This window comes from Arcticibacterium sp. (assembly GCF_055134445.1).
This window is the reverse complement of sequence record NZ_JBSRVI010000176.1, coordinates 1-57,671: the sequence shown is the minus strand read 5'-3', so window position 1 is coordinate 57,671 and position 57,671 is coordinate 1. Positions and strand designations below refer to the sequence as shown.

The 57,671-nt window shown below is 38.6% G+C and carries 53 protein-coding genes; 28 read left to right on the top strand and 25 right to left on the bottom strand.

The features are described 5' to 3' along the window. Nucleotides 1-18 precede the first annotated feature (18 nt). A complete protein-coding gene (locus ACTBZY_RS23435; protein WP_463048832.1) occupies nt 19-462 on the bottom strand; it encodes a type I restriction enzyme HsdR N-terminal domain-containing protein in 444 nt (147 codons plus the stop codon). A 27-nt stretch (nt 463-489) separates the two neighbouring features. On the opposite strand from ACTBZY_RS23435, the gene ACTBZY_RS23430 reads away from it, so the two are divergent. Continuing rightward, nucleotides 490-1,266 (top strand): AMP nucleosidase, encoded by a 777-nt coding sequence (locus ACTBZY_RS23430; RefSeq protein WP_463048831.1) that lies wholly within the window; start codon nt 490-492, stop codon nt 1,264-1,266. Nucleotide 1,267: 1 nt separating this feature from the next. Here ACTBZY_RS23430 and ACTBZY_RS23425 read toward each other — a convergent pair whose 3' ends face one another. Next, a complete protein-coding gene (locus ACTBZY_RS23425) occupies nt 1,268-2,149 on the bottom strand; it encodes a DNA adenine methylase (protein ID WP_463048830.1) in 882 nt (293 codons plus the stop codon). A 142-nt stretch (nt 2,150-2,291) separates the two neighbouring features. On the opposite strand from ACTBZY_RS23425, the gene ACTBZY_RS23420 reads away from it, so the two are divergent. From ACTBZY_RS23420 to ACTBZY_RS23400, 5 genes are all read left to right on the top strand, one after another. Continuing rightward, nucleotides 2,292-3,704, top strand: a complete 1,413-nt coding sequence (locus ACTBZY_RS23420; protein WP_463048829.1) for a PQQ-dependent sugar dehydrogenase — start codon at nt 2,292-2,294, stop codon at nt 3,702-3,704. Between the two features lie 57 nt (nt 3,705-3,761). Further along, a complete protein-coding gene (locus tag ACTBZY_RS23415) occupies nt 3,762-4,727 on the top strand; it encodes a Kelch repeat-containing protein (protein WP_463048828.1) in 966 nt (321 codons plus the stop codon). Further along, a complete protein-coding gene (locus tag ACTBZY_RS23410; RefSeq protein WP_463048827.1) occupies nt 4,714-5,130 on the top strand; it encodes a nuclear transport factor 2 family protein in 417 nt (138 codons plus the stop codon). The genes ACTBZY_RS23415 and ACTBZY_RS23410 overlap by 14 nt, the downstream gene beginning before the upstream one ends. Nucleotides 5,131-5,664: 534 nt before the next feature. Continuing rightward, entirely contained in the window at nt 5,665-8,601 is a 2,937-nt protein-coding gene (locus ACTBZY_RS23405) for a DEAD/DEAH box helicase (RefSeq protein WP_463048826.1), read from the top strand. Between the two features lie 144 nt (nt 8,602-8,745). After that, nucleotides 8,746-9,339, top strand: coding sequence for an SET domain-containing protein (locus tag ACTBZY_RS23400; protein ID WP_463048825.1), 594 nt, complete (start codon nt 8,746-8,748; stop codon nt 9,337-9,339). Nucleotides 9,340-9,393: 54 nt separating this feature from the next. Here ACTBZY_RS23400 and ACTBZY_RS23395 read toward each other — a convergent pair whose 3' ends face one another. The 4 genes from ACTBZY_RS23395 to gltX form a co-directional block, all read right to left on the bottom strand. After that, the gene (locus tag ACTBZY_RS23395; RefSeq protein ID WP_463048824.1) at nt 9,394-10,248 is read right to left on the bottom strand and encodes a sugar phosphate isomerase/epimerase family protein; all 855 of its coding nucleotides are present in this window, start codon (nt 10,246-10,248) and stop codon (nt 9,394-9,396) included. 73 nt (nt 10,249-10,321) lie between these two features. After that, nucleotides 10,322-11,101 (bottom strand): TIGR00266 family protein, encoded by a 780-nt coding sequence (locus ACTBZY_RS23390; protein ID WP_463048823.1) that lies wholly within the window; start codon nt 11,099-11,101, stop codon nt 10,322-10,324. Next, nucleotides 11,098-11,292, bottom strand: coding sequence for a hypothetical protein (locus ACTBZY_RS23385; protein WP_463048822.1), 195 nt, complete (start codon nt 11,290-11,292; stop codon nt 11,098-11,100). Before ACTBZY_RS23385 ends, ACTBZY_RS23390 begins: the two co-directional genes overlap by 4 nt. Before the next feature lie 278 nt (nt 11,293-11,570). Further along, nucleotides 11,571-13,070: a glutamate--tRNA ligase gene (gltX, locus tag ACTBZY_RS23380; protein ID WP_463048821.1), complete on the bottom strand. Its 1,500-nt coding sequence runs from the start codon at nt 13,068-13,070 to the stop codon at nt 11,571-11,573. A gap of 298 nt (nt 13,071-13,368) precedes the next feature. Between gltX and ACTBZY_RS23375 the strand changes: the two genes are divergently transcribed. The 7 genes from ACTBZY_RS23375 (at nt 13,369) to ACTBZY_RS23345 (ending at nt 19,183) form a co-directional block, all read left to right on the top strand. Beyond that, entirely contained in the window at nt 13,369-14,808 is a 1,440-nt protein-coding gene (locus ACTBZY_RS23375; RefSeq protein WP_463048820.1) for a sulfatase family protein, read from the top strand. A 150-nt stretch (nt 14,809-14,958) separates the two neighbouring features. Then, entirely contained in the window at nt 14,959-15,666 is a 708-nt protein-coding gene (locus ACTBZY_RS23370) for an SDR family oxidoreductase (RefSeq protein WP_463048819.1), read from the top strand. Nucleotides 15,667-15,916: 250 nt separating this feature from the next. Next, the gene (locus tag ACTBZY_RS23365) at nt 15,917-17,095 is read left to right on the top strand and encodes a cation:proton antiporter (protein ID WP_463048817.1); all 1,179 of its coding nucleotides are present in this window, start codon (nt 15,917-15,919) and stop codon (nt 17,093-17,095) included. A 54-nt stretch (nt 17,096-17,149) separates the two neighbouring features. Continuing rightward, nucleotides 17,150-17,560 carry a hypothetical protein gene (locus ACTBZY_RS23360; protein ID WP_463048816.1) on the top strand — a complete coding sequence of 137 codons (411 nt, stop codon included), beginning with the start codon at nt 17,150-17,152 and terminating at the stop codon, nt 17,558-17,560. A 16-nt stretch (nt 17,561-17,576) separates the two neighbouring features. Further along, nucleotides 17,577-17,927 carry a hypothetical protein gene (locus ACTBZY_RS23355; RefSeq protein WP_463048815.1) on the top strand — a complete coding sequence of 117 codons (351 nt, stop codon included), beginning with the start codon at nt 17,577-17,579 and terminating at the stop codon, nt 17,925-17,927. 20 nt (nt 17,928-17,947) lie between these two features. Continuing rightward, nucleotides 17,948-18,244 carry a hypothetical protein gene (locus ACTBZY_RS23350; RefSeq protein WP_463048814.1) on the top strand — a complete coding sequence of 99 codons (297 nt, stop codon included), beginning with the start codon at nt 17,948-17,950 and terminating at the stop codon, nt 18,242-18,244. A 159-nt stretch (nt 18,245-18,403) separates the two neighbouring features. Beyond that, nucleotides 18,404-19,183, top strand: coding sequence for an SDR family oxidoreductase (locus ACTBZY_RS23345; RefSeq protein WP_463048813.1), 780 nt, complete (start codon nt 18,404-18,406; stop codon nt 19,181-19,183). Nucleotides 19,184-19,248: 65 nt separating this feature from the next. Here the strand turns inward: ACTBZY_RS23345 and ACTBZY_RS23340 are convergent, their stop codons facing one another. The 3 genes from ACTBZY_RS23340 to ACTBZY_RS23330 all read right to left on the bottom strand — a co-directional run bounded on the left by ACTBZY_RS23340 (nt 19,249) and on the right by ACTBZY_RS23330 (nt 21,506). Then, nucleotides 19,249-19,914 carry an alpha-ketoglutarate-dependent dioxygenase AlkB family protein gene (locus ACTBZY_RS23340; RefSeq protein WP_463048812.1) on the bottom strand — a complete coding sequence of 222 codons (666 nt, stop codon included), beginning with the start codon at nt 19,912-19,914 and terminating at the stop codon, nt 19,249-19,251. Between the two features lie 137 nt (nt 19,915-20,051). Then, entirely contained in the window at nt 20,052-20,906 is an 855-nt protein-coding gene (locus ACTBZY_RS23335) for a bifunctional helix-turn-helix domain-containing protein/methylated-DNA--[protein]-cysteine S-methyltransferase (protein WP_463048811.1), read from the bottom strand. Nucleotides 20,907-20,963: 57 nt separating this feature from the next. Beyond that, nucleotides 20,964-21,506, bottom strand: coding sequence for a mechanosensitive ion channel domain-containing protein (locus tag ACTBZY_RS23330; protein WP_463048810.1), 543 nt, complete (start codon nt 21,504-21,506; stop codon nt 20,964-20,966). A gap of 107 nt (nt 21,507-21,613) precedes the next feature. Here ACTBZY_RS23330 and ACTBZY_RS23325 point away from each other — a divergent pair, with 107 nt between their 5' ends. Further along, nucleotides 21,614-22,171 (top strand): thioredoxin family protein, encoded by a 558-nt coding sequence (locus tag ACTBZY_RS23325; RefSeq protein WP_463048809.1) that lies wholly within the window; start codon nt 21,614-21,616, stop codon nt 22,169-22,171. Between the two features lie 61 nt (nt 22,172-22,232). On the opposite strand, the gene ACTBZY_RS23320 is transcribed toward ACTBZY_RS23325, so the two are convergent. The 8 genes from ACTBZY_RS23320 to ACTBZY_RS23285 all read right to left on the bottom strand — a co-directional run bounded on the left by ACTBZY_RS23320 (nt 22,233) and on the right by ACTBZY_RS23285 (nt 31,984). Next, on the bottom strand, nt 22,233-22,691 hold the full coding sequence (locus ACTBZY_RS23320) for an FKBP-type peptidyl-prolyl cis-trans isomerase (RefSeq protein ID WP_463048808.1): 459 nt from the start codon (nt 22,689-22,691) through the stop codon (nt 22,233-22,235). 98 nt (nt 22,692-22,789) lie between these two features. Then, nucleotides 22,790-23,443, bottom strand: coding sequence for a gluconate 2-dehydrogenase subunit 3 family protein (locus ACTBZY_RS23315; RefSeq protein ID WP_463048807.1), 654 nt, complete (start codon nt 23,441-23,443; stop codon nt 22,790-22,792). Between the two features lie 35 nt (nt 23,444-23,478). After that, nucleotides 23,479-25,224 (bottom strand): GMC family oxidoreductase, encoded by a 1,746-nt coding sequence (locus tag ACTBZY_RS23310; protein ID WP_463048806.1) that lies wholly within the window; start codon nt 25,222-25,224, stop codon nt 23,479-23,481. 59 nt (nt 25,225-25,283) lie between these two features. Further along, nucleotides 25,284-26,381 carry a DNA polymerase III subunit gene (locus tag ACTBZY_RS23305; protein WP_463048805.1) on the bottom strand — a complete coding sequence of 366 codons (1,098 nt, stop codon included), beginning with the start codon at nt 26,379-26,381 and terminating at the stop codon, nt 25,284-25,286. Nucleotides 26,382-26,384: 3 nt separating this feature from the next. Beyond that, on the bottom strand, nt 26,385-27,557 hold the full coding sequence (locus ACTBZY_RS23300; RefSeq protein ID WP_463048804.1) for a putative sugar nucleotidyl transferase: 1,173 nt from the start codon (nt 27,555-27,557) through the stop codon (nt 26,385-26,387). Between the two features lie 64 nt (nt 27,558-27,621). Beyond that, nucleotides 27,622-29,214 carry a S8 family peptidase gene (locus ACTBZY_RS23295; RefSeq protein WP_463048803.1) on the bottom strand — a complete coding sequence of 531 codons (1,593 nt, stop codon included), beginning with the start codon at nt 29,212-29,214 and terminating at the stop codon, nt 27,622-27,624. A 202-nt stretch (nt 29,215-29,416) separates the two neighbouring features. After that, nucleotides 29,417-30,805 carry a DUF937 domain-containing protein gene (locus tag ACTBZY_RS23290; protein ID WP_463048802.1) on the bottom strand — a complete coding sequence of 463 codons (1,389 nt, stop codon included), beginning with the start codon at nt 30,803-30,805 and terminating at the stop codon, nt 29,417-29,419. 105 nt (nt 30,806-30,910) lie between these two features. Further along, nucleotides 30,911-31,984: a M20 family metallo-hydrolase gene (locus ACTBZY_RS23285; RefSeq protein WP_463048801.1), complete on the bottom strand. Its 1,074-nt coding sequence runs from the start codon at nt 31,982-31,984 to the stop codon at nt 30,911-30,913. A gap of 64 nt (nt 31,985-32,048) precedes the next feature. Here ACTBZY_RS23285 and ACTBZY_RS23280 point away from each other — a divergent pair, with 64 nt between their 5' ends. Next, complete coding sequence (locus tag ACTBZY_RS23280) at nt 32,049-32,456, top strand: hypothetical protein (protein WP_463048800.1); 408 nt, start codon at nt 32,049-32,051, stop codon at nt 32,454-32,456. Here ACTBZY_RS23280 and argB read toward each other — a convergent pair. The 3 genes from argB to ACTBZY_RS23265 form a co-directional block, all read right to left on the bottom strand. After that, nucleotides 32,453-33,235, bottom strand: a complete 783-nt coding sequence (argB, locus tag ACTBZY_RS23275; protein ID WP_463048799.1) for an acetylglutamate kinase — start codon at nt 33,233-33,235, stop codon at nt 32,453-32,455. The two genes, ACTBZY_RS23280 and argB, sit on opposite strands and share 4 nt — an antisense overlap. Before the next feature lie 2 nt (nt 33,236-33,237). Further along, the gene (gene ade / locus ACTBZY_RS23270; protein WP_463048798.1) at nt 33,238-34,878 is read right to left on the bottom strand and encodes an adenine deaminase; all 1,641 of its coding nucleotides are present in this window, start codon (nt 34,876-34,878) and stop codon (nt 33,238-33,240) included. Nucleotides 34,879-35,056: 178 nt separating this feature from the next. Next, on the bottom strand, nt 35,057-37,336 hold the full coding sequence (locus ACTBZY_RS23265) for a RecQ family ATP-dependent DNA helicase (protein WP_463048797.1): 2,280 nt from the start codon (nt 37,334-37,336) through the stop codon (nt 35,057-35,059). A 185-nt stretch (nt 37,337-37,521) separates the two neighbouring features. Between ACTBZY_RS23265 and ACTBZY_RS23260 the strand changes: the two genes are divergently transcribed. From ACTBZY_RS23260 to ACTBZY_RS23220, 9 genes are all read left to right on the top strand, one after another. Next, nucleotides 37,522-38,496: a KpsF/GutQ family sugar-phosphate isomerase gene (locus tag ACTBZY_RS23260; RefSeq protein WP_463048796.1), complete on the top strand. Its 975-nt coding sequence runs from the start codon at nt 37,522-37,524 to the stop codon at nt 38,494-38,496. A gap of 56 nt (nt 38,497-38,552) precedes the next feature. Beyond that, a complete protein-coding gene (nadB, locus tag ACTBZY_RS23255) occupies nt 38,553-40,145 on the top strand; it encodes an L-aspartate oxidase (RefSeq protein WP_463048795.1) in 1,593 nt (530 codons plus the stop codon). 149 nt (nt 40,146-40,294) lie between these two features. Next, on the top strand, nt 40,295-40,885 hold the full coding sequence (locus tag ACTBZY_RS23250; protein WP_463048794.1) for a HupE/UreJ family protein: 591 nt from the start codon (nt 40,295-40,297) through the stop codon (nt 40,883-40,885). 333 nt (nt 40,886-41,218) lie between these two features. After that, complete coding sequence (locus tag ACTBZY_RS23245) at nt 41,219-42,934, top strand: FAD-dependent oxidoreductase (RefSeq protein ID WP_463048793.1); 1,716 nt, start codon at nt 41,219-41,221, stop codon at nt 42,932-42,934. Between the two features lie 144 nt (nt 42,935-43,078). Continuing rightward, the gene (locus tag ACTBZY_RS23240; protein ID WP_463048792.1) at nt 43,079-44,797 is read left to right on the top strand and encodes a GMC oxidoreductase; all 1,719 of its coding nucleotides are present in this window, start codon (nt 43,079-43,081) and stop codon (nt 44,795-44,797) included. 14 nt (nt 44,798-44,811) lie between these two features. Further along, nucleotides 44,812-45,354 carry a GNAT family N-acetyltransferase gene (locus tag ACTBZY_RS23235; protein ID WP_463048791.1) on the top strand — a complete coding sequence of 181 codons (543 nt, stop codon included), beginning with the start codon at nt 44,812-44,814 and terminating at the stop codon, nt 45,352-45,354. Continuing rightward, nucleotides 45,351-46,565: an MFS transporter gene (locus tag ACTBZY_RS23230; RefSeq protein ID WP_463048790.1), complete on the top strand. Its 1,215-nt coding sequence runs from the start codon at nt 45,351-45,353 to the stop codon at nt 46,563-46,565. The genes ACTBZY_RS23235 and ACTBZY_RS23230 overlap by 4 nt, the downstream gene beginning before the upstream one ends. A gap of 77 nt (nt 46,566-46,642) precedes the next feature. After that, complete coding sequence (locus ACTBZY_RS23225; RefSeq protein WP_463048789.1) at nt 46,643-47,425, top strand: hypothetical protein; 783 nt, start codon at nt 46,643-46,645, stop codon at nt 47,423-47,425. Nucleotides 47,426-47,547: 122 nt separating this feature from the next. Continuing rightward, on the top strand, nt 47,548-48,561 hold the full coding sequence (locus ACTBZY_RS23220) for an NAD-dependent epimerase/dehydratase family protein (RefSeq protein ID WP_463048788.1): 1,014 nt from the start codon (nt 47,548-47,550) through the stop codon (nt 48,559-48,561). A gap of 4 nt (nt 48,562-48,565) precedes the next feature. Here the strand turns inward: ACTBZY_RS23220 and ACTBZY_RS23215 are convergent, their stop codons facing one another. Continuing rightward, on the bottom strand, nt 48,566-50,239 hold the full coding sequence (locus ACTBZY_RS23215) for a glycosyltransferase family 39 protein (protein WP_463048787.1): 1,674 nt from the start codon (nt 50,237-50,239) through the stop codon (nt 48,566-48,568). Between the two features lie 118 nt (nt 50,240-50,357). On the opposite strand from ACTBZY_RS23215, the gene ACTBZY_RS23210 reads away from it, so the two are divergent. The 4 genes from ACTBZY_RS23210 to ACTBZY_RS23195 all read left to right on the top strand — a co-directional run bounded on the left by ACTBZY_RS23210 (nt 50,358) and on the right by ACTBZY_RS23195 (nt 53,954). Beyond that, nucleotides 50,358-51,299, top strand: coding sequence for a glycosyltransferase family 2 protein (locus ACTBZY_RS23210; RefSeq protein ID WP_463048786.1), 942 nt, complete (start codon nt 50,358-50,360; stop codon nt 51,297-51,299). Further along, nucleotides 51,292-52,149 carry a lysylphosphatidylglycerol synthase transmembrane domain-containing protein gene (locus tag ACTBZY_RS23205; protein WP_463048785.1) on the top strand — a complete coding sequence of 286 codons (858 nt, stop codon included), beginning with the start codon at nt 51,292-51,294 and terminating at the stop codon, nt 52,147-52,149. The genes ACTBZY_RS23210 and ACTBZY_RS23205 overlap by 8 nt, the downstream gene beginning before the upstream one ends. A 45-nt stretch (nt 52,150-52,194) precedes the next feature. Beyond that, complete coding sequence (locus ACTBZY_RS23200; protein WP_463048784.1) at nt 52,195-52,935, top strand: 3-keto-disaccharide hydrolase; 741 nt, start codon at nt 52,195-52,197, stop codon at nt 52,933-52,935. A gap of 254 nt (nt 52,936-53,189) precedes the next feature. Continuing rightward, complete coding sequence (locus ACTBZY_RS23195; protein ID WP_463048783.1) at nt 53,190-53,954, top strand: Eco47II family restriction endonuclease; 765 nt, start codon at nt 53,190-53,192, stop codon at nt 53,952-53,954. Here ACTBZY_RS23195 and dcm read toward each other — a convergent pair. The 4 genes from dcm to ACTBZY_RS23175 form a co-directional block, all read right to left on the bottom strand. Then, nucleotides 53,927-55,171 (bottom strand): DNA (cytosine-5-)-methyltransferase, encoded by a 1,245-nt coding sequence (gene dcm / locus ACTBZY_RS23190; protein WP_463048782.1) that lies wholly within the window; start codon nt 55,169-55,171, stop codon nt 53,927-53,929. The genes ACTBZY_RS23195 and dcm overlap by 28 nt on opposite strands. A 210-nt stretch (nt 55,172-55,381) precedes the next feature. Then, nucleotides 55,382-55,888 (bottom strand): hypothetical protein, encoded by a 507-nt coding sequence (locus ACTBZY_RS23185; protein WP_463048781.1) that lies wholly within the window; start codon nt 55,886-55,888, stop codon nt 55,382-55,384. Then, nucleotides 55,885-56,118, bottom strand: a complete 234-nt coding sequence (locus ACTBZY_RS23180) for a hypothetical protein (RefSeq protein ID WP_463048780.1) — start codon at nt 56,116-56,118, stop codon at nt 55,885-55,887. The genes ACTBZY_RS23185 and ACTBZY_RS23180 overlap by 4 nt, the downstream gene beginning before the upstream one ends. Nucleotides 56,119-56,375: 257 nt before the next feature. Continuing rightward, nucleotides 56,376-57,671 (bottom strand): xanthine dehydrogenase family protein molybdopterin-binding subunit (locus ACTBZY_RS23175; protein ID WP_463048779.1); only part of this gene is annotated, 1,296 nt, incomplete at its 5' end.

The window sequence follows — 57,671 nt, the reverse complement described above, 5'->3', positions numbered from 1 at the left end:
ATTTTTCTTAATAAAAAATCAAGGAGCCGGTGGCAAAGAATTCAATTGTAGTGAAGAAGAATTCTCAAAATCCATTTCAAAACAAAAGGTTTTAAATCCATTTGTTATGGATACATAAGGAGCTTTTAATGTCTTATTATATATTGATGCTTGACTAATGGTTTTTTTAGTCAGCGAAACCTCAGGGGCTTTACATTCCACTAATAAATATGGCTTAGCATTTCTGTCAAAAACCAAAATATCAGACCGTTTATCTAAGGCATGATAGGACAAGCCACTTTCTATTTTCAGAAGAGTTTTAGAATATCCCAAATGCTCAATCAAAAGGTGTATGACATGCTGACGTACCCATTCCTCGGGAGTTAAGACGACATATTTCTTTCGAACGGGATCAAAAATCCTCTTTTTCCCTTCAATTTCAGTAATTTTGCAGTCGAAAGACGGCAAGTTTAGACTTTCCATTTTCATTTCATCAAACATAACATATTATTGAAAAACAAAGAAGACATCGTTAAAAACTGGCTCCCAAGATATACAGGAACCGAACTAAGTGAATTTAAACCTTACGTATTATTGACAAATTTCGGCAATTACGTAGAGATGTTTGCAGAACAATTTGGCGTGGAAGTCAAAGGGAAAGACCGAGCCATGCAAACGGCCTCTTTTGGCAATATTACCATCATCAATTTTGGAATGGGAAGTGCTATGGCAGCTACTGTTATGGATTTACTTTCTGCCGTGATGCCAAAAGCGGTTTTGTTTTTAGGTAAATGTGGTGGCTTAAAGGAAATCACAAACTTGGGCGATTTCATCCTGCCAATAGCTGCTATTAGAGGGGAAGGAACCAGTAATGATTACGCTCTCCCAGAAATACCTGCTTTACCATCTTTCAGACTACAACGTTCTGTATCTGAAATGATTATCAAACACAACATGGACTACTGGACGGGTACCATATATACCACTAACAGACGAGTTTGGGAGCATGACGAAAAATTCAAGGACTATCTTAGAGATATCAGAGCATTGGGTATTGACATGGAAACTGCCACTATTTTTATAGTAGGATTTGTGAATTCTATCCCTCATGGAGCATTGCTTTTAGTATCAGATAACCCTATGACTCCAGATGGCGTAAAAACTGAAGCGAGCGATAAGAAAGTCACCACAAATTTTGTTCAAAAGCATATTCAGATAGGCATAGATGCCCTAAACGAACTTTGCGAGTCTGGAAAGTCGGTAAAACACATGCGTTTTGAGACCTGATCTAGAAATTAGAAATAAGCAGCTCTGTTAAATGACCTCTTTTAGCAGCGTCTACATTTATTCTTCTGTTTGCGTTTACCCTCTTTATGACGTAATCGGCGTATAAATCGTCAAAAAAATGGTCGTCTGAGTTATAATTTTTTACATCAGAATTACTCAGCATCCATTTGTGACCTTTCTTTTCTAGAAGGTCACAAAATTCTTTTAACCTCACCTGCTGGTCATCACCAAATACTTTTTGGGCATAGGTGTTAAAACTGGATGTGCTATTTATTGGTTTATAGGGTGGATCCAAATAAAAAAAAGCCTTCTCTTCTATATGCTGCATGGCCTCTTGATAATCTCCATTTAAGATTGTCACCTTCTCAAGTAACAAAGAGACTTCCCTTAAGTTTTTCTTGTTACAAATTTTCGGTTTCTTATAACTGCCAATGGGCACATTAAACTCATTCCTCTTATTGACCCTAAAAAGACCGTTAAAACACGTTTTATTCAAAAAGATAAAGAGAGCACTTTGTGAAACTTGGTCGGAGTTCCTTTGATTAAAAAGCTCTCGTTTGGCGTAAAAAAAAGCTTTTTTCTTCTTTTCATTTCCTAAAACAGCATAATACTCTTGCTCCCATCTACTTAGAACAGAAATCAATTCTTCCACGTCATTTCTCACCACTTCGTAGCAACCACATAAGTCTAAATTGATATCATTTATAACCACTTTTTTTACCCATGGAAAATGCTGCAATACCCAAAACAATACCGCTCCACTTCCCACAAATGGTTCGACGTAAACAAAAGGCTCATGTTTTACTAAGTCTGGCAATCTTGCCTCTATTTCGGGAAACAATTGCGTTTTTCCGCCCGCCCATTTTAAAAAAGGTTTTGCCATTTATTATGCTCCAAAAAAAATAAACTGTTAGAAAGCGTCAGTATGTCTTCAAAAACTGCGAATAATTGCCACCAAGGTTCACACCCAATTTTCTCTTTCAATCCAAATACCTAAATTCACCACTAAAATAAACTTTATTTAAATGTTAAGACTCTCCTCTTTCCTAATATGTCTGGTGGTTTTTGCTAGTTGCACCAAAAAATCTGGCGTAAACAACGTCAATAATAATCAAAATGACTTCACAGACTCTAGAGCCATTTATGCTAAATATTGCTCATCTTGCCATGGCGAAAAAGTAGAAGCTTTTGTAGACCGACAATGGAAACATGGTAACACTAAAGATTCCATTATTGCCAGTATTAGCAACGGTTACATAGACTCAGGTATGCCAATCTGGAGAAGCACTATTCAGCCACAGGATATCGCAAAATTGGCAGATTTAATAGTGAGCAGCTTAAGTACTGTGGATCAATACGACTTTAAAGAAATTGAAAAAACAGACACCTATAAGTCTAAAGGTATAACGGTCAAATTGGAAACCATGATTGAAGGCTTAAGCAGCCCTTGGGGAATGGTTACATTACCCACAGGCGAACTTTTGGTAACGGATAGATCAGGGGAATTATGGAAAGTAGCTTCTGATAAAAGTAAAATCCAAATTTCTGGTATACCCGATGTTTTGGCCGTTGGTCAAGGCGGGCTTTTTGATATTAAACTACATCCCAACTATGCGGAGACGGGCTGGTTATACCTTACCTATGCAAAACATAAAAAAGAAAATGGAAGAGTGGTGGCCACCACTGCCATGTTAAGAGCTAAACTTAAAGGCAACGCCCTGACAGAGCAAGAAGAAATTTTTGAAGCTCTACCCTATTTCCCAACCCGCCATCATTATGGAGCCAGAATGATTTTTGATAACGATGGATACTTATATGTTTCTGTGGGAGATAGAGGAATGAAAGATCAGAACCCTCAATCTTTGGAAAATCACTGTGGTAAAATTCACAGAATAAAAGACGACGGTAGTATCCCTGAGGATAACCCTTTCTACAACACGCCTAATGCTGTAAAATCTATCTGGAGCTATGGCCACAGAAATCCACAAGGTTTGGATCTCGATCAAGCAACAAATACCCTTTGGGAGCACGAGCATGGCCCAAGAGGCGGAGACGAATTGAATATTATTAAGAAAGGAGAAAATTATGGTTGGCCTGTTATCTCTTATGGTATAAATTACGACGCCACCACATTTACCGATATTACAGAGAAAGAAGGCATGCTTCAGCCAGAATTATATTGGATTCCTTCTATTGCACCCTGCGGTATGGCATATGTAACATCAGATAAATATGGTGCTTGGAAAGGAGATATTTTAGCCGGTTCTCTTCGTTTTAAATACGTGAACAAAGTGGCCATCAAGGAAGGAAAAGTTGACAGTGAAGAGAAACTTCTACCTAATATCGGTCGACTAAGAAATGTAACCCAAGCTGCAGATGGTTTTATATATGTAGGAATAGAAGACCCAGGCACTGTTTATAGACTATTACCCCAATAATATCGAAAGGCCTGCTCTGTTCCCAGTTCAGGCCTTTTTTTAAAACTCAACCCTATAATGTTAACAAAGAAAATTTTAACCTTACTTTTCTTGGCTATTAGCCTCCAAGTGTCGGCTCAAAACTGGCATATAATGGAAACCATTGGCGAAAGCACCCCCCGTGGTGAAAACTCCATGGTGGCCATTGGCAAAAAACTATACCTTTTTGGCGGTAGAGGTATGAAACCGATGGAGGTTTTCGATACCAAAACCAATACTTGGGAGAAAAAAGGAGAATTACCTTTAGAGATACATCACTTTCAGGCCGTCGCATTTGGCGGTGAAATTTACGTTTTAGGAGCATTAACGGGTCCTTTCCCGCATGAAACACCTATCCCGAATGTTTATATCTACAATCCCGAGAAAGACGAATGGAGAATGGGTCCTAAAATCCCAAGAAAAAGAGGTTCTGCCGCATGTTTTGTTTACAAAGACAAAATCTATGTGGTCAACGGAATTATAGACGGACACTGGGATGGTCATGTAGCTTGGTTTGACGAATATGATCCAAAAACGGGTGCTTGGAGAGAACTAAGCGACTCACCAAATGCAAGAGACCATGTAGCTGCCGGTGTAGTAAAAAACAAAGTGGTAATAGCTGCCGGCAGAAAATCCAGACATAAAACAGGCGAAGTAATGACGCTCACAGTGCCTTTTACAGACATTTATGATTTCAAAACCAAAACTTGGACTACCGTAGAGGGTTCCAACATCCCTACTTTAAGAGCTGGTCCTGGCGTGGCAACTTTGGGCTCGAAAGTCCTTTTTATAGGTGGTGAAGCCGCTGACCAAAAATTGGCTCATAATGAGGTAGAGGCCTTTGACCTGAAAACCATGAAATGGACTACACTCCCGCACTTGGTTAGAGGAAGACATGCTATAGGTGCAGCCAAAGTGGGTAACAAAATTTATATCTCGTCTGGTGTCGGTAATAGTGGTGGAAGTCCAGAATTAAACAGTTTAGAATGTTATGGTTGTAAATAAAATAGCTTTTCTTGTTTTACTTTTTAGTTTATCCATAACGCTAAAGGCTCAAAAAAACAATAACGAAGAACAGCTAAAAAGCTTGATTCAAAACTCTTTTGATGACATCTTCAGTAAACAAAATAAGGAGACGGTAACACAATACTATACAGAAGACTTCCTTCTTCTTGAAGCTGGTGTGGTATGGAATCTTGATTCTGTCTATTCTTATATTGACAGAGCAAATGCCAGAAAAATAAAAGTCGAAGGCAAAACAGCTTGGATAGCCTATCAAAATTATGCTGATATACGGATTGATGGTAAATCCGTGGTGAAGCTTCACTGGCTAGAAAGTGGCTCTGCCATTAAAACAAAGGAGGGTTGGAAACTTGCCTTACTGCATTCTACGATAGTCCCGAAATAACCCAATTGGTATCATTTGACTTTATGATGATGTCACAAACCAAACCGGAATTTCATACTTAACTCCTTTTAATATCCTTGTTCCCACCTTTTCTAAAAAAATAAGACATTTCCATTTCTCTAAAAGAAGGCTATCACTAAAAATGAAAATGGCTAGAAAAGGCACAAAATAGGCTTTCTAGCTTATTTCACCCGGATTATGCGTTGGGGAATCGTTATGAGAAGTTAAAGTGCAATAAATCAGACAATTAAAGGAAATTAGCATTGCACCGCTATGGTGATTGAGTTTAATTGGGTTTACGAACTGATTTGAAGCAATTTAGCTACGGTCCCGATAAAACCGGGAGATTACCTAATGCATAAAGCGGATTCAATAGTAAAAACTCCGATATGACATCAATTCCATCCGCTTACAATCTTATAAAATTCAACTGTTGATAAGTTTATTTGCCCACCGAGGCGTTGCTGATTAATTTCGGAGTTTATAAAACCATCAAATGAGGTTTAATCTGTTTTAAACCTAGCTTTTTTGATAATGAAGGTATCTACCTCTGAGCCATTTAAAATGGTTTACTCTCTTTACCAGCATCAGTACCTCGGGTATCTTTTTGAATCCTTTGTGGTTCAGTTAGACCATAGAGAACAGCTGACTTTTGCTCATCAAAATGTTTCCTCCAAAAACATCAAAGAATTCTCCGTCGGGATAGATGATGTAGACATAGAATTAGTAAAACTGATGGATGCTATTCATCAAGATACAATTTTATTAAAGTTCAACCCCAAGAGACTTAAACCGTTCGATTACTTCACCAAGGTATATGCTGGAGAAAGGCCCGATTTGGGGATGCAAGCGGCTATAGAAGAATATCTGAATAAATACAGATCTCTTATTCTTCCAAAGCTCGTAGGTAAAAGATTCTTCATCATGGGAGAAGATGGCGACCCAACCAGGCAAGAAGTGCAGGTAATGGGTGAAAAAACCAAAGTCTTCATGAACTTTGATCGTAAGGAAGACCATACCATCTATTTCCCAGTACTAAAATGTGCTGGCGAAAAAGTCAGATTACAACATGTTGGGGCTCAAATGCTCAGCGATTCGCCTGCCTTTCTTTTAAGCGAAAACAGACTTTACTATTTCGACAAACATATTGATGGCAAAAAACTCCGCCCATTCTTTGACAAAAACAACATAAGAATAGAGCGAAGAATTGAAAAAACTTATTTCCGCAAATTTGTAGGTCCGCTGATAGCCCATTTTAATGTTTTTGGGCATGGAGAAGGTTTTGTCATTAAAGACGAAAATGCTCCCGCTTCACCGGTATTACTCATCAGTGAAGTGGGTGGAACAAAAAACCAGCCCCTATCCCTTTTTGATACACCAGCGAAAGCCTTGGATTCACCGGAAAAAATAAACTTTGACCTTAGTTTTACTTATGGCGACTCTACTTTTAGGTTTGACAGCCTAGCGGCCAATGCTTATGTAAGGGTGGAAGAAGTAGGCGACGGATGGGTTTTTCATAAGGTCAGGAGAAATCTTGAATTTGAAAAAGAGATTATTAATACCATAAGAGAGCTCGGTCAGGACTTAGTTCATGGCAGAAAAACCGTGATTAAAAACGAAGGTTTTACATGGCTTCAAAAAAATGCCATACAACTGGAAGAAGCCGGTATAAATATAAAACAAGCGGAAAACTCTGAGAAAAAATACCACCTAGGTACTTCTTCCATAGAAGTAAGCATTGAGGAAAACAGCGATTGGTTCGATATTAAAACAAAAGTCCAATTTGGTTCTTTTGAAGTACCGTTTCTTAAATTACGAGAGCTGGTATTGGCTAATATTAGAGAATTTAGATTGCCAAACGGTCATATTGCCGTTATTCCCGAAGAATGGTTTATCAGATATCACGAGCTATTTACGCTTACAGACATCGGAGAAAACGACGAACTTATACTTAAGAAACACCATCTTAATTTAGTTCAAAATCTGGAAGAAGAAGGTTTAGCCAACACTGTTATTGGAAGAAAACTTCAAGGTCTAAATAATTTTGAAGAAATAAAGTCATATAACATCTCTCCAGGTTTTCAAGGAGAATTAAGGCCTTATCAAAAAGCTGGCTACGATTGGATTAATTTCTTAAGAGACTTTAATTTAGGTGGCTGCCTAGCCGATGACATGGGTTTAGGTAAAACGGTGATGACCTTAGCTTTTTTACAATCGCTAAAAGACGATGGCGTAAAGAATCCTACGCTTCTGGTAATGCCTACTTCTCTTATTTATAATTGGCAAAAAGAAGCCGAGCGATTTACCCCAGAACTAAAATTACTTGTACATACGGGAGGACAAAGAATAAAAAAAACAGAGCATTTTGCAGATTATGACTTGATTCTTACTTCCTATGGAGTCTTAAGACTTGACATCAAATTTATGGAAAAGTTTAGGTTTGAATATGTCATTTTGGACGAATCTCAGGCCATTAAAAACCCAACTTCCAATATTTCTAAATCTGTCAGGCTTTTAAACTGCCGAAATAGACTCATTCTTACGGGTACACCTCTGGAAAACAGCACCATGGATCTCTGGAGTCAGATGACCTTCATTAACCCAGGGCTACTAGGATCGCAGGCATTTTTTAAAGAAAACTACCAATTACCCATAGAAAAAAAGAGGGACGAAGAAGCTTCCAAGAGGCTTTATAGCAAGATAAAACCCTTCATGCTTCGGAGGCATAAGTCTCAAGTAGCTACAGAGCTTCCTGAGAAAATAGAAAGCGTACAATACTGTGACATGTCTGAGGCTCAGGAAAAACTCTATGAGGAAACCAAGGCGTATTACCGTAATATGATTATTGACCATATTCAAGAAAAGGGTATTAATAAATCTCAGTTGGTGGTACTTCAGGGACTTTCTAAACTGCGTCAAATGGCTAACAATCCACTGATGGTGGATCCAGAATATGCTGGAGACTCAGGAAAAGACTCCGATGTTATCCATAAACTCAAAAGCATTATAGAAAGTGGCTCAAAGGTTTTGATATTTAGTCAGTTCGTAAAACATCTAACTATCATCAGAAAATACTTAAATGACAATAAAATCAGCCATTCTTACCTAGATGGAGCTACCAAAAACCGAGAAGCGGAAGTAAACAAATTCCAAAACGACGACAGTATTAAAGTCTTCTTAATATCTCTGAAAGCTGGTGGAGTGGGCTTAAATCTTACAGCCGCAGAATATGTATTTTTGCTAGACCCATGGTGGAACCCTGCCATAGAAGCTCAGGCCGTAGATAGAGCCCACAGGATAGGTCAGAAAAATACCGTTTTCACCTATAAGTTTATAAGCCGAAATACCGTAGAAGAGAAGATTTTAGCTCTCCAAAATAAGAAAAAGAGATTATTTGACGAACTCATAACCACAGAAGAAACATTCATGAAATCTCTAAGTCAGAATGATATTCTGAATTTGCTGGACTAGCCCTTTAGAATCAGAATATAATTTGGATTAATTGTATTCCTGCTTTAGCTTTAGAGCCTACAATTCTTAAAGAATGTTTTGATTTTTGAATCGAATTAATACGTAAAATTGTGTCTAAATATTGACAATAATTTAAAGGTTAAAATGATTCATCCTCATACAAAATTAGTTTTCGTAAGCGAACAAATTGGATACGGTGTTTTTGCCACAAGATTCATCCCAAAAGGTACCATCACCTACGTTAAAGACACCCTAGAAATATGTATTTCTGACCTTGATTATCAAAGGCACAGCCCAGATGTTCAGGCGATTATAGAGAAATACTCTTACCGCGACCAATTTGGAGAAAGAATTGTAAGTTGGGATTTTGCCAAATACGTAAATCACTGCTGCAACTGCAATACCATCAGTACAGGATATGGTTTTGAAATAGCCATAAGAGACATCTTTCCAGAAGAACAAATTACAGATGAATATGGCATTTTTAACCTAACAGAAGAAATGGAACTGAGCTGTGGAGAAACCTGCTGTAGAAAAAAGATTTCACCAGATGACTTCCTGAAGTATCATGAAGAGTGGGACTCAAAAATCAAGCAATCTATCTCGCATCTTTTTGATGTTGAACAACCGCTTATTTCGCTCTTGGATGAAGATACCAAACAAGATTTAGAACTATTAAAGGCAGAACCTGAACGTTATAAATCTGTTGCCCACCTTATGCTCAAAACTGCTGCATAAAAAAATCCCAGAAGGCTCAACTTCTGGGATTTTTCGTGTAAAGATGTCGGCCAATTAGAACACTAATTTTTTCATAAAAGAGGCATCATTTGACATACTGGTAAGGCTATCTTTCGGATACTGCTCTTGCTCTACCAAATAGTATTTCATGCCATTATCTTTGGCTACTCTTAAGAGTTTCTGGTAATCTATTACGCCGTCTGCCAAATCTGTCTGAACTGGTCTTTTTTCACCTTCTCTAGGTTCTATTGAAATTAACTGTTTGACATGGCAAAGTTCATATCTTTTCCCGTGCTGTTTTAAATGAGCCATGGTATTTTCTCCTGCTGCCTCGGACCAGCACATATCCAACTCAAAACAAACTTTTTCAGGGTCTGTGTTTTCTAAAAGAACATTCTGCCCTTTCATTCCACTTACAAAAGCAAAAGAATAAGAGTGATTATGATACCCAAACTTCACACCATGCTTATTACAAATGTCGCCAGCTTCATTGAAATTCTGAGCTACCCTCTTCCAAGCATCCATATTTGGCTGCATGCCTATAAAAGGACACATGACATACTTTAAACCAGCTTCTGCGGCGTTGGCTGCCAACTCGTCTGTAATGCCATCCATGCCCATATGCGTGCTAATCATTTTCACACCCATATCCTTCAAGAAGCCCTTACATTCTTTAGGGCTCATCCCCCAAAATGGGTCTGCCGAATAACTTTCAAAAAGTTTATAGCCCATATCCGCCAATTTGGTCATAGTGCCTTTGGCGTCTTTTGGCATAAGGTCACGCACACTGTACAACTGGCATCCAAAACTCTTTACAGTTCCGGCATTTGAATTTGCCAGCATATTGCCAGACATCATGGCTAGGCCTAAAGCGGCACTACCTTTAGCTATAAAATCTCTTCTTTTCATTGGAATTTTCAGGGTTTACTTTTATTCAGATTAGCTATTGCTTATCACTTCAATAAAGATATTGAATCTTTGCTTACCTCTCAAAAATATCCGTAATACCGCCTAAAACAGAGCCACTTTCTTTATTGGAATTTCCACCTGAAGGAGACAAACGTCTAATTAATTTAGAGATTGGTAAGGACTGAATCCAAACTTTTCCTGTACCCGAAAGGGTGGCTAAAAACATTCCCTCACCACCAAAAACCATAGATTTCAATCCACCAGCACGCTGAATATCGAAGCTCAATTGAGGTTCGTAACCCACAACACAGCCCGTATCTATTCTAAGGGTTTCATTATTAAGCGTACGCTCCATCACTACACCCCCAGAGTGAATAAAGGCCAATCCGTCCCCCTGAATTTTCTCCAGAATAAAACCTTCGCCGCCGAAAAGACCCGCACCAAAACGCTTATTAAAATGAATAGAAATTTGAGTTCCCATGGCCGCACATAAGAAAGCGTCTTTTTGTACTATCAGGGAATTCCCGTTTATCTGAGACAAATCCACCGCCTTTATAGTACCAGGATAAGGTGCTGCAAAAGCCACCTTTCTTTTACCGTGCCCTCTGTTGGTAAAGTGTGTCATAAAAAGAGATTCGCCCATCAAAACCCTACTTCCTGCTTTAAAAAGCTTGCCTAAAATGCTTTCATTGGCATTGCTACCATCTCCCATTTTAGTTTCAAACTGAATGCCGTCTTCCATAAAAAGCATGCTTCCAGCTTCAGCGATAACGGTTTCGCTTGGGTCTAATTCGATCTGAACGACTTGGATATCTTCACCCAAGATCTCATAATCTATTTCATGACTTCTCATTTCTTCTTGCTTTTTGGAGGTTCCAGATCTTTTAGTTTTTTGTCGTCCACGTTGTCGTTTAAAAAATTATTAATTTTCTCTACATCGTATGACATCTGAATTTCACCAAAGGTGTTGATTTTGATATCGAAACCATCAAGGTCTTTGTGCACCTTTGGCTTATCGTCGTTTAATTCTTTTTTCTTTCCCATAATCTTGTTTTGAATAATGTTAAGACTAAAATATAAAAAAACTCACCGACATAACATAAATTATGATGGTGAGTTCCTTTTGGTTGATGAGTGGGAAATTATATCCCGAATTATTTTAAAACTCGAACTAGAGCCGTATTTGTCATTATCCTAACAGTACGGGCATTCATTGTTATTGCAAAAAATCGAGAGTCATTCCTCCAAAAAAAGCTACAAAATTTATTCTCGATCTATCAAACAGCAAATTATGATATAAGGATTTATTCTACTTTCTGTTTTTAAGCTCCTAGTTTATCCAATGCAGTCTGAATTCTTTCGACTACCTCTTCTTTGCCTAAAATTTCTAACATCAGCATCAAATCTGGACCTTTTCCTTCTCCCGTTAAAGCTAACCTTAGTGCTTGCATTACTTTACCTGGCTTGATTTCTTTGGCGGCTAAGCCTTCCCAAAGCGTATTATGAATCGCTTCTGACTTAAAGTCTGCCACTGACATACCGTTCACTAATGCTATAATTACAGGCATTCCTTGCTTCGCTATATCATTCCAAGCTTTGCTAGCCACTTGCTCATCAAAAACAGAAGGAGCTTCAAAAAGGTAAGGAACTAGCGTCACTATTTCTTCCACAAAAGTGACTCTATCTTTATTTAACTTGACCAAGTTAGCGGCCAAACTTTCATCATTCAGCTTTTCGTTTACCTTGGCTATCAAATCGGCATCATTCATCTCTTTAATGTAAAGCTGATTAAACCATTTGGCTTTAGCCACATCAAAACGAGCACCTGATTTATTAATTCTATCTAAAGAAAAGGCTTGAACCAGTTCATCCAAACTGAAAACTTCTTGCTCTGTCCCTGGGTTCCAACCTAATAAAGCCAAGAAATTCAGTACAGCCTCTGGCAAATAGCCATCTTCTCTAAATCCTCTAGAAACCTCTCCTTTTCCATCATTATACTCCGTAGGGAATACAGGAAAGTCACCTAAATCACCATCTCTTTTACTTAATTTTCCTGGACCTTCTGGTTTAAGTAATAATGGTAAGTGAGCAAATTTAGGATGCTCCCAACCAAATGCTTTATAAAGTAAAATATGAAGTGGTGCAGATGGCAACCACTCCTCTCCTCTAATAACATGGGTGATTCTCATTTCATGATCATCCACAATATTGGCCAAATGGTAAGTAGGCATACCGTCGGCTTTTAAAAGCACCTTATCGTCTATGGTAGAAGAATGCACTACCACCCAGTCTCGAATGGCATCCTGAAAACGAATTTCTTCTTTCAAGGGCACCATAAGACGTATAACATAAGGAGTACCACTATCAATCAATGCTTTGCTAGCTTCAGCCCCAAGGGTAATTGAATTTCTCATCTTCATTCGAGTAACCGAATTATAAGATGGGTTATCCACTTTTGCATCTTCCAATTCTTTACGCATTTCGGCCAGCTCTTCCGCCGTGTCAAATGCATAGTATGCTTTACCAGAATCTATTAATATCTGAGCGTGTTTTTGGTAAAGGTCTTTTCTTTCAGACTGTCGGTACGGAGCATCTGGGCCTTCTTTTGGACCTTCGTCAAAGTTTATTCCTAACCAAGCCAAGCTCTCAACAATGTACTCTTCTGCACCTTCCACATATCTTGCTTGGTCGGTATCTTCTATTCTAAGGATAAGCTGACCACCATTTTTCTTGGCAAAAAGATAATTATAAAGGGCTGTTCTTACGCCACCAATATGAAGTGGGCCTGTAGGACTTGGAGCAAAACGTACGCGTACTGACATCTATTTTCTTGATAATTTTTGGGCTGCAAAAGTACGTATTTTTTAGCTTATTATTTTAAGACTCCTGTTAATCAAAAGCTAAATTCTGCAAGAACAGAATCATACGTAACAAGGTCTCGATGAATCATCGAATCATTCTATCCTCGCAACATTGAAACATTCCATCATTGAGCTTTGAATTATTCTATTCATTACATCATTGTATCATCGTTGAGCGATTGAATCATTGACCAAGTTAAAACTTCCATATCAACTTCTCCTTGCTTAAATTGCCACATACTTCAACCAAACCCAAAAAATGAAAAAACTTCTTTTCTTACTTCCCATCGCATGTTTACTTCAGAGTGCGGTTTCATTCAAAGCTCCAAAAACACCGAATATTGTCCTGATTTTTATGGACGACATGGGCTATGGTGACCTCAGTTGTTACGGTGCCAGCACTTATCGCACCCCAAACATTGACCGCTTAGCGGCAGAAGGCATTCGATTTACTAATTTCTTGAGTGCTCAGGCCGTTTGCTCTGCATCGAGAGCGGGCTTAATGACTGGGACATATCCCAATAGAATAGGCGTTTCAGGAGCGTTTTTCCCCAATGCTGGTGTAGGAATAGCCGACCAAGAGACGACTATGGCAGAAATGCTAAAACAAAAAGGCTACGCCACTGCAATTTTTGGTAAATGGCATCTAGGACATGAAAAACAGTTTTTGCCTTTGCAACACGGTTTTGACGAATACACAGGCTTAGCCTACTCTAATGACATGTGGCCAATTTGGTATAATGGAAAACATGAGACAGGAACTTTTAAGGAACACTGGCCTACGCTCCATTTGATAGAAGGAAACGAAGAAGTTAAAGCGATAGAAACCTTGGAAGCTCAGGCAGAGCTAACCACCCTTTACACTGAGAAGGCGACCGATTTCATCAAAAGAAATGCTAAAAAGCCATTTTTCCTATATGTACCGCACACCATGCCGCACGTGCCCATAGACGTATCTTCTAAATTTAAAGGTAAAAGTGGTCAGGGTTTGTATGCCGACTTAATGATGGAAATCGACTGGTCGGTAGGTGAAATAATGAAGGAATTAAAAACTCAAGGATTGGACGATAACACCTTGGTGATTTTCACGAGCGATAATGGTCCATGGATAAATTACGGGAACCATGCAGGATCTACCGGTGGCTTGAGAGAAGGAAAAGGCGTGAGTTACGAAGGCGGTCAAAGAGTTCCAGGCATCATGAGATGGAAAGGTCAAGTGCCTGCCGGAATGATATGTAATCAACTAAGCTCTACCATTGACATTTTCCCTACCCTTGCTTCAATAACGGGAGCCTCACTTCCGAAGCACAAGATTGACGGCGTCAACTTATCTGAAATTCTAGCGGGAAATATGGACGCTAAACCTAGAGAATTCTTTGCGTACTATTATCGTAAAAATAATCTAGAGGCAGTGAGAAAAGACCATTGGAAGTTGGTTTTACCACATACAGGAAGAACTTACGAGGGATTTTTACCTGGCAATGACGGCTACCCAGGACCAAACACAGAGCAACATGAAGAACCTCTAGCTCTCTATGACTTAAGAAGAGATGCTGGAGAAGAATACGACGTACAGCGACAGCACCCAGAAATAGTGAAAGAACTACAAGCGTATGCCGAAAAAGTAAGGGCGGACTTGGGTGATGAAATTACCGGCATAGAAGGAAGTGGGAGAAGGCCATTAGGGAAATTGAGGTAATCTCAATATTGGATATTTGTTTTTAGATATTAGGTTTAATGTTAGCCTTTCGAACTTTGCTAACTGCTAATCACTAATCGCAGTCAAAAGGAACTAATATCAAATATCTGTTATTCTAATATAACTAGACATTAATACTCACAAACAATTATGATGAAAACAGCACTTATAACAGGCGGAAGTAAAGGAATAGGATACGGCGTGGCCGAAAAACTAATCAATGACGGCATCAAAGTAGCCATCACCGCCAGAACGGAAACAGATGTAAAAGAAGCTACTGAAGCTCTAAACAAGATAAAAGAAGGATTTGCTATTGGTATAGTTTCTGATGTAAAAGATTTAGCTTCTCAGGAGGCGGCTGTGAAACAAGTTTTAGACACTTGGGGACAGCTAGATTATTTTATTGCAAATGCAGGTGTAGGACATTTTGCTCCAATCCAAGAAATGACTGCCGAACAATGGCAAGAAACCATTGACATTAACCTTACGGGTTTATTTTTCTCCGCCAAAGCCAGCTTGGATGCTTTAAAAGCTACCAAAGGATATTTCATTACCATTTCCAGTTTAGCTGGAACAAATTTCTTTGCTCAAGGAGCAGCATATAATGCTTCAAAATTTGGAGCGGTTGGTTTCTCCCAAGCTATGATGATGGATGTAAGAAATGACGATATTAAAGTAACTACCATTATGCCGGGTTCTGTGTCTACGTACTTTGCGGGTCATACACCATCTGAGGCAGATGCATGGAAAATACAGCCAGAAGATATTGGTCAAATTGTTTCTGACCTAATCAAAATGCCAGCTAGAACACTGCCGAGTAAGATTGAAGTTAGGCCAAGTAAGACTGCTAAGGGGTAGAATCCACTTTGGATTGCTTAAACCCTCCATTTTCTGAGTCTCGGTCAGTGGGACTCAGAAAATTTTGAAACTCTAAGACTATTCTCGATAAGTAGCTTCAGTTGAACCGACCTAAGAAACAACCTCTATTTAAGCAAAAAGACAAACGCTCTAAGACAAAAGAATACGTTATTACTATACAATCGTAGCTATTTTGTATTTAATTCAAGTTTACATTTTCACAACAAACGAAACCTATAAATACAGATAAATGACAGCCACTATACTGATTGCGTTTTGCTCGATATTGTTGATTGCCTATTTGTTTGACATCACCTCGGCAAAAACCAAAATACCATCGGTTATATTTTTATTGCTTTTAGGCTGGGGAATCAAAGAAGTAACCATCTTCTTAGGCTTTAGCTTGGTGGACTTTTCCACACTCTTACCCGTTCTGGCCACTATTGGGTTAATCCTCATCGTTTTGGAAGGTTCCTTAGAACTAAAACTAAATTCGTCCAAGATTGGCTTGCTTAAGAAATCAGTCCTTGGTGCATTTATACCCATGATTTTACTGGCTTTCATATTAGCCTACGGCTTTCAATATTTTGGTGACTACTCTTTTAAAACTGGACTCATTAACGCCATTCCGTTATGCGTTATCAGCAGTGCCATTGCCATTCCTAGTGTTATAAACTTGGATTCAGGAGAAAAGGAATTTGTGGTTTATGAGAGTAGCTTTTCTGATATCTTAGGTATTCTATTTTTCAATTTCATTGCTTTTAACGAAACCATAGGACTTGCTTCCGTAGCCAACTTCGGACTGCATTTGTTAATCATGCTTGTGGTGTCTATCATCGGAACTATAGGCCTTTCACTTTTACTAAGCAGAATAGAGCATCATGTCAAGTTTGTTCCTATCATTCTTTTGATAGTACTGGCATATGCTGTTCTGAAATCATACCACCTTCCAGCTCTGCTCTTCATTCTTTTATTTGGTTTGGCCATAGGAAACCTTCAGCAATTCGAAAAAATAAAATGGTTTAAGAATGTTAAAACTGACAACTTAAAAAATGAGATTAAAAGGTTCGAAGAACTTACTATTGAAGGTGCTTTCTTAGTTAGATCCCTGTTTTTTATACTTTTTGGTTACATGATTAAAACCTCCGAAATCTTGAACCCAGATACGATATATTGGGCTGCTGGCATTGTGGCCATAGTATTTCTACTTCGGGCTGTTCAGCTTAAAATATCAAAGTTTGATTTAACTCCCTTGGTTTACATTGCCCCTAGAGGACTTATTACCATACTTTTGTTCATTTCTATTAAGCCTGAGAATACCATTGTTTTCGTCAATAATTCCTTGATTATTCAAATCATCATTTTGACGGCCATCATTATGGCTATTGGTCTAATGGCTAAACCCAATGCTCCAAATATTGAGGAATAAATGAGTGAGGTTTGCTTGAGTTTTTATAATTTACAGAAATAATCTCCCCGAAACATGAACCCCATTCTTAAAAATATCTTGGGCGTAGTAGCTGGCGTAATAGTAGGCAGTGCCATAAATATGGGTCTGGTGATGGCGGGCCCTATGCTTATTCCATCTCCAAACGGTACAGACATCACCACCATGGATGGCTTAATGTCTACCATGCCATTCATGCAGCCTAAACATTTTATATTTCCTTTTTTGGCTCATGCACTAGGAACGCTGGCAGGAGCTTTTGTTACCGCCAAAATAGCCGCTACTCGTCAGACTCAAATGGCCATGACCATCGGTTTTTTCTTTCTCATTGGCGGTGTCATGAATATTCAAATGCTGCCGGGTTCGCCTATGTGGTTTAATGCTTTAGACGTAGTTCTAGCTTATTTGCCTATGGCTTGGATCGGTGCGAAATTGGCCAAGAAATAAACTTATTTCTTAAAGCATGCCAAAAGTCACTTACCAAGTTTACGTCATAGAATTAAACAAAAAGGTATTTACACTAAACGCTAAGTTTCGTGAAGCCAATCCTCAGTTCAATGGTGTGCTGGAATGTTTATATGTAGGTATGACTAGCAAAACACCCAAAGAGCGATTTCTTCAACATAAAACGGGCTTTCGAAACAAAAAGGGGCACAAACTATCAGCCAACATTGTTCAGAAATACGGCATGTATCTTAGGCCAAGCCTTTACAATCATATTGAGCCTGTAAATACACGTGCCGAAGCTTTGAAGCTTGAAGAAAATGTAGCTTTGAACTTAAGGAGAGAGCGGTATGCGGTTTGGTTTAATTAGCATCTTATAAATTAAAACTTATGTACAAAGACATCATTACCTACGAATTAGCAGAAAACGTTTCTGAAGAGCAGCTCTTAAAAGTGGCAGGACAAATAGTGAACGACTGGATGAAAATGCAGCCGGGTTTTATCCAATGGGAAATTAATACCAATAGCAATGGTAGCTATACCGACATCGTTTCTTGGGAGTCTAAAGACGCCGCAAAAGCTGCCGAAAAAGATATGGTGAATATCCCAAACGCTGGTGACTGGTATGCTTGTTACAAAGAAGGGAGTATTTCTAGTCAAAATTTAACATCGTTGGTGATATTTTAATTTACTCCTCTGTCAGCTCGAGCGATAGTCGAGAACCTATTACTTGGAATTGGCGAGACTGTTCTCGCCTACGCTCGAACTGAAAAGATTCATGGGTTCAAACTCGTAATGGAGTAAATAAAACTACCATTCCTCAAATCGAATTCGTAATTTCCCGCCATGAATTTGAATCTGAAAAATAAGTACGCTTTGGTCTGTGGTAGTTCAGACGGAATTGGTTGGTCATCGGCCGTAGAATTGGCAAAAATGGGAGCCAATGTTTGGTTGTTTGCTCGTAATAAAGAGAAGCTAAAACAAAAAGTTGCTCTTTTAGATATTTCTAAAGGACAAAAGCATAGATTTCTAGTAGCAGACTTTACAGACAGAAAAAGTGTGGAAGCCGCATTGGCTACTAATAAATGTCAGTTTCATATTTTAGTAAACAATACTGGCGGTCCGAGTGGCGGAGCTATTTTAGAAGAAGCCCCAGAGAAGTTTCAAGAGACTTTTGAGCAACATCTCGTTATCAACCAAATTATTACTCAGGCCGTAGTTCCTTTCATGAAAGCCGAGAAGTTTGGTAGGATTATCAACATTATCTCTATTTCTGTAAAACAGCCTATCATAGGCTTGGGTGTTTCAAATACCATACGTTGGGCAGTGGCGGCATGGGCCAAAACTTTATCAAAGGAATTAAGTCATACCGGCATCACGGTCAATAATGTTTTACCTGGCTACACCAAAACGGGTAGACTAGCTCAAGTAAATGAAATGCGTGCTAAAAATGAAAACAAATCCATTGAAAAATTAGAGCAAGAAATGGAAGCTAATGTTCCTTCTGGGCGTTTTGCGACACCTGAAGAAGTAGCCGCTGCAGTGGCGTTTTTAGCCTCTCCGGCAGCTTTCTCTATCAATGGCGTGAATTTGCCAGTGGATGGTGGTTTGGCGGCTACGCTATAAGTTTATATTAGGTATTTGTTTCGAATCGGTCATATGCCAGTCGACCTGCAGGTGTTATAGGAGATTTAGACAATCTCCATACATCGAAAGGTCAAATTAACCCTTGGGGTTTTAATTTTCTTGGATTTAGGCAAGGCGTGATGCCAGTACGTTTGCGTATTACCCGCCATGACCAAAAGGCTGCCTGATTCCAAGAATATTTGAACTTTCTCTTTGGTAGCAATATGCCTCAAATCAAACCTTCTTTCTGCTCCAAAACTCATAGACGCTATTGGAGCGTTTAAGACTAAGGTTTTCTCGTCGTCCCGGTGCCATCCCATCCCTTCGTCACCATCGTGATAAAGATTCAGCAAACATGAATTAAATTCCACACCACATTTTGCTTCCGCTAGCTGTTTCAAAGTCAATAATTCTGGCGTCCATCTTAGAGGCACTTTTGTGGTGTTTGAATACTGATAAGGGTAATCGCCATCGGCATACCAAGCTACTTTCCTTTTGGTGATGATATGTTTTCCGAATATGATGGCCTCGTCGTTTTTCCAAGGAATTTCTTCTAAGAAGGTTTTTAATAGCTTTGAAGCTTCTGCCTCATCTATTATTTGACCGTGGTAATTTACTATTCCTTCTTGGGGTAAAAGATTTATTAAAGTATCCGGAATTTTCATTTTAACATGGTCTAATATTAGTTCTTCATTGTACTGCCATACGGGCATTACTTTTTTGTTGGGCAAAATAATAATCAAAAAAGCCCACCCCCCATAAACTCGTACTATTAAAAGCTTAGCATTTTTTGTCACAAATAACATCGCCCTTCTTTTACCAGTACTCAGACAGTAAGGGGCGATATAAGAATTTATTGCCTCCTATTTTAATATTCTACTCCACTTTCTCTTTGAGCGGCTTCCCAGCCTATAATGGCCGTTTTTCTGTTTGGACCCCACATGTAGCCTCCGAAAACGCCGCTTGACTGAATTACTCTGTGGCATGGTATCAAAAACGCTATTGGGTTTCCACCTATTGCGGTTCCTACTGCTCTGGCAGCTTTTGGTTTATCTATTTGATGTGCTATATCACCATAGGTTGAAAGCTTACCTGCAGGAATCTTCAGTAGGGCTTCCCAAACTTTTAACTGGAAAGCTGTTCCTTTTAAATGAAGTTTTACCATATTCATTTTTGACCAATCTTCTTCAAAAACCCCTAAGGCACTTTCTTGAAAACCATCCCTCTCATTTTGGTATGCAGCATTTGGAAATCGGTCTTTCAGTTCTTCAAAAGCCGAATTACTTTCATCCGAAAACCCCATATAGCACAGTCCTTTTGAGGTAGCGGCTGTTAGCACTGGACCAAATTTAGAATTGGCGTAGGTATAATTAATGCTCAGGTTTTCACCACCGTTTTTAAACTCACCGGGAGTCATACCCTCTATATTGACAAACAAATCGTGTAACCTCCCTGTTCCAGATAAGCCTATGTCCTCTGCGGTATCTAACAAATTTTGCTTGCTAGTTTTTAAGATGGTTTTAGCATGATTTACAGATATATACTGAAGAAACTTCTTTGGTGTAACACCCGCCCACTCCTTAAAAAGTCTTTGAAAATGAAATGGACTTAAGTTGACTTTTTCCGCCACCACGTCTAAACTTGGCTGAGATTTGAAGTTTAGCTGAATGTAACCAATAGCCTCTGCTACCCTTTTGTAATTTAAGTGCTCTTGTTCGCTCATTTGATACTGCTATTATGGGAACAAAAGTAAACGCTAAGACGAGAAGAAAGAACCCGATTATTGCTCTTCTGTATCTACCTCTTTCTTTTTAAGAGGCCTATTGGTCATCTGGATGATTGGTTTCTGAATGGCGACATTATTAGGATAAGACACCAAGTCACCATCTTCTAACTTAATCTGAATAGCAAAAAAAGTTATATCCTTTACAATTCCCGTTACAGAGTTATCGCCATCTAGGATTTTTATTTTAGAGCCGATTTTAAAAGGGAAATTAAAAAATAATAAGACCGATGCCGTGATGTTACTCAGCATAGACCAAGAGGCAAAAAGAGCTACCCCAGCTACCGCAAAAAAAGATGCGAAAATTCCTTTAAACGAAACATTCCAAATAAAGCCGAATGCTAAAAGCAAAAAAGCCAGCCAAGAAATGTCAAAAAACTTATTGGCATAAATAGACCTCGCTCTATCTAAGCCATGTTTTTTTTCCTGTTTTCTAATTAAGCCTCTTGATATCACTCTTAGAACAATAAATCCCATTATGGCAATTATAGAAACCGAAAATTCAAAGAAGCGGCTATCAATTATTTTTTCAAAATCCATAACGCAAAATTAGAATATTGATTTGATAATTGAATCAAATAGACAGAAGCTTCCCATTTTATTTATTCATTTAAATGGAATCCTTATTTTTGATAAAAGAAGAATTTATGGCACGCACAGAATCAAAAATGTTGCCGATTGGCACTATCGCTCCCGACTTTACATTACCAGATACTGTGTCTGGCGAAAAACTATCTCTCAGTGATTTAAAGTCTGATGTGGCTACCGTGATTATGTTCATCTGCAATCATTGTAAATACGTAAAGCATGTGAACCCTATGATTGTAGAAATAGTGGCAAAGTTCAAACCACAAGGCGTGAAATTTGTGGGTATCAGTTCCAATGACATCGTCAATTTTCCTGAAGATGGCCCAGAAGAAATGACTAAAACAGCAAATGCCCTAAGTTATAATTTCCCTTATTTGTACGACGAATCTCAGGAAATAGCAAAGGCCTATGATGCCGCCTGCACGCCGGATTTCTATATTTTCAACAAAGACCTGAAGCTGGTTTACAGAGGGCGGCTAGATGGCTCCACCCCTGGCAATGACGTCCCGCTAACGGGTACAGACTTAAGAGGTGCTTTACGTGCAGTGGTGGCTGGAGATTATGTGTCCGAGATTCAGTACCCAAGTATGGGCTGCAATATTAAATGGAAACCCTAGATATAAGAAAACCCAAAAACTGATAATTGCTCTTGGGTTTCAATGCTTGCTCAATAAAAGTTTATTTAGCTCCTAAAATTTCTATGTCAAAAACCAAAGGAGAGTTTTTTGGAATAGAACCTTGGTTTTGATTTCCGTAGCCTAAGCTAGAAGGAAAAATAATAGTGGCTTTTTCTCCTACTCTCATTTTAGCTATTCCTTCATCAAAACCTTTTACTACCCGACCTACTCCCAGCTGAAAGCTAAAGCTACCAGCGTCAAACTCATCATCATTCAAAAGTCTTCCGGCATACTTAACGGACACTGTTTGTCCAGTAAGCAAAGCTGCACCAGTAGGATTCTCTTTAACCATAATATATACCAATCCTGAGCTTGTAGTCTCTGTTGGAATTATATTCTTTGCCTCTAAATATTGCTCTATTTGGCTTGCTTCTGAACCTGAGAAACCGTCTTTATCCTTATCACAAGAAATAAGGAATAGAGAAGAAAGTACTATTACTAAAGTGGAAATTCGTATCATTAATTTTATAAATTTTGAGAACCGCAAATATATAACAATGGTACAAGCTTTCGCCTGCACCATTGAAATTATAGCCTTTAAAAAAGATTCAACACCGCTTAATCCTTTTCTTCAGGAACATGCTTACGCCAATTATCATAGCTTAAGCCATGCTTCTTTAAAACTTCCTCTGGAGCTCCATCCCAAGAATTGGGTGTGTTTCCTCGGTAATCCAAATCTTTCACCCCTATTTCTGATGTGAAGAAACCTGTAGCTGTCAAGTCACGCATTTTATTAAAAAAAGCTACCCCTTGAGACATCTCCGGTTTTGCCTCTTGCGGATAGGCTATCTGATCCAACATCTTGGTTTTATCAGATTTAGATAATTTAATAAACTTTTTACCAAACTGCTTATTGCATTCCAGATCTAACCACATCAAACCACCTCTCATTGGAATTTGATGGTGAGGCATATCCTTCACAATAAACTCGATAAAAGCCGGTACACCAGAATCTGTGGCACTACCAGATTTACCATCTGCAGGAATAATAATATCGGCCAAAACAGCTATGGTAGCCATTTCGTGTTTATCAAAAAAGGTTTCTGCTTTGAGTTTTCGCTCATACAGAATTTCTTCTTTCAGCTGACCGTTTTTGGAGTCAGGCAGTTCTTCAATAATTTTCTTTGGTTCACGCTGGGCCATTACTTTCCCAGAAACCGCTACTCCAGCAGTTCCTAAACCTATATTTTTTAAGACATCTCTTCTTTTCATACTTTTATCATTTCAATTCTTAAATATCAAGGAAATTATAAACCACCGCTTTTAACTCCCTTCATGATATACTCAGATGCTCTCATAGAAAGAGCCAAGATAGTCCAAGTAGGATTTTTATCTGCTTGAGATACAAAAGCACCGCCATCTACCACAAATAGATTTTTAACATCATGAGCTTGGTTATAGCCATTCAATACAGATTTGCTTGGATCAGAACCCATTCTCACTGTACCCACTTCATGGATAATTTCACCTGGGTTTGCAAGGCCATAGTCTTGGCTTGCATCTGGCTTATTTCCTATTGCTATTCCTCCCATAGACTCAATAATCTGCTCAAAGGTCTCGTGCATGTGTTTGGCCTGCTTACGCTCGTAATCGCTCCACTTATAATTAAATTTCAAAACAGGAATACCCCATTTATCCACCACATTAGGGTCAATTTCACAGTAATTATCTATAGATGCCACCGCTTCACCTCTACCAGCCATATGAATCATAGAGCCATAAAACCTTCTGTAGTCGTCTTTCAAAGAAGCTCCATAACCTCCACCTCTTTTCATGTTTCCATCCCTATCCGGAAATTTGCCATTGATATTTTCCATACCAAAACCAAAACCATAGGATGGCTGTGTCATACCTCCACCGTATTCAATATGGTAACCACGAGGGAAATCCAATTTGGAGTTATCTAACCACCATGGCGAGTAAACGTGAAGCCCACCTACACCATCTTCATTATATCTTTGTCTATCTGTAAGGCCTGGCACAAAACCACTTCTAGATGCTCCTGTAGAGTCATGCAGATACTTCCCAACCACCCCAGAAGAGTTGGCTAGTCCGTTTTGGAACCTTGAAGATTTAGAATTAAGTAACAACCTAGAAGACTCGCAAGCACTGGCTGCCAAAATAACAATCTTAGCTTTAATGGTTACTTCTTCTTTTGTATGCTTATCCACATAAGAAACGCCTATTGCCTTTCCGTTTTCATCTGTCAATACCTCTCTGGCCATGGCATTATTAATCAATGTCAGGTTTCCAGTTTTGGCAGCAGGAATACATAAAACAGAACTCGCAGAGAAATCTGCATAAGCTTGGCAACCACGGTTACACTGTCGGCAATAAAAACACTGACCACGCTCATCGTTTATCGGTTTAGTCAGAATCGACAACCTAGAAGGAATAGTGGTTACGCCTATTTTTTTATTGGCCTCCATAAACATCAACTCGTGCAAACGAGGCTTTGGAGCTGGCAAGAAAATACTGTCTGGGTCGTCTTTCAAGCCTTCATAGCTCCCAAAAACGCCTACAAGTTTTTCTACCTCATCGTAATAAGGAGCCACATCTTCATAAGATATCGGCCAGTTTTCACCAAGACCATCGATATCTTTTCTTTTAAAATCCTTTGGGCCAAACCTTAGTGAGATTCTTCCCCAGTGGTTTGTCCTTCCCCCAAGCATCCTTGAGCGAAACCAATTAAATTTAGATCCGTCTTTCTGTGTGTAAGGCTCTCCTTCTAACTGCCAGCCACCCCAGGCAGCGTCAAAGTCTCCAAAGTTCCTGAACTTACTACTCGCTCCACGTCTTTCAGATTCCCATGGATTCTTTAACTGGGTGATGTATTTCGGATCTGCTGGGTCATAATATCCACCTGCTTCAAGCATGCAGACTTTGGCTCCAGCCTTGGTGAGTTGATGAGCGGCCATGCCGCCTCCTGCTCCAGAACCTACGATCAATACATCGTATTCTTTGGCAGTTTCTTTAATGTGAAAGGATTCCATTCTTTTATATGATTGAATAATTTCATCCAATCTAGGCAATTATTGCAAAAAATAAAAGATTATTTGATTAGCCTTGCCAATTGAAGAGACGTATCGAGAAAAACCATCTTTGCTCGCACGTTTCTCTCTATGTGAAAGATGCCTTCATCTATAAGCTCACACATCTTTTGGAGATTATTCACATTAAAAACTTTAGAAAAGTTCTTAACAAAGTCTAACTGGTTCTGTTGAAGTTTCACCATATTTTCGTTGCCACCTGCCATTAAGAAAATCTCTCTAAATATGGTCAATGAATATTCTAACATGTTTTTCTGCTGCTCTTTAGAAAAAGCGTCAAACTCCTCGGAATAAGCAACTAACTCCATCAAATTGAATGCATAGCAATACCGCATCCAGTTCGCAAACCATTCTTGCTCACTTCCACCGCTGGTATTTGACAATTTTAAAGCTTTGTTAAGGTTGCCATTGGCCAATAAGGCTATTTCGTTGGCTCTATTTTCTGTAACACCTTTATTTAACAAAAAGGATTTAACCTCTTCATCTTTAAATTTTGGCACTGAAAAACGCTGAACTCTAGAAAGAATAGTGGTCAATAGGGTTTGAGCATTATTGCAAACCAACAAAAAGAAAGTTTTCTCTGGTGGTTCTTCTAAAATCTTCAAAATGGCATTGGCCGTGGAGATACTTAATAACTCGGGCAACCAAATGTAAACCAACTTATATCCTCCCTCATAAGATTTAAGAGACAGGTTCTGAATCAATTTTCTAGCTTCTTCTACAGGTATATTACCTTGTTTTATCTCTATTCTCTCCAACCAATCTGTCAAATTACCATAGACATTCTCTTGTGCAAAAGAACGCCACTCCGCCATAAAGTTTTCCGACAGCACTTTTTTCCCACCAGCTGTAGGAAAAATATAAGAGACATCAGGATGTGCCAGTTTATCTATTTTAGAACATGTAGGGCATTTGCCACAAGAGTCTGTTTCTGTGGGGTTTTGACAATTGACATAGGTTCCAAAAGCCAAAGCCAGAGCCAAATTACCCGAACCTTCTGAACCATGGAATAGCTGAGCATGTGCTACATGATTTTTTTTCACAGCAGCAATCAAAGTAGCTTTTTGCTCGTCAAGGCCAATTATGTCAGAAAAACGCATGTATTAAATTTCGGAAGGTTTGTTTTTCAAAATGTGTTTTAAAATTTTTTCATCTTCAGAAGAAAGTTTAATCCCCCTTCTTGCCATGGTGGCATTCATTACTTCTTTGGCTTTCTCGTATCTGTACTCAGAATAACCTTCTGCTTTCCCTCCCCAGGTAAAAGACGGGATGAATTTTTCTTGAAAACCAGAACCAAATACATTGGCACAAACACCTATTACCGTACCCGTATTAAACATAGTACCAATGCCAGCCTTGGTAAAATCTCCCATAAAAGTACCACAAAATAGCTCACCCGTTTCCACTATGGATTTCTTATCATAATTATAAAGTTTCACTTCTTTATAATCATTTTTAAGGTTAGAGTTATTGGTGTTGGCACCTAAATTACACCACTCTCCAATATAAGAATTGCCCAGAAAACCATCATGGGCCTTATTACTGAAACCATAGAAAATACTATTGCCTACCTCGCCTCCTACCCTACTCAATGGACCCAATGTAGTATTTGGCCTTATTTTAGCACCAAAAGCCACCATGCTATTTTCACACAATGCCACAGGACCTATCACTATAGCCCCCTCCTGTATTGTAGCATTCTTTCCTATATAAATAGGTCCGTTTTCAGCATTTAGAATACACGCTTTAAGGTCAGCTCCTTTTTCTACAAATATGTTTTCAGGAGCATATACTTTGGTATAGGGATCCTTTATTTTCTCCGATTTCCTGTTTTTAGTAACTAAAGTGAAGTCGTGGGTTATCTCAGATTTATTTTTAATAAAAAGATCTGGCAAGCTCCTAATCACGCTTACGTCTTTAGGCTTTATCTTCTTCACCCTATCTGTATCAAAATCCCCAAATCTATCTGATGAATATGCCACTATTTCATCTTTAAATTTAATACACTCACCAAAAGACAGTTCTTTGATAAGTTTTACTAAACCAAAAGTTGGAAGAAAGGACGAGTTCAAATAAATATTTTCTTTAACCGCAAAGTATTCAAATTTCTTTTGCAGATATTTTTCTGTTAAAAAGGAGACTTTGGCTTCAAAAATCTTTTCCCACTTTTCGTTAATGGTCAAAATTCCTAAACGGAGATTGCCAATGGGTCTAGTGAGCGTAAGTGGCTTTAGCTGATTACGGTATGTTGCGTCTTCAAAAAGTATAATGTTCATAGTCCGCAAAAATAAAGCCTCATTGGCATAGCACCAATGAGGCTTCACATTAAATTATTTTAAACTATTGTTGTGATGTCATTTCAATCGCCATTTTTACAGCCTCATAAGCGTTAACAACACCACCCGTTTTACTCAAAGTACTAAAAAGCCCTATACCCGATTCGCCAGGAAGGACTATCTTTTTATCTCCCAATTTAATGGAAGAGTCTAGTATAATTTGTTTTAACTGAACCGCGGTTAAAGAAGGGAAATAAGACTTTAATAAGGCTGCCACTCCGGCTACTGCAGGAGCCGCCATACTGGTACCTTGTTTTTCAGCATACTTAGAGTTCGGCTCTGTACTATAAATAGCAACGCCAGGAGCAAAAACATCTACATTATTTTTACCGTAATTGCTGAAGTCTGCCACCAACTTAGGAGCATCTTCATAAGACGAAGCACCCACACCTATCCAGTTTGATGCGACACCACCATTTTTGTAGTATTTAGTGGGGTAATGAATATTGACATCTATATCCGAATTATCATTCCCAGCAGCAGAAATCAAAAGAACCCCTTTAGATTCCGCATATTTAATGGCATCGTCCACCCACTCCTTCTCAGGGGAATAAGGTTTTCCGAAACTCATGTTAATTATTTGAGCTCCATTATCTACCGCATATCTGATACCATTGGCCACATCCTTGTCTCTTTCATCTCCGCCAGGCACAGCTCTTACCACCATTATTCTAACATCATTCGCCACTCCTTTTACACCTAAATCATTATTCCTGTTGGCTCCTATTATCCCTGAAACATGCGTACCGTGCATAGCTCTAGGGCCCACCACTTCACTATTGCCATATTTACCATATTCCAGTTTGTCTGGGTTATCTCCTACAATGGATCTGGCGTCAAACTCGGTATTATAATTATAGTTAAGCTGCTCTTTAAAATGATCTATCCCCTCTTGAATACCAGCGGCATTTGCACCCATCTCATTCATTCTTAGCCAATATTGCTTTGCTTGGCGAACTCTTAAATCTACATCTGCCTCATTTATTCCTTCTACTTGACTTTTGGTGACGGTTTCCGTACCGAGAGCATCAGAAAGAATTTCTTCCGTAATGGCAAAGTTCTCTTTTAAGCCCTCATACATAGGAAGATATTGCTCAGCTTCCTTCCTTTTCTCGTCTATCTCGGATTTTATTTTCTTAAAAGTGTTGTATTCTTCTCTATATTTTTTCAGCAAGCGTTTTTTGGGGTTTTCACCAAAGAGCTTACTGTATTTTACATACAATCTAGCGGACTCCAACTGCTCTTGAAGCACGTCTTGACCATCTGCTCCACCAATAAAATCCCATCCATTGATATCATCAATGAATCCATTATTGTCATCATCCTTTCCGTTGTTTGGGATTTCGCCTTCGTTGACCCAAATTCTATCTTTGAGATCCTCGTGAGCTATATCCACTCCTGAGTCTACTACCCCTACAATAACCGTTTTGGAAGTTCTACCTTTCAAAAGCTCTTCATAGGCTTTCTCTACACTCATACCCCTTACCCCATCTTTCTCAAAATCGAGATTAAACCAGTTTGCTTTCGTTGTCAGATCCTGAGCGAACGCTCCAATAGAAAGCAAAAGCCCCATAAAGGCTAAAAAAGACTTCCTCATTCCGTATTTTAGTTTGTTTATTTAACGAGTTGCGAATTACGGAATAAACCATTAAGAATAAAAAATATTGCTTATATCCAATAAAATAAAAGGACTATATAACTCCATAGACGTTGCAAATCTGTGGTAAAATCATGCTAATAAGCTAAAGAAGCTCTCGATTTTCATCGAGAGCTTCTGTTAATTTTATTGAAATGTATCCTTATTTTATTTTTACCACGACAGGCCCATCTCCTTTTCTAGTACCTGATAGCACTTCTATCCTAGAAGCACTTATGCCGAGTTCATATAAAGCCCCCTGAACACCATATGCTCTATCTTCTGCCGTTCTGGAAGAAGAGCTGGTTCCTGCCACTTGAATTTTGGCTTCCGGATTTTCTTTTAAATATTTTACCACATCGGTAAGAGCACCTTTACTAAGCACTTCTGCACCGTTATTTCTGAAACTTAGGCCATTGATACCTACAAAAGAATTACGGGAATTAAGTTTTACAGACATAGGTCTGGTGTCGGTCACCACGCTTTCTTCGCGTACTGCTTGCTCCTGAACAGGAGTCCTTGAAACGACATTTTCTTTTGGCGAAACCGCAGATGGCTTTGGGGCTTCTCTTTTCTCTACCACCGTAGGTTGTGGTATACTTTCCGTTTTAACTGTAGCGGCAGATGCCTGCTCATTAGGACTTTGGGTGGCGTCTGCGTTGATACCTTCATTTTTTGATGAACCAAAAGCATCAGCATTATCAGCGTTAGAATTTTCGGTAGAATTAAGATTATCGAAGATATCGCTCTCTGTCTTATAAAAAGCAGAGTCTTTAAGACTTAGTACTTGCTCATTTTCTGAATCAGATAAATATCTATCTTTTAAAGAATAGTAAATAGCCGCTAAACCCAAAACCGCTAGAAATATCCAAGCTACCCAGTTGAAAGAACTATCAGAATTTTCATCTCTAATTTCTTTGTCTTTGGATCTTCCTCTTTTTTTCCTCACCCTCACTCTTGCAGTTTCTTCTTTAACCTCAGCTTGCGGAAGATTAATAATTGGTGCTGTAACCACCGGGGCCGTAAACCCTAAGCTGTTCATCATAACTTTGGATGTTTCAGGATCTAAGCTCAAAGGCTCTTGTAGCAATTTAGCATTAAAGCCTGAGGCATTAAGTTCTTCCACCTTTATGTGTTTCCCTAGAACCCCTAATATTAAAGGAGCCGATAAACTCAATAAAGAAGATGCAGAAGTCTTGCTAATAGAACCTAACTCAGCAATTTTATCAGTTAAAACTCCAGATCCGCTATTAAAGAAGTGATTATTAATATTTTTACCAATCGTGATCAATAACTGAACCTTATCAGGATTGCTGAAAAGCCTTGGCAAATCATCTGTAAGGTCACCAGAGTGCCCACCATCATTGATTACTTTTAAAATTCTTGTGGCATCTCCATCCTTTAGAGCAATCTCTTTCAAACCGCCCAGCATAGCATTTAGAGACAGTCCCAAAGAACGATTAACAGCCTCCGTGGATTCCCCAAGAAACTTGCTAATCTTATCTTCTTCTACTCCGCCAATCCTTGATTTTAAGCTACTTATAATTTCCATTATACTATTAAAGTTCTTATACTTTGTTTATCGCCACATAGTTACATTCTATAGAAAAACAATAATTATGCCTAAAACAATATACCAACTCAATATTAAATTTACTTAAAGTACTTTATTTAGTTCTTCTAAAAGCTGGCAATACTTATCTACGCCCTGTCTTATTTCCGTCAACCTTATAAATTCGTCTGCTGAGTGAGATCTAGCAGAATCTCCTGGACCTAATTTCACCGTTTCAAAAGGCATTAAGGCCTGATCTGAAAGGGTGGGTGACCCATACATTTTATAATTAAGCCTTTTTGCCACCTGAATTAAAGGATGATTAAGAGCTATTCCTGAAGAATTTAATCTTACCGATCTAGGCTTCACCTCGCACTGAACATTATCCTTAATAATATCCAACGTTTCGTGTAAAGTATAGGCATCCGTAACCCTCACGTCTACTGTAAACTTGCATTCATCAGGCACCACGTTATGCTGGGTTCCAGCATTAATTATCGTAAGCGACATTTTCATTTCTCCAAGGGTTTCAGATATTTTAGCGAATTTATAATTCTTAAACCAAAGCATATCTTCCATGGCTTTATAGATCGCATTCACGCCTTCTTCCCTTGCTGCATGCCCTGGTATTCCTACACTAAGGCAATCCAAAACCATCAAACCTTTCTCAGCCACAGATAAATCTAAACTGGTGGGCTCTCCCACAATACCAAACGAAATCTCAGGCAATTTTGGAAGCAATGCTTCTATACCATCCTTCCCAGAAATCTCTTCTTCAGCAGATGCTGCCAACAGCAGATTAAAATGTAAATCAGATCTATGATAAAAATACTCAAAAGTAGCCATCAATGAAACCAAAGGCCCTCCAGCATCATTACTGCCTAAACCATACAATATATCCTCTTCTAGATCAGGAGAAAAAGGGTCTCTGGTATAAGATGCGTTTGGCTTTACGGTGTCATGATGACTATTCAAAAGGATGGTTGGCTTTTCTTTATCAAAGAATTTATTCTTTGCCCAAACATTATTTAAATGTCTAGAAAAGGGAATGTTTCTTTCTCTAAAAAATTCCTCAATTAAATAAGCTGTATTTTCCTCCTCTCTACTTAAAGAAGGTGTCGCGATTAGTTTTTTGAGCAGTTCTATTGCTCCATCTGAAAAGGTATTATCAATTAGCATAAAACAAATGTAGGATGTTTCTAATTTCCAACCATCTTATTGAACCAGGAGTCCTATAAGTACTATGAAAAAGTTAACTTTTATGTTTTTTTTGATGTTTATTGTATGCCTTTTGGCATGCCAGACAGAAACGCCACAGCCAGAAGCTATTGAAGGGCTTTGGCAATGGGAAAGTGCTAGCGGAGGAATAGGAGGTGTTACCATCAAAGCCGATGAAAACAATCAAAAAACGATAAGCTTTGGTTCAAACGGAATGTTTCAAGAAGTAATTAACAACGAACTGAAATTTGAATCCAACTATATTATTGTAAAGGGTAAATCCATCACTTCTGTGGACTCCATTCCACTCATCAAATACACCAATGGAGCTAGGTTTAATCAATCTTTCATGATTAATGGAAACTCACTCCTACTTTTTGACGAAGTATACGACGGTTTCACGCATTCCTATGTAAGAATACTTTTAGACTAAGCTAAAATTTGAGTGCCCGTCTCTCCTCTTTCCACAGCTGCAAGAAGCTCATCTGCTTCGCAAATAATAACTTTCTTAACGCCTTTGTTTATAGCATCAAAAGCATTGTCTAATTTCGGAATCATACCCTCGTAAATTACGCCACTTTTCTTATACTCCTCATAAAGAGCTGGCTTTAAAACTCTTATGACAGAATTCTCATCTTCAGGATCAGAAAGGACACCTTTTTTCTCAAAACAATATATCAAATTCACAATCCTCTTTTCTGCCAAAGCCGTAGCAATTGCCGAAGCTTGCGTATCGGCATTCGTATTTAACATTCCATGTTCTTTATCAAAAGTTAATGGGGCAAAAACCGGTGTAACTTTCTGACCTAAAAGCGTATCTATAAAATTTGAATTTACGCTTTCAATGTCTCCAACAAAACCATAATCAACACTGTTTACCTCTCTTTTTTTAGCCGAAATAAGATTGGCATCTGCACCAGAGAGTCCAATGGCATTGCAGTCTTTAGATTGAAGAGATGCCACTATTTTTTTATTCACTAAGCCTCCATAAACCATGGTCACCACATCTCTCATAGGAGCATCGGTTATTCTCCTCCCTTCCACCATTTTGGTTTCAATACCTAAATCATTGGCTATTTTAGTGGCTATTTTACCACCACCATGTACCAAAACTTTATCGCCCTTGAGCTGAGCAAATGAGGAAAGAAACTTTTCTAGTTTGGCGTCATCATTGATAACATTGCCACCTATTTTAATAATATTTATTGGCATAATTAAGCTTCAAATAAATCTACAAATTCAAATTTTTGACCATTAAATAGTCCTTTATCAGAAAGTTTTAAAGATGGAATAACCAATAAAGCCATGAAAGATAATGACATGAAGGGAGCTTTCAATGTAGCACCCAAAACCTCTTTCGAAAACCTATCAATCTGCTGGTAGTCTTGGGCTACCTCCTCTGCACTTTTATGACTCATTAAACCCGCAATTGGTAGTGGCAAAATACCCATTTTCTCGGCAGAAACAGCAGAAATACCTCCACGCTCTCGTATCACCAGATTTACGGCGTCTGCTATGGCTGCATCATCTACTCCTACGGCAATAATATTATGTGAATCGTGGGCCACAGAAGATGCGATAGCCCCAGCTTTTAAGCCAAATCCATGAATAAATGCCACAGAAACCTTACTTTTCTGATATCTATTATAAACTACAAGTTTTAAAACATCTCCTTCCACATCGCATATCACTTCTTTCCCCTCTAGGGTTACATCCTTTTTAACAGAATCCGTAATAAGCTGACCATCATTTACTCTTATGACCCGAAGTCTTTTAGAAGGGTCTTTGCAGAACACTTTTAAATCTTCTTTATTCAGATTTTCAGCATTGAAATTATTGACAATTTTACTCTTTGTCTCAGGAAGATGACTTTTCCCATTCTCAGCTACTAAAGTACCGTTAAGATAGGTCTCCATAACATGAAAATCTCTTAAATTTCCTACCCGAATAAAATCTGCAGGATCACCTTCTAAAAGTAAACCGATAGGCAGCGAATAATGCTTGACAGGATTTAAAGATGCCATCCTTAAAACATCAAAAAGACCTACTCCAGCATCAATGGCTCTGGCTACTAAAGCATTTATATGGCTAGTCAAAAGTTCGTCCGGATGTTTATCATCAGAGCAAAACATCATTTGATGCGACCACTCTTTTGCTAAGGGAATCAAGGCTTCGAAATTCTTTGCTGCACTACCTTCTCTTATTAATATCTTAACCCCTAACTTAAGCTTTTCTTCGGCTTCTTCAAAAGTGAAACACTCGTGATCTGTACTAATACCATGACTAAAATACTGCAAGGCATCTTTACCCCTAACTGCGGGAGCATGGCCATCTATTGGTTTCCCCAACCTTTTGGCAATCTCCAGCTTTTTCAAAACTTCAGTGTCTTGAAAAATTACGCCTGGAAAATTCATCATTTCAGCCAAATAAGAAATTTCTGGCATATTAAGAAGCTCTTCAATACCTTCTGAATCTATGACTGCACCAGCAGTTTCAAAAGAGGTGGCTGGCACACAAGATGGAGCACCAAAAGCCACTTTAAATGGAGTTTGTTTAGCATCTTCCACCATGTACTTCACGCCATCAATACCTAAAACGTTGGCTATTTCATGGGGGTCAGAAACGGAACCTACTGTGCCATGGGTTACAGCCACCCTTCCAAATGAGGCAGGACTAAGCATAGAGCTTTCTATATGAACGTGGGCATCCACAAAGCCCGGTAAAAGATAGCTCTCTCCCTTCTTTTCCTCGCCAAAGTTCTTAATGGTAAAAATTCTCCCATCCTTAACTATTAGCTCTCCCCAGTAAATAGTGTTATCAAAAATATTGACAATGTTACCTTGTATTACCTCCATATATCCATTTTTAAAATGACAAATTTAGGAATTAAATGAACCGCCCAACAAACAAAAAGAGCTATTAGTCTTCATAAAAAAATGGCCTTTAGAAATTTACCCAAGGCAATTCGTCTTATAAAACGAAAGAGGCTATCCCACATTCATGAAATAGCCTCTCTTAAAATATAGCTGTGGCTTAGTTGGCCACTTCACTTAAAAACTTAACTCTAATCAGTCTAACGTCTTCTTCCGTTACTTCTTCTTCGTAATCTTCAAACTCCACCATAGCTTTATCTATGGCATCAGACTGTGAAGACATGAAATAATCATAAAGATCGTCTTGCTTATCCTCATCCATCTCTTCTTCCAGATAGTAATCTATATTAAGCTTGGTGCCTGAGTAGCAAATGTTTTCAATCTCCGTTAGCAGTTCATCAAAACTTATCTTCAGAGAGTCCGCTATTTCTGGCAAACTAACTTTTCTATCCACCTGCTGAATGATAACAATTTTGGCCTTTGATTTATTAACTGCAGATTTCACTACAAAATCCTGCGTCGTTTCTATGTCGTTTTCTTCAACATATTTGGCTATCATTTCAATAAAATCCTTACCAAATTTCTTAGCCTTACCCATTCCAACACCTTGAACCTGTGTAAGAGATTCCATATTAATAGGGTAAACACTGGCCATCTCTAATAAAGAAGGCTCTTGAAAAACAGCATAAGGAGGTATTCCGTGGGCTTTTCCTACCTTTTTACATAAGCTCTTAAGCATTTCCAGAAGAGCCTCATCTGCAGCACCACCGCCGCCACTTGGGCCAGAAGACTGAATACCGTCATCTCTACTACCTTCTGCAAGAGAAAGGTCGTGGTCGTCACGCATTTCTATTTCATGCGGTTTCTTTAAAAACGCCTTCCCGGTAGCAGAAACTTTTATGACGCCATAGTTTTCAATATCTTTTTCTATAATACCGTAAACCATTAACTGACGAAGCACTGAAACCCATCTGTCTGTAGGCCCAAATTTCTCTTTCTCCGTGTCGTCTTTACCGTTAGGTTTAAAAAAGTCTATTTTATCTCCTTTGAAATAATTTAAACCTGCACCATACTCTGCTAGTTTATGATGATCATGACTAACGATGTAATCATTTTTAGTGGTATTGGCAGTCAGTAAATCTGCAATGTGTTGCAAAGGAAACCTCTCTTCTGTTGCCAGAATAGCTTTAAGAGCTAAGGTAATCTCATCTTTCACTACAAAAGAACCTGTCTTGTGCTTACAGTTATCACAGAAACCACAGTCCTTGTCCATGTATTCGCCGAAATAGCCGAGAAGCTGACGTCTACGACAAACACCTAAAGTAGAATACGAAACTATTTCCATCAAAAGTGCTTTGGCGTTTTCACGCTCCATCACACTTTTATCTTTATTAAATTTCTCTAGTTTGAGAACATCATCATAAGCATAAAACATAAGGCAGGTTCCATCCAAACCATCTCTACCTGCTCTACCTGTTTCTTGATAATAACCTTCTAAAGATTTAGGGGCATCGTAATGAACCACAAAACGAACATCTGGTTTATCAATACCCATTCCGAATGCAATAGTGGCACAAACCACGTCACAATCTCCCTTCAAAAAGGCATCCTGGTTTTTAATCCTCACATCAGGATCCAAACCTGCATGATACGGAAGAGCTTTAACGCCGTTTACAGATAATAAACTCGCTATTTCCTCTACTTTCTTTCTGCTCAAACAATAAACAATCCCACCTTTCCCTTTGTATTGACTTACAAACTGGATTAGCTGTTTCTTAGGATTAATCTTTGGCCTAACTTCATAGTAAAGATTGGCTCTATTAAAAGACGTTTTGAATAAAGTAGAATCATCCATGTCAAGATTCTTCTTAATATCCATCTGAACCTTTGGCGTCGCGGTAGCCGTAAGGGCTATAATGGGCAAATTAACGTCAATGCTTTCAATAATGCTCCTGATTTTTCTGTACTCTGGTCTGAAGTCATGACCCCATTCAGAAATACAGTGAGCTTCATCTACAGCCACAAAAGACAATTTGGCCTGTTTAAGAAAAACAAGGTTATCTTCTTTTGTTAAAGATTCTGGAGCTATGTAAAGTAATTTACACTCTCCGCTGAGTACATCTTTCTTCACTCTGTTCATTTCTGACTTGTTGAGTGTAGAATTTAAAAATTGGGCATTGATCCCAAAGGCCACCATTTGGTCAACCTGATTTTTCATCAGGGCAATCAAAGGGCTAATTACAACTGCCGTACCGTCTAGCGTAATTGCGGGAAGCTGATAGCATAAGGATTTTCCTGCACCAGTTGGCATGATCACGAAAGTGTTTTGACCAGAAACCACACTGTGTATTATCTTATCTTGCTCTCCTCGAAATTTGTCGAAACCAAAGACATCTTTAAGATTTTGCTTTAGTTTGTTTTCTATTATTATATCAATCATGGTAAGTCACTAAGTACCTGCTCCTTACGTCCTATCAAAGGGCTTTAAAATTATGGTATCTAAATTTAGCCAAAAAAAATCACTTTACTTAGTACTTTTTAACTCAATTCACCTTAAGGGGCTTTAAATCTTATGCTGACAAAGATTTTATACTTTTGTCGAATAATTATTACTGAATTTTATAAGTGGATACGAAAATAAAGAAAAAAATAACCGACTTAGCCAAAAAAGTCATCACCGCTGAGTCAGAGGCAATAGATTCTTTGAAAAGTTCTATTAACGAAGACTTCATAAAAGCTATAAGCCTGATACTCAATTCTAAAGGAAAGGCTGTTTTAACGGGTCTTGGAAAGAGTGCGATAATTGCCCAGAAGATTTCTGCAACCTTTAATTCTACTGGGCAGAGAGCTGTCTTTATGCATGCCGTAGACGCACTTCATGGTGATCTTGGCATATTGGACAAAAACGATATAGTCATTTGTTTGTCTAAAAGTGGAAACAGTCCAGAAATAGTAAATTTACTTCCTTATATTAAACGGGTTAAATCTCCACTAATAGCCATTACTGGCAATGTAGACTCCGCCTTAGCCAAAGCTGCAGATTGCACTTTAAATGTATTTGTAGAAGTAGAGGCCGGCATAAATAACCTTGCTCCTACTTCTTCTACCACTACCGCTTTGGTAATGGGAGACGCCCTCGCAGTGTGTTTGATGGACATGAGAAATTTCGGCCAAGAGGACTTTGCTCAGTATCATCCTTCAGGAAATTTAGGAAAAATCATGCTCCTTAAAGTCTCAGACATTTATACAAAAAATGCAATTCCTGTGGTCAGGGAGAATGAGGGAATTAATGCCGTAATTCTGGAAATTACGTCAAAAAGACTAGGAGCTACTGCCGTTTTAAACGAGGAGGAAAACTTGGTAGGCATCATCACTGACGGTGATTTAAGACGTATGCTAAATGAGAATGCCGATTTCAGTGGATTAAAAGCAAAAGATATCATGGGTAAAACCCCAAAAACCATCAAAAAGGATGTTTTGGGCGTTGAAGCTCTAGGATACATGCGTAAAAACAGCATTACACAGCTCATCGTGGTGGACAACCAAAAGGTTTTAGGATTTATTCATTTACACGATTTACTTAGAGAGGGATTGGTATAATCAGTGGCATTATGGAAATTTCTTCTTTTTTTTGTTGAATAGTCTCAAACACTAATATGCGTCAAACAGATTTTTTAGTTATCGGTTCTGGTATAGCCGGTCTTAGTTTTGCTCTTAAAGCCGCCAAGGAAGGGAAGGTTTTAGTTTTAACCAAAGTAAACGCGGAAGAAACCAACACCAAATATGCCCAAGGAGGGATAGCTGCTGTTTTCAACCCAGAAGTAGATACGTATGAAAAACACATTAGCGACACGCTTATAGCTGGTGATGGGCTTTGTGACAGAAAGACGGTGGAAATTGTCATCAAGGAAGGCCCAGATAGAATCAGAGAATTGATAGAATACGGTGCCAATTTTGATAAAGACGAAGACGGCACTTATGATTTGACCAGAGAGGGCGGTCATTCAGAAAAAAGAATTCTCCATTATAAAGATATTACAGGCTGGGAAATAGAAAGAGCTCTTTTAGAAGAGGTCTCTAAAAACCCAAACATTGAAATCTTAACGCACTATTATGCCGTTGAGGTGATTACTCAGCATCATTTAGGCATTAAGATTACCAGAGAAACGGAAGACATTACGTGCTATGGTATATATGCTTTAGACGTAAACTCTGGAAAAGTAGAAAAGATTCTGTCGAAAATGACACTTATGGCCACAGGTGGTGCTGGGCATATTTATGCAGCCACTACTAATCCTGTGATAGCAACCGGAGATGGCATAGCGATGGTTTATAGAGCAAAGGGGAAAGTTAGAGACATGGAAATGATTCAGTTTCATCCAACTTCTCTTTACAACCCTGGCTCTTTCCCTAGCTTTTTAGTCACTGAAGCCGTAAGAGGTGAAGGCGGCGTCTTAAGAGATAAAAATGGTCGTGAGTTTATGTACGACTATGACGAAAGAGGCTCACTGGCTCCTAGAGATATTGTTGCTAGGAGTATAGATGCCGAAATGAAGAAGTCTGGTGAGGAGTTTGTTTATCTTGACATCACCCATAAGTCTAAGGAAATGATCCTTGATCATTTCCCTAATATCTATCAGAAATGTCTGACGGTAGGGGTAGATATGACCAAAGACTATATTCCTGTAACCCCCGCTGCCCACTACCTTTGTGGTGGTATTCTAGTAGATTATAATGGACAATCTAGCATCAGCAACCTTTTTGCCTGCGGAGAATGTTCCTCCTCAGGACTACACGGAGCCAATCGACTAGCATCTAACTCTCTTGTAGAAGCAGCAGTTTTTGGTAATAGAATAGCTCAAAAGGCCCTTGATAATATTGAAGGTATAGAATTTAATACTTCTATTCCTGACTGGGATGAGTTTGGTGCCGAGCAACCCAAAGAGGCCGTTCTAGTCACGCACAACCTTAGAGAGCTTCAAAGAATGATGTCTGATTATGTGGGAATTGTCCGTTCAGATTTTCGTTTAGAAAGAGCTATGAGAAGATTGCATTTATTGCAAGATGAAACGGAAGAGTTTTATAAGAAAACCAAGTTGTCTGTAAAACTTTGTGAACTTCGTAATCTTATTTTATGTGCCGAAATGGTCATAAAATGTGCTCAAAAAAGAAAAGAAAGTAGAGGCTTACATTACACCACTGACTACCCCTATAAACTTGGAGGGACCCCAGAGAATTCTGTTTTATAAATTAAATATTCTAGAGCAATACAGTAAAGAAAAATTAAACGCTTGAAGGGCTGTGGATAGCCTTTAAGATTTTGCTTAAAAAGACCTAGTAAATTGGCTTAATAGATGCCATTTTGTAACTTCAAGCCAATTTTATCTTAAAATATTGCATGCAAGAATTTCTCATTTACTTAAAACTTGGTTATCAGCACATAACCGACTTAAAAGGTTTCGATCACATCTTATTCATCGTTGCACTCTGTGCCATTTCTTCCTTAAAACAATGGAAAAGTGTACTTATATTGGTAACCGCCTTTACCTTAGGGCATTCCATGACTTTAGGTCTTTCTGCCACCGGTTTAGTAAAAGTAAATTCTGACCTGATAGAATTTTTAATACCTATAACTATTCTACTAACCTGTGTCGTTAACTTTTTCCATAAGTTCCAGAAAAGTATCTACGCTGAACCGCGAAAAAGAAAACTTGTAAGATACATCATTGCTACCGTTTTCGGATTAATCCACGGACTGGGCTTTTCCAATTACCTTAAAAGTTTATTGGGTGGAGAAAGCAGTATCATAAAACCACTTTTCGCCTTTAACTTAGGATTAGAATTTGGTCAAATCATCATTGTCCTTGCGGTGCTACTATTAAACTTCTTCATGATAACCATACTAGATTTAAGAAGAAAAACTTGGAACCTTATACTTAGTGGAATAATATTCGGAATGACACTTATGCTGATTATAAATGCCAACTAAGTCAAAAAGAATGGCATTGGACTTATTCTAAAAGACTTAAAGACTACCCTGTCCTGAAGGGCTTTTATAGATGTTTAAGAATGGATTGCCATATAAGTACCGTTAGTAAACCCCTTTACTAGAAACATAGCCTTACTAAAAAAAACAAAACTTTTAATTCGACGTTAAAAGCACTTGAGTAAAGACCGAAGACCTTCCTAATATGTCAATAAGGCTACATTATCGGAAGGTCTCTATAAAAGATATCTTTTTTCATATTCTTACGGTTTTTCTTTGTGGATTTTATTGATCAAATTAGCAAGCTCTTTACGTAATTAGAAAACCTATTAAATAATGTACATACAAGGAAAGGCCAAAGAAGCATTGACTTTTGACGCCATAGTGGTGGGATCTGGAATATCAGGAGGTTGGGCTGCCAAAGAATTGACCGAAAAAGGTCTTAAAGTGCTCATGATAGAACGCGGCAGACACATTGAGCACGTAAGTGGCTATGAAAATGCCATGAAAAACCCTTGGGACTTTGAATACAGAGGCCAACTTTCCAACAAAGAAAAAAAAGAATATTACTCAGGATCGAGAGCTGGCTTTGCCAATGCTCAAGACATACTTCCACATTTCGTAAAGGATGTAGATTATCCTTTTGCGGAGCGAAAAAGATTTGACTGGGTACGTGGATATCAAACGGGTGGCCGCTCCCTAACTTGGGGAAAGCAAAGCTACCGATGGAATAAAAGGGATTTTGAGGCTAATTTAGAAGATGGTCATGGCGTAGACTGGCCCATCAGATATGAAGATTTGGCTCCTTGGTATGATCATGTAGAACGTTTTGCGGGTATAAGTGGAAGTATGGAAGGGCTAGACGTATTGCCTGATGGTATATTCCAAACACCCATGGAACTCAACTGCGTAGAAAAAGAAGTCAAAAAAGGAATAGAATCAAATTTTAAAAACAGACACCTTTTTATTGGAAGAGCTGCACATTTGACAAACCCAACAGAAGAACAATTAGCTCTTGGACGTGGTACTTGTCAAAACAGAAACCTCTGTAAAAGAGGGTGCCCTTACGGTGCTTACTTCAGTACACAAGCTGCCACATTGCCTGCCGCCAAAAAAACAGAAAATCTTACGGTGGTCAATGATAAGATAGTTTATCAAACCATTTTTGACAAGGAAACCGATAAGGTTATTGGCGTAAAAGCCATTGATGAGAAGACCAATGAAGAAATAGAATATTTTGCCAAAATCATCTTCATCAATGCCTCAGCCATGAATTCAGCGTGGATAATGATGCAGTCGACCTCCTCAAAACATCCAAATGGACTGGGAAATGAAAGCGACCAATTAGGTCGTAATATTATGGACCATCACCTAAATGCAGGTGCAAGAGGTCACTATCCAGGTCATGAAGACAAATATTATTATGGCCGCAGGCCTAACGGTATATACATTCCGAGATTTGCCAATTGGGGGGATGACAAAAGAGAATTCTTAAGAGGTTTTGGCTATCAAGGTGGAGCCAGCCGAGCTCAAGGAGACCCAGGCCTAAACGATGCCAGTTTTGGTGCTGATTTCAAGGAAAAAATGAGCTTACCTGGACCTTGGTCATTTAGTATGAGAGGCTTTGGAGAAACCTTGCCAGACCCTAATAACAGAATAAGATTAGCTGACAAAAAAGACAAAAACGGGTTACCTCAAATTGAATTTGATGCGGCTTGGGGTCAAAACGAGCTCCAAATGAGAGAAACCATCATGAAAGAAGCCATAGATATGTTAGAAGCAGCTGGCTTAGAAGAAGTGGTAGGATATAATGAGATGGAGAAAAGTCCGGGAGTAGGAATACATGAAATGGGTACAGCCAGAATGGGTCGTGACCCAAAAACATCTGTATTAAACAAATGGAATCAAGTGTGGGGAGCAGAAAATGTATTTGTAACGGATGGAGCAGCCATGACATCTTCTTCCTGTGTAAACCCATCCCTAACTTATATGGCTTTAACAGCAAGAGCTGCGAATTATGCCGCCGAACAATTTAAACTAGGCAATCTATAATTATTCCGCCTCATTGATATAATAACCTATAAACATGTCATGTTTTGAATAAACACTAAGGACATTAGCTCTTGATTTTCAAGAGCTATCCTACAAACCTTTTCATTCACCCGTATTTAATAAAAAACATATTCTACCCATAGCATGTATATACAAGGAAAAGCTAAAGAAAACGTAACTTTTGACGCCATTGTAGTAGGCTCAGGAGTATCTGGAGGATGGGCAGCCAAGGAATTGACAGAAAAAGGCCTCAAAGTACTCATGATAGAACGGGGCAGACATATTGAGCATGTTACTGGTTATGAAAATGCCATGAAGGACCCTTGGGATTTCCCACATAGAGGTCAATTAACGAATAAGGAAAAAGAGGAATATTACGCTGGAGCTAGAGCGGGCTTTGCCAATGCTGAAGATATACTTCCACATTTTGTAAAAGACGTAGATTACCCGTTTGCTGAAAAAAGAAGGTTTGACTGGGTAAGAGGATACCAAACTGGCGGCAGATCTTTAACTTGGGGTAAACAAAGCTACAGATGGAATAAAAGAGATTTTGAGGCTAACTTAGAAGATGGACATGGCGTAGACTGGCCCATAAGGTATGAAGATTTGGCACCATGGTATGATTATGTAGAGCGTTTTGCGGGAGTTAGTGGCAGCAGAGAAGGTTTAGATGTTCTTCCAGATGGCATTTTCCAAACGCCCATGGAGCTCAACTGCGTAGAAAAAGAAGTTAAAAAAGGGATAGAGTCTAACTTTAAAAACAGACACCTTTTTATAGGCAGAGCCGCACATTTGACCAATCCAACAGAAGAACAATTAGCTCTAGGTCGTGGTACTTGCCAAAACAGAAACCTATGTCAAAGAGGCTGTCCTTATGGTGCTTATTTCAGTACCCAATCGGCCACTTTACCTGCAGCTAAGAGAACCGAAAACCTTACTGTAATCAACAACAAAATAGTTTACCAAACCATTTTCGACAAGGAGACAGATAAAGTTATTGGCGTAAAAGCCATTGATGAAAAAACAAATGAAGAGGTCGAGTATTTTGCCAAAATCATTTTCCTAAATGCCTCTGCCATGAATTCTGCTTGGATAATGATGCAGTCTAAATCTTCCAAACATGTCAATGGTTTAGGAAATGATAGCGACCAATTAGGCCGAAACATAATGGACCACCATTTGGCTGTAGGAGCTACTGGAAGGTTTGAAGGCATGGAAGACCGTTACTATTATGGACGTAGACCAAATGGCATATATATTCCAAGATTTGCCAACTGGGGTAACGACAAAAGAGAATTTCTTAGAGGCTTTGGCTTCCAAGGGCAAGCAACGCGAGGAAAAGGGCAATACCCAGAAAATGCTGCCACATTTGGAGCTGCGTTTAAGGACAACATGAGCCTACCAGGATCTTGGAATGTCAGTTTATGGGGATTTGGAGAGACACTTCCTGACCCAAATAATCGCATGACAATTTCAGATAAAAAAGACAAAAACGGTTTGCCGCAAATTGAATTTGATGCCGGGTGGGGTAAAAACGAAATCCTTATGCGTGAAACCATCATGAAAGAGGCAGTAGATATGTTAGAAGCCGCAGGACTAAAGGATGTGGTAGGAAACAATGACAAAGAAAAAAGCCCAGGTGTAGGAATCCATGAAATGGGTACTGCAAGAATGGGAAGAGATCCTAAAACTTCGGTACTCAACAAATGGAATCAGGTGTGGGGTGCGGAGAACGTTTTTGTAACAGATGGAGCAGCCATGACTTCATCTTCCTGTGTAAACCCATCTTTAACTTATATGGCTTTGACGGCTAGGGCCGCCAATTATGCCGCTGAACAATTTAAACTAGGTAAGCTCTCGTGATTAATAAAGGACAAATGAACATTTTCAGTGAAAGGGTAACCCTGAAACTGGTAGACAACTGTGACCTAGAACCTATTCATAAGCTACTCGCCAGACCGGAAGTAGACCATTTTAATACACTAGGAATACCTAAAGACATTAAAGAAACCGAGGGTACCATAAAACCATGGATCTCGGAAAACAGTAAAGACAGCATTGAAAATTACACCTTCTCCATTGAGCTGACTAAAACCAATCAGTTCATAGGCCTAATTGCTTTGGTTTCTTCTGGTTCAAAAAAGCAGCAAAAAGCAGAAGTATGGTATAAACTTCATCCAGATTTTTGGGGTCAAGGTTTTGCTAGCGAAGCTTTGGAGAGCATTTTAAGTTTTGGCTTTAGTAAACTGAAGCTACACAGAGTAGAAGCAGGCGTAGCCGTAGAAAATATAGCTTCCATTAGAGTCCTAGAAAAACTCAACATGCAGCAAGAAGGAAGAAAAAGAAAGGTATTACCCTTGAAATCTGGTTGGTCAGATAACTATATGTACGCTATTCTTGCCGAAGACTTTAACGCATGAAAAAATCAACTTGGCTACTTCTTTTAGTAGCCTCTTTAGGTTATTTTGTTGACACCTTCGACTTAGTACTTTTTGTGGTAATCGGTAAGAGTAGTTTAGCAGAAATGGGTTACTCTGGAGCATCTCTAGACCATATGAGATTATTATTGTTTGACATTCAAATGGTTGGTTTACTCATAGGAGGAGTTGTATTCGGTGTTCTTGGTGACAAAAAAGGACGCCTTTCGGTGCTCTTTGCTTCCATCATTTTATACTCTGTTTGTAATATCATTAATGGATTCATCTCTGATATTTATTCTTACTCCGCTCTTCGGTTTTTAGCTGGAGTTGGCTTGGCGGGCGAATTAGGCGTAGGCGTCACCATTGTGGCAGAAACTATGCCACAGAAAATTCGGGGCTATGGCACTTCCATATTAGCCGCTACAGGTGTTTTAGGAGCCGTAGTGGCTGGCCTCATTGGCGATGCCTTCTATTGGCGTTATGCTTTTTTTATTGGCGGAGCACTCGGTATTCTTCTTCTACTTTTACGCATCGGTACTTATGAGTCAGACATGTTTCTTCATGCCAGCGAAAGCAAAAAAGAAAGAGGTAATATTCTAAAACTCATTAAAAATCCTAAAAGCCGAAAAATCTACCTTTTAAGTTTGCTTGTGGGTATTCCAGTATTTTTCGTGGTCACTATTTTAATGCAGATGGCACCGTCATTGGCAGAAGAATTGGGCATTAAAGGAGAAATAACCACAGGAAAAGCAGTGGCATTTATATACCTCGGTTTAGCTTTTGGCGATGTGCTTTGTGGCGTAGTAAGTCAAAAACTCCAAAGCAGAAAAAAGGCCATAGGTATCTTTCAAGTATGCAGTTTGATAATTTCTTTGGTCTATCTCAACCTCCATGGGCAGTCGGCTTACACCTTTTACACCGTCTGTATTTTAATGGGTATTTCTACAGGTTACTGGATAGTGATGATTACCATGGGAGCAGAACAGTTTGGCACTAACATAAGATCTACCGTAGCCACCACCATTCCTAATTTTGTGAGAGGAGCCGCTATCCCTATCAGTATGTTATATGGCCTTATTGGTGCTATAAACGGATTTACCATTATTCAAGCCGCCATCATTACGGGGGTACTGTGTTTCTCATTAGCTATTTATGCCAATTATGCCCTTCCTGAGACTTTTCATAAAGATTTAGATTATCTGGAAGATTGAAGGGCATGTATAAATATTGAGCCAGAAGAAATATTTTAAAGTCTATAGGCGTTAAAATGAAAAACTATCTCAACACTATGAAAAACACTAGCATTCTTTTTCTGCTTCTAAGCTTAACAATATTCTCATGTAAAAAAGACGAGGGAACCGAACCCATATCTGGCGTCGATGTAGTAGATACGATTCAAGAAGAAGTTGACTTGCTTCCCGAAATCACAGCCACAGAAATAGAGCAAAATTCCATTACTCAGATGGATGTAACACTAACACCAGATAATAAAGCCTCCGCCAAATATCTTTTATATTTATCTTACGACGATAATAATAGATTAAAAAGTGTAGTTAGAAACACCGATACGCTTTATGCCTACAATTATAAGACAGACCAAGTTTCTGTACTTGATAATGGGAACAAAAAAATAATCTACTTGAGCAATGAGGGAATAGCAAAAGAAATCCAAGGCCTTACAAATCAATACAAATACTATTTTAAGAATAATTACTTCGTTAGAACCACAGAAATTAATTCTCTCAAGAAAGATTATTCGAGCGAAGGAGATCTAATGTTTTATAGAAACGGTGATCTCACCGCAGAATACGACTATACAGACCTACCGAATACCATACGCCAAGAGGTCTTATCTCCTTTAACTTTCCACTGGTCTTTTAGAGACAAGTATTTAGGAAACTTCAGTACTAACCTTATCAAAACGGCGATTTTTCATGACTCTAGTTTAGGATATGATTATATCTTACTTTTCACATATGAATTTGATAAAGAAAATCGTGTAAGTAAAGTAATTATCAACAGACAAGACAACGATATGTCATCTGTAATAGAATATGCACTCACGTACTAAACATTAATAAAATCCTATAAAAACGTCTTGTGCCTTTTAAAGAATCCTTCAATAAAGAATAAGTACAAAATACGAACCTTTTTCCGTTAAAAGGGATTTTATGGAACAAGTGATTCATAAAAATGAAAATTCTAGTTACAGGAGCGGCCGGTTTTATAGGACTTCATCTTATTAAAAAACTAATAGGCGAAGGACATGTAGTAGTAGGTTTTGACAATATCAATAACTACTATTCGCAGCAGCTAAAATACGATAGACTGGTAGATAATGGGATAGCCGCAAATGCTGAAATGCCCGAAAAATCATTAATAGCTTCTACCGTTTTTGATAACTATAGATTTATAAAAGCAGACCTACTAGATACTGAGGCCTTAGAGGAGCTTTTTGCCTCAGAGCAATTTGACGTTGTCATTAATCTTGCTGCCCAAACGGGTGTAAGAAACAGTATTGACAATCCTAAAACATATATTAAAAATAATGTTGATGGCTTCTTAAATATCCTAGAAACGGTTAAAAAGTATCCTGTTCATCATTTAATATATGCATCTAGCTCTTCTGTTTATGGAAACAATGCAAAGATTCCGTTTTCGGTAGACGACAAAGTAGACCATCCCGTAAGTATTTACGCGGCTACCAAAAAGAGTAATGAACTTATGGCTCACACTTATAGCCATTTGTATCAAATCCCAACTACAGGTTTGAGATTTTTCACGGTTTATGGCCCATGGGGTAGACCAGACATGGCCCCTTCCCTATTTGCAGACGCTATGATGAATAAACGTGCCATCAAAGTTTTCAATAATGGAGACATGGAGCGTGATTTCACCTATGTGGACGACATCGTTGAAGGTATTTCTAGGCTTTGCATAAATGCTCCTCAAGGCCCGGGAGCTCCGTATGCCCTGCATAATATTGGCAATAGCACGCCTATCAAACTGATGGATTTCATTGAGGCATTGGAATCTAATCTGGAAATAGAAAGCATTAAAGAAATGTTGCCAATGCAGCCGGGTGATGTAAAAAGAACTTATGCCGATATTGAGAGCCTGCGAAAAGCCATTGAATATACCCCTAACACCTCCCTTAAAGATGGCGTAAAGCATTTTGCCAACTGGTTTAAAAACTACAACGCATAATTCCTCATTTCACCTGAACTAAGTAAGCGGTTTCTAAAACAGAAGCTCTCGTGTTGGGATTTAGAAAATCTAAGCGGGGCTTAGAGACGCCAAAGTGTTTGAAGTGAAATTTCTTATTCCATTTAATTCCCGCATTTTGCACAGCTTCTAAATCATCGTCATAGAAAAAAAGCCACTGTCCCGGCTTCACTTTTTCCTTAACATCTTCTAAGGCTATTCTTGGCGTATTTCTTTGGGTATAAAAATCTAAAGACCAACTGTATCTTCCAAAAAGTAGAAAAATATCCTTCGTAGGAATAGCCTCTTCTTTAATCACTTTGGCCGCTTCATTACCTGCTTGAAAAGGCATGATATTAGGATAATAATGCGTACTCAGGCAGAAATTTATGATAGCCATAAAAGAAACCGACACGAAAACTATCTTACGCCAAAGTTCCATTTTCTCTTTAATAATGAAGCCCAATACCACTATCAAAAAGCCATATGCTCCCAAGAGAATAGGTGATGGCAATCCAAAGGCCCAAAAGGTCAGGTAAAAAATACCGCCCGCTATGAGTGTTAAAGAGACATACTGTACTATCAAAATAACCTTCAATGTTTTAAGGCTATTCCTGTCTTTCAAGTTGATGATAAAACCTGCTACCAAAACAGACAAAATAGGTAACAAACTATTCAGATAATGTGGCAACTTAAACTTAGAGGTACTAATAACAAATAAAACTAAAATGGCACCTACAGAAGTCAAAATCTCCAAACCTTTGACATACTTAAAATTGTTTTTGACCAGTGATTTTATTCTGTCAAAAAAGGCCAAGTAAACGATAAAAGACCAAGGGATAAAAGCCCAAAGTAGGTTATGGAAAAAGAACAGATAATCGGGATTGTTTTCACCAAAACCTTTGGCGGTAAGCCTATTAAAGTTTTGGTCCCAGAGAATAAATTTCACGCCAGAAACATTCGTTTGACCTTCTATCACTAGCTCTGGATGTAAATCATACTGCACAAAATAGGCGTAAACCACGGGCAAAATGCCCAAGCCAAAAACCACTAAGCCTAAAAGCGATTTCCAGCTAAAAAAGGCTGACCACCTTCTGGCGTAAGCCATATAGGCCAGTAAAACCACACCCGTAATAAAAACACTGAGATGCCCTTTGCATGAAAATGCAATGGCTGCCGCTAGAGCTCCAACCACCAAATACCTCAGCTTTGAAGTATGAATGTATCTTACCAACTGCCATACACTCCAAATAGACGCACCTGTTAAAACAGCATCTGTACGGACGTCATGATTGGCCAAAATAATGGCATATGAAGACAGAAAAACTAAAGGAGCAATTTGGGCTGCTATTTCCCCGTAGAACTCTTTGGCCAATTTATAACATGAATAAGCCCCAATACCCGTAAATAAAATGGCCGGCAAACGATAAGCAATATGTGAAATACCAAATACTTTAAAGGAAATTGCAGACAGCCAAAAGTGCATATGCGGCTTGTCTAGATAAGGAATACCTCCCTTAAAGAGGTGTAGAAAATCATTATCTAGGTATATTTGCATGGCCATTGTAGCATGCTGGGCAGAGTCATTCTCCATCAGGGGAATAAACAAACCAACCAGATATACGGCAGCCAGCAAAAAGTACAACAGATTATAATCGTCTTTGGAAATAATACTATTCATAGGATAAAGTCTTAAAAGACCAAAAATTGAGATGAATTTGAGTGCTAATTATTTTCTTATTCGACGGTAAAATTAAATATTAAAAAGAGCATCTATAGCCCGCCAAGAACATATTTTCATGAATAAATCTCCGAAACTATCCATAGTAATCCCCGTTTTTAACGAAGAAGGAAATAACGCCTTACTGTGCGATGCCATAGGTAAAGAATTAAAAGACTACGCATACGAAATCATCTTTGTAGACGACTACTCAACCGACGGGACTAGAGAAGAAATAAAAGGCTTCAAAAATCCAAATGTGGTGCTGATAGAACTTAAAAGGAACTATGGACAAAGCTCTGCATTGGCCGCAGGAATAGACTACGCCACAGGAGATTACGTCATCACGATGGATGGCGACATGCAAAACGACCCTTCGGATATTACCATGATGCTGAAACTAGCCATAAAAGAAGAATGGGATATGGTGACAGGTCAAAGGCAAAAAAGAAAGGATAATTTCCTGAGAACACTACCCAGTAAGATTGCCAATTACATCATCAGAAAAGCCACCAAGTTCCATATTACGGATGCCGGCTGTGCCTTAAAAGTAATGACGGCCGAAACGGCTAAAAACATTCCGCTTTATGGAGAGCTTCATCGTTTCATAGCCTTAAATGCTCATATAGATGGGGCCAGAATTACAGAAGTGCCTGTAAAACATCATGCTCGCCAGTTTGGGGTTTCTAAATACGGATTAGGCAGAACATTTAAAGTTATTAATGACGTCCTTTTGATTCTTTTCCAACAGAAATACATGCAGAAACCACTGCATTTTTTCGGGAATCTAGGGATGACCTTCTTTGGTATTGGTGCATTGATAAACCTTTATCTTTTAATAGTGAAACTATCTGGAGAAGACATTGGTACCCGTCCGCTACTTATTCTTGGAGTGCTTTTAGTGTTGGTAGGTATACAGTTTTTCACAATCGGTATTGTGTCAGATTTACTGATGAAAACCTATTACGAGTCGCAGGACAAAAAGCCTTATAACATTAGAAAAGTCTCCACTTTTGAATAAGAAAACGCTCATAACGGCTCTTAAGATTCTATTTACGGTGGTGTTACTTTATGTGGTATTCACCAAAATTGAGTTCGAAAAAATAAAATCTGTTCTAGCAGATGCACAAATACTTCCGTTACTTTTGGCGGGAGTATTATTGTTTGTTTCTCAGTGGATTTCAGCCGAAAGACTTCGTTATCTACTTTCAAAAAACACCTTCAATATCTCTAAAGCCAGCAACTACGCTCTGTATTTGCTCGGTATGTTTTATAATTTCTTTATTCCGGGTGGCATAGGTGGCGATGCCTACAAGGTGTATGCCATGCATAAGAAGTTTGATTGGTCTGCGAAAAAACTTACTGCCGTACTCTTTATTGACCGTCTTACGGGCTTGGCCGCCATTGGTGTTCTGACTTGTCTCTTGGCCATAGGTTTGCCTTTGTTTCAAACCCTGCCATTCACCACCTTATTGATAGCAGCTGTTCCTGTGGGCTTAGTAAGCTTTTATCTTATTGTTAAACAGTTTTTCCCTTCTTTTAAGACAATACTTATACGCCCCCTTCTTCTTTCTCTTTTGATTCAGGGTTTACAGGTTTTCAGTTTGATAGCTTTACTTTACAGCATTTCGGAACCAAGCGACAGCATTGTTTACGCGGTAGTGTTTTTAGTTTCTTCAGCACTGTCTATCTTTTCTTTTTCGGGCATTGGCATTAGAGAGCTTATTTTTTATCAAGCTGCGGTATTCTTTGCTTTTGATAGCACATTAGCCGTTACTGTTGGTTTTCTTTTCTCATTTATTACGGCGGTCATTTCTCTTTTCGGCATCATTTATCATATCAAAAAGCCAGACTTAAAACTGGAGGGATAATTCCATTTTTTTGTACATTGTTGGCTAGAAAAAAATGTAACCCAAATGAAATTCCTATCAATACTGCTTATAGCATCCTCTTTACTGTGTCAAGCTCAAGTTTTACCTACAGTCTCACTCTTTAATGGTAAAAACTTGGAGGGCTGGTACATGATATCTCAAGACAACTCCCCCGCTCAAAACTACTTTGGCGTAAAAGATAAAGCCATACATGCATACCCTAGCCAAACGGCAGACAGCAAGCAACCTTTTGCCGCTATTATCACAGAAAAGGAGTACGAAAACTATGTTTTAAAGTTCGAATACAAATGGGGTGAGAAGAAATTTGCACCAAGAGAAAACGAAGTAAGAGACGCGGGAGTGGTATTTCATATATTTGGTGAGCGAGTTATCTGGCCCTCTGGCATAGAGTGTCAAATCCAGGAAGGCGACAGCGGTGACTTATGGATAATACAGGCTAGAGCCAGCTCTAAAGTGGATGGCAACGGAAACAACTATAGCCCAGAAGGTACTTTAATAACCAAAGGCGAAAAAAACACCTACAGCCGTATATCTAGAATGAACTCCTGGGAACACTCCGGCTGGAATAATGTCATGGTCACCGTAAATGGTAATAATGCTAAATTTTTTATCAATGGAAAGCTGGTAAACGAGGCCATTAATATGCAGCGATACGATGAAAGCACTAAAAGGTGGGTGCCATTAACCAAAGGTCAAATCCTTCTTCAAGCAGAAGGCTCCGAAGTGTTTTACAGAAACATCACGATACAAGACCTGAAAAAATAAGCCTACAAAAAAGAAGCCGAGCGGCTTCTTTCTGCAGATTTAATAAAAGGGGAAATGACTACAAAAGCACGTAAGCCTCCCAAGAAAGCTTGATGCTCTCATGCCTCATACTATAAAAGTGTTCCACATCTAATATTAAATACTATGGGGTGATTTGGGGAGTTTTGGGTTTAGTTTGGGGTAAGAAAAAGTATGAGCAAATCCCGGTTCAAGCTAAAAATACTATATTGTAACAATCTTTAAATCCGAACCCAATGCCAGGACAATATTTAAGCTACATCACAAACGAACATTTATTTAAATGCATCGAAAACCTTCATAATTCTTACCTGAGAGCACAATTCAATATCAGTAAGAAGAAATTTTACAGCAATAAAATTGACACTTTCAAACTGACTTTTGATTCTAAGTTTAATGAAATGGATGAAAAGACGCTTATTAAAACGGAGATAAACCGTCAAATAGACAAATCCATCAATAATTCAATTGGTACTTTTCATGAGCAAATTCTAGGCGGAATTCAAGGATATGAAATAGGTAATCAGAGTGGTTTTGATATAAGAGCATCGGACGATACTTTATTTGCAGATATTAAAAACAAACACAATACCATGAATAGCAGTTCGGCGGAAAGCCTTTTCCAAAAACTTGCTAATTATGCCGATAGATACAAAAAATCTAATTGTTATTGGGTGCAAATTTTAGCTAAGAAAAGCCTAAATGAACTATGGTTTGGTGACATAAACGGCAGAGAGTATAGCCACAGCAGAGTTTTTAAAATTTCAGGCGACCAGTTCTATGCTTTAATATCTGGTGAAGAGGACGCATTATTTCAATTATATAAGATATTACCAAAAGCGATTGAGGAGTACCTTTCTTCCAAATCGAAGAAAGACAAATTGGGTAGTTCCGCAGTAGAAGAAATCTCCGAAAGTTCAAAACTTAATAATAGAACCATTCTAGATGAAATCACCTTTGAAAATTTCGCATTTTATAAAGGCTTTGACACACTAGCATAATAAGCATTCAAAAACTTAATAATTGAAAAGCCAATTTCCTTCCCTAGGTTGCATGGAACTGCATTTCCTATTTGTTTATATTGCTGAGAAACAGCACCTGCAAATTTCCACTCATCTGGGAATGTCTGAATTCTAGCATATTCCCTGACAGTAAAAGGCCTAGTTTCTTCCGGATGACACCTTTCTGTTTGTTTTTGAGCAGGGCTACAGGTTAGAGTCAAACAAGGTTCATCCCAACCTATTCGCCTAGCCATACCCGTTTTCCCTCCACCCAAATAGAAACTCTTTTGCATGTATTCCTTTTGCAAATCGAGCGGCAAATCTCTCCAATATCCTTTTTGAGGAATTAAATCAAGAATCTTCTTTTTGTGCTCTGGGTATTTTGTACCGGGAGAATCTGGCACATCAGAATCATATAATTCACCTTTCTTTAAAGCATCACTTAAATTGTAAATTTTCTCGCTAGGCAACGGATAAGCATATTCTAGGTCGATATCTTTCCTAACGCCCACCAAAATCAAACGCTCTCTTTTTTGAGGAACATTATAATGAATGGCCTTTAGAACTCTTACGGGACTAACTACATTATATCCGATTTCATCTAAAATAGAAATCATACCCTCTAAAGTTTTTCCCTTTTCATGGGAAAGTAAACCACGAACATTTTCACCAATGCATATTGCAGGTTTAGTTTCTTGAACTACCCTTGCAAACTCATAAAACAAAGTACCTCTGGCATCATCAAGTCCTAGCTTTTTACCTGCATAACTAAAAGCTTGGCAAGGAAAACCACCCGTTACTACATCAACTTTATTTTCTAAATCTTTAAAATCAAAATTCTTAATATCTCCTTCTAAAACATTCCAATTAGGTCTGTTTTGACGTAAGGTTTGACAGGCCCATTTGTCAATCTCATTCAATGCTACGCATTTAAGACCTGCTTGTTCCATACCAATGGCCAAGCCACCAGCTCCTGCAAACAATTCTAAAACAGAATAATTTCTCCCACTTTCTTCAAAATTATCTAATCGCTTACCTGCGTTAACATAATTTCTAAACTCAGGGAATAGCTCCAAAGACTCTTTTTTATAAACCCTGTAGTTACTCATTGGCTCACGAGCGGCAGTCAATTTGCCCTCTCTGTCCCAACGACGTAAAGTTTCGGTGTTTTTGCCAAGAATTTCAGCAACTTCAGAAATAGAATAGTAATCACTCATAACCAACTTATACAACATTATACATGGTTACAAACTTAGCTGTTAAGTTTCGATTTTTCTGCTTAAATTTTTAGCAATTGAGGATTATCGCTGATACAGATTGAAGACTGTCAGAAATACTTTGAGAATAAATGAACTCCTATGCTGAATTTTAATCCTACCATTAAAATCCTCTCTTTCGGGTATATTTAATATTCTAACTGCATCATTCTAGTAACCAACCAATAATATTCCTTTTAGAGGTAGATGCAACCTACTTGAGATATAAAGAGTTTCAAGAAAAGTATAAACTATATTAAAATCTTTGTGACCTCTATATGTGTTCCTAACAGCTACGATTAGATATTCAACTTCAAACATCATACAAGCCTGAAAAATATCTTTCATATATTGATTGTTTTCAGTAGCCCTCCCTGCCTCAACTTCTATTACAATCTTTCCATCTTCACTTAAAGCATCAGCATTATAACTCTTGTCAATTTGATTACCTAATCCAAATAAAACCGGTACGTCAATTTTGTCATCTTTAGCTTTACTCGTCTCAACCGCATAGCCAATTTTTGTCAATGGCTTATATAACTCTTTTAGGACAGCATTACTTTTTAGATCATTAAAATCACTATCAATTTTACCATTTACTTCCAAAAAGCAATCAATCACTTTCCTTATTTCTACTGTAATGCCTTGAGACCTTGGGAAAAACTGATATTGTATCATATTTCAGAAAGAATTTTGTGAGCTAATTCATCCTCATCTAAAGCTAAATCCTCATTATCAACAAAATAAAATATCTGCTCATCAATAAGTCTAGCTTCATTTGAAGAATAGCTACCATCTTCTTTCATTAAAACATCATTAAGTTCAACGACACTAATTATTCTCCCTCCAAAAGGCATGTTAATATCTCTAATTGGGTAGTTTTTATTTTCGAAACTTATAATATCCATTTGGTAATGTTTGATTATTAATATTAAAGACGGTCTAGCACTTTCTTATCATAAATATACATCCCAATTTTGTTTAGCTAAATTCTAATTCTTCTTTTCTCAAAAATCAAAATCAGTTTTTCGCGAATTCTTCAAACACCCAAGCCAAAGTTATACTTCTTGATTTTACGAATACGTAAAACCAAATTAAGTTCGCAAGAAGAATGACTTAATCTTAATTTCTTTTCACCTTAAATAACTATTTTTTTTCGCCCCCTCTACCCCAAAACAAACGGCATATCCCGCATTCTTTTACCAGTTAATCTGAAAGTAGCATTTGCTATGGCGGCGGCTATGGGGCCTAAAGGTGGTTCGCCTACTGCTCCTGGAGCATTGGAATTTTCTAGTATCATCACATCTATTTCTTTGGGAGCGTGACGCATCATGGCCATTTGATATGGCCCGTAAATGGTAGGACTTAGTTGCCCATCAGTCACTTCCATTTTTTCAAACATAGCCGCACTCATTCCCATAATAATGGCACCTTCGCACTGAGCTCTAATCTGGTCTGGATTTACGGCCAACCCTACGTCTATCACGCAGGTTACCTTATGCACTTTTATTTCACCGTCTAAGATAGAAACCTCCGCTATCTGAGCCACTGGTGTGTTGGCATCTGTGCAGCAGGCAAAACCCACTGCCCTACCTTCTGCTAATGTCATATTATTCCAGTTCACCCTATCTCTGGCCGCTTCTATGACCGATTTTAGTCGTTTACCTGCGGTATCGTCACCTATTTGGTCTAGCCTAAACTGTATGGGATCTTTGTCTGCTTTTACGGCAAGTTCGTCCATAAAGCTTTCTATAGAAAAAGTATTGGCCAAGAGCCCCAAACTTCTCCACCAACTGGTGGCAAAAGGTAATTTTACTCGCCAAGAAATAGCACGATAGTTAGGAATACCGCTGTATTGAATCATGCCACCACGCCATGCACCGAGGTCTGCACCCAAAGCTACATTGGCAATATGCGGCACTATGGCAGAGCCAAAAGCCACATCACCACTAGAAACATTATGTTCTAAAGCCTCTATTTTACCATCTGCCGTAAGTTTAGCTTTTAAGACATGATGTGTTGGCGGTCTGAAAGTATCGTTTTGGAACTCTTCTTTTCTATTAAAAAAGCATTTGACAGGTTTACCAACGGCCTTTGAAAGCACCGCCGCCTGAATGGCATTTGGCGTATGCAGCCTTCTACCAAAACCGCCACCCAAATAGGTTGGTTTTATTTCCACCTGCTCCTCTTTCAAGCCCAGTCTTTTTGCCACCTCTTTTCTGGTAATTCCGACCACTTGGGTTGAAATCATCACGGTAGCTTTATCTTTCTCTACAAAAGCCACGGCACCGTTTGGCTCTATTTGAGCATGAGCACCCAGCGGACTCGTATATTCTGCGGTAATCAATCCCTCTTCTGATGCTAAAACTTTCTCAGCCTTACCTTCTTTCTGAATTTCAAAAGGCTCCCCTTTTCCTACTTTCACCAGAGCCTCGATATCCTTGGTTTGCCAGACTTTGTC

Bases quoted from the DNA above. Each gene is read 5' to 3' on its own strand.
- ACTBZY_RS23435 (WP_463048832.1), bottom strand. From the start codon at position 462: ATGGAAAGTCTAAACTTGCCGTCTTTCGACTGCAAAATTACTGAAATT.
- ACTBZY_RS23425 (WP_463048830.1), bottom strand. From the start codon at position 2,149: ATGGCAAAACCTTTTTTAAAATGGGCGGGCGGAAAAACGCAATTGTTT.
- ACTBZY_RS23420 (WP_463048829.1), top strand. From the start codon at position 2,292: ATGTTAAGACTCTCCTCTTTCCTAATATGTCTGGTGGTTTTTGCTAGT.
- ACTBZY_RS23415 (WP_463048828.1), top strand. From the start codon at position 3,762: ATGTTAACAAAGAAAATTTTAACCTTACTTTTCTTGGCTATTAGCCTC.
- ACTBZY_RS23410 (WP_463048827.1), top strand. From the start codon at position 4,714: ATGGTTGTAAATAAAATAGCTTTTCTTGTTTTACTTTTTAGTTTATCC.
- ACTBZY_RS23405 (WP_463048826.1), top strand. From the start codon at position 5,665: ATGAAGGTATCTACCTCTGAGCCATTTAAAATGGTTTACTCTCTTTAC.
- ACTBZY_RS23400 (WP_463048825.1), top strand. From the start codon at position 8,746: ATGATTCATCCTCATACAAAATTAGTTTTCGTAAGCGAACAAATTGGA.
- ACTBZY_RS23395 (WP_463048824.1), bottom strand. From the start codon at position 10,248: ATGAAAAGAAGAGATTTTATAGCTAAAGGTAGTGCCGCTTTAGGCCTA.
- ACTBZY_RS23390 (WP_463048823.1), bottom strand. From the start codon at position 11,101: ATGAGAAGTCATGAAATAGATTATGAGATCTTGGGTGAAGATATCCAA.
- ACTBZY_RS23385 (WP_463048822.1), bottom strand. From the start codon at position 11,292: ATGGGAAAGAAAAAAGAATTAAACGACGATAAGCCAAAGGTGCACAAA.
- gltX (WP_463048821.1), bottom strand. From the start codon at position 13,070: ATGTCAGTACGCGTACGTTTTGCTCCAAGTCCTACAGGCCCACTTCAT.
- ACTBZY_RS23375 (WP_463048820.1), top strand. From the start codon at position 13,369: ATGAAAAAACTTCTTTTCTTACTTCCCATCGCATGTTTACTTCAGAGT.
- ACTBZY_RS23370 (WP_463048819.1), top strand. From the start codon at position 14,959: ATGATGAAAACAGCACTTATAACAGGCGGAAGTAAAGGAATAGGATAC.
- ACTBZY_RS23365 (WP_463048817.1), top strand. From the start codon at position 15,917: ATGACAGCCACTATACTGATTGCGTTTTGCTCGATATTGTTGATTGCC.
- ACTBZY_RS23360 (WP_463048816.1), top strand. From the start codon at position 17,150: ATGAACCCCATTCTTAAAAATATCTTGGGCGTAGTAGCTGGCGTAATA.
- ACTBZY_RS23355 (WP_463048815.1), top strand. From the start codon at position 17,577: ATGCCAAAAGTCACTTACCAAGTTTACGTCATAGAATTAAACAAAAAG.
- ACTBZY_RS23350 (WP_463048814.1), top strand. From the start codon at position 17,948: ATGTACAAAGACATCATTACCTACGAATTAGCAGAAAACGTTTCTGAA.
- ACTBZY_RS23345 (WP_463048813.1), top strand. From the start codon at position 18,404: ATGAATTTGAATCTGAAAAATAAGTACGCTTTGGTCTGTGGTAGTTCA.
- ACTBZY_RS23335 (WP_463048811.1), bottom strand. From the start codon at position 20,906: ATGAGCGAACAAGAGCACTTAAATTACAAAAGGGTAGCAGAGGCTATT.
- ACTBZY_RS23330 (WP_463048810.1), bottom strand. From the start codon at position 21,506: ATGGATTTTGAAAAAATAATTGATAGCCGCTTCTTTGAATTTTCGGTT.
- ACTBZY_RS23325 (WP_463048809.1), top strand. From the start codon at position 21,614: ATGGCACGCACAGAATCAAAAATGTTGCCGATTGGCACTATCGCTCCC.
- ACTBZY_RS23320 (WP_463048808.1), bottom strand. From the start codon at position 22,691: ATGATACGAATTTCCACTTTAGTAATAGTACTTTCTTCTCTATTCCTT.
- ACTBZY_RS23315 (WP_463048807.1), bottom strand. From the start codon at position 23,443: ATGAAAAGAAGAGATGTCTTAAAAAATATAGGTTTAGGAACTGCTGGA.
- ACTBZY_RS23310 (WP_463048806.1), bottom strand. From the start codon at position 25,224: ATGGAATCCTTTCACATTAAAGAAACTGCCAAAGAATACGATGTATTG.
- ACTBZY_RS23305 (WP_463048805.1), bottom strand. From the start codon at position 26,381: ATGCGTTTTTCTGACATAATTGGCCTTGACGAGCAAAAAGCTACTTTG.
- ACTBZY_RS23300 (WP_463048804.1), bottom strand. From the start codon at position 27,557: ATGAACATTATACTTTTTGAAGACGCAACATACCGTAATCAGCTAAAG.
- ACTBZY_RS23295 (WP_463048803.1), bottom strand. From the start codon at position 29,214: ATGAGGAAGTCTTTTTTAGCCTTTATGGGGCTTTTGCTTTCTATTGGA.
- ACTBZY_RS23290 (WP_463048802.1), bottom strand. From the start codon at position 30,805: ATGGAAATTATAAGTAGCTTAAAATCAAGGATTGGCGGAGTAGAAGAA.
- ACTBZY_RS23285 (WP_463048801.1), bottom strand. From the start codon at position 31,984: ATGCTAATTGATAATACCTTTTCAGATGGAGCAATAGAACTGCTCAAA.
- ACTBZY_RS23280 (WP_463048800.1), top strand. From the start codon at position 32,049: ATGAAAAAGTTAACTTTTATGTTTTTTTTGATGTTTATTGTATGCCTT.
- argB (WP_463048799.1), bottom strand. From the start codon at position 33,235: ATGCCAATAAATATTATTAAAATAGGTGGCAATGTTATCAATGATGAC.
- ade (WP_463048798.1), bottom strand. From the start codon at position 34,878: ATGGAGGTAATACAAGGTAACATTGTCAATATTTTTGATAACACTATT.
- ACTBZY_RS23265 (WP_463048797.1), bottom strand. From the start codon at position 37,336: ATGATTGATATAATAATAGAAAACAAACTAAAGCAAAATCTTAAAGAT.
- nadB (WP_463048795.1), top strand. From the start codon at position 38,553: ATGCGTCAAACAGATTTTTTAGTTATCGGTTCTGGTATAGCCGGTCTT.
- ACTBZY_RS23250 (WP_463048794.1), top strand. From the start codon at position 40,295: ATGCAAGAATTTCTCATTTACTTAAAACTTGGTTATCAGCACATAACC.
- ACTBZY_RS23245 (WP_463048793.1), top strand. From the start codon at position 41,219: ATGTACATACAAGGAAAGGCCAAAGAAGCATTGACTTTTGACGCCATA.
- ACTBZY_RS23240 (WP_463048792.1), top strand. From the start codon at position 43,079: ATGTATATACAAGGAAAAGCTAAAGAAAACGTAACTTTTGACGCCATT.
- ACTBZY_RS23235 (WP_463048791.1), top strand. From the start codon at position 44,812: ATGAACATTTTCAGTGAAAGGGTAACCCTGAAACTGGTAGACAACTGT.
- ACTBZY_RS23230 (WP_463048790.1), top strand. From the start codon at position 45,351: ATGAAAAAATCAACTTGGCTACTTCTTTTAGTAGCCTCTTTAGGTTAT.
- ACTBZY_RS23225 (WP_463048789.1), top strand. From the start codon at position 46,643: ATGAAAAACACTAGCATTCTTTTTCTGCTTCTAAGCTTAACAATATTC.
- ACTBZY_RS23220 (WP_463048788.1), top strand. From the start codon at position 47,548: ATGAAAATTCTAGTTACAGGAGCGGCCGGTTTTATAGGACTTCATCTT.
- ACTBZY_RS23215 (WP_463048787.1), bottom strand. From the start codon at position 50,239: ATGAATAGTATTATTTCCAAAGACGATTATAATCTGTTGTACTTTTTG.
- ACTBZY_RS23210 (WP_463048786.1), top strand. From the start codon at position 50,358: ATGAATAAATCTCCGAAACTATCCATAGTAATCCCCGTTTTTAACGAA.
- ACTBZY_RS23200 (WP_463048784.1), top strand. From the start codon at position 52,195: ATGAAATTCCTATCAATACTGCTTATAGCATCCTCTTTACTGTGTCAA.
- ACTBZY_RS23195 (WP_463048783.1), top strand. From the start codon at position 53,190: ATGCCAGGACAATATTTAAGCTACATCACAAACGAACATTTATTTAAA.
- dcm (WP_463048782.1), bottom strand. From the start codon at position 55,171: ATGAGTGATTACTATTCTATTTCTGAAGTTGCTGAAATTCTTGGCAAA.
- ACTBZY_RS23185 (WP_463048781.1), bottom strand. From the start codon at position 55,888: ATGATACAATATCAGTTTTTCCCAAGGTCTCAAGGCATTACAGTAGAA.
- ACTBZY_RS23180 (WP_463048780.1), bottom strand. From the start codon at position 56,118: ATGGATATTATAAGTTTCGAAAATAAAAACTACCCAATTAGAGATATT.